Source organism: Streptomyces sp. NPDC044044 (assembly GCF_056434405.1).
Genome location: NZ_JBWKFG010000014.1, coordinates 1 through 54,231, shown reverse-complemented (window position 1 = coordinate 54,231; position 54,231 = coordinate 1). Strand labels below are relative to the sequence as shown.

Annotated in this window: 56 protein-coding genes; 20 read left to right on the top strand and 36 right to left on the bottom strand. The window is 69.8% G+C overall.

Translation table 11 applies throughout. The annotated features are described in order from the left end of the window. Positions 1-176: 176 nt before the first annotated feature. A complete protein-coding gene (locus AC07AG_RS40050) occupies positions 177-686 on the bottom strand; it encodes a pyridoxamine 5'-phosphate oxidase family protein (protein WP_478761777.1) in 510 nt (169 codons plus the stop codon). 104 nt (positions 687-790) lie between these two features. Between AC07AG_RS40050 and AC07AG_RS40045 the strand changes: the two genes are divergently transcribed. Further along, positions 791-1,576: an ArsR/SmtB family transcription factor gene (locus AC07AG_RS40045; protein WP_478761774.1), complete on the top strand. Its 786-nt coding sequence runs from the start codon at positions 791-793 to the stop codon at positions 1,574-1,576. Positions 1,577-1,600: 24 nt separating this feature from the next. Here the strand turns inward: AC07AG_RS40045 and AC07AG_RS40040 are convergent, their stop codons facing one another. Both AC07AG_RS40040 and AC07AG_RS40035 read right to left on the bottom strand, forming a co-directional pair. Continuing rightward, a complete protein-coding gene (locus tag AC07AG_RS40040) occupies positions 1,601-2,266 on the bottom strand; it encodes a maleylpyruvate isomerase N-terminal domain-containing protein (RefSeq protein ID WP_478761773.1) in 666 nt (221 codons plus the stop codon). 94 nt (positions 2,267-2,360) lie between these two features. Then, positions 2,361-3,767 (bottom strand): MFS transporter, encoded by a 1,407-nt coding sequence (locus AC07AG_RS40035; protein WP_478761771.1) that lies wholly within the window; start codon positions 3,765-3,767, stop codon positions 2,361-2,363. Positions 3,768-4,159: 392 nt separating this feature from the next. On the opposite strand from AC07AG_RS40035, the gene AC07AG_RS40030 reads away from it, so the two are divergent. Further along, positions 4,160-5,020, top strand: coding sequence for a helix-turn-helix transcriptional regulator (locus AC07AG_RS40030; RefSeq protein WP_478761769.1), 861 nt, complete (start codon positions 4,160-4,162; stop codon positions 5,018-5,020). 28 nt (positions 5,021-5,048) lie between these two features. Here AC07AG_RS40030 and AC07AG_RS40025 read toward each other — a convergent pair whose 3' ends face one another. From AC07AG_RS40025 to AC07AG_RS40015, 3 genes are all read right to left on the bottom strand, one after another. Then, entirely contained in the window at positions 5,049-6,683 is a 1,635-nt protein-coding gene (locus tag AC07AG_RS40025; RefSeq protein ID WP_478761940.1) for an alpha/beta hydrolase, read from the bottom strand. 136 nt (positions 6,684-6,819) lie between these two features. After that, positions 6,820-8,718: an AMP-dependent synthetase/ligase gene (locus AC07AG_RS40020; protein ID WP_478761768.1), complete on the bottom strand. Its 1,899-nt coding sequence runs from the start codon at positions 8,716-8,718 to the stop codon at positions 6,820-6,822. A gap of 141 nt (positions 8,719-8,859) precedes the next feature. Next, positions 8,860-10,134 (bottom strand): acetyl-CoA C-acetyltransferase, encoded by a 1,275-nt coding sequence (locus tag AC07AG_RS40015; RefSeq protein ID WP_478761767.1) that lies wholly within the window; start codon positions 10,132-10,134, stop codon positions 8,860-8,862. 72 nt (positions 10,135-10,206) lie between these two features. Between AC07AG_RS40015 and AC07AG_RS40010 the strand changes: the two genes are divergently transcribed. Together AC07AG_RS40010 and AC07AG_RS40005 are read left to right on the top strand one after the other, a co-directional pair. Next, entirely contained in the window at positions 10,207-11,520 is a 1,314-nt protein-coding gene (locus AC07AG_RS40010) for a 3-oxoacyl-ACP reductase (RefSeq protein WP_478761766.1), read from the top strand. Positions 11,521-11,977: 457 nt separating this feature from the next. Beyond that, the gene (locus AC07AG_RS40005; protein ID WP_478761764.1) at positions 11,978-12,796 is read left to right on the top strand and encodes a MaoC/PaaZ C-terminal domain-containing protein; all 819 of its coding nucleotides are present in this window, start codon (positions 11,978-11,980) and stop codon (positions 12,794-12,796) included. Here AC07AG_RS40005 and AC07AG_RS40000 read toward each other — a convergent pair. The 6 genes from AC07AG_RS40000 to AC07AG_RS39975 form a co-directional block, all read right to left on the bottom strand. Then, the gene (locus tag AC07AG_RS40000) at positions 12,793-13,473 is read right to left on the bottom strand and encodes a TetR/AcrR family transcriptional regulator (RefSeq protein WP_478761938.1); all 681 of its coding nucleotides are present in this window, start codon (positions 13,471-13,473) and stop codon (positions 12,793-12,795) included. The genes AC07AG_RS40005 and AC07AG_RS40000 overlap by 4 nt on opposite strands. Before the next feature lie 229 nt (positions 13,474-13,702). After that, entirely contained in the window at positions 13,703-15,070 is a 1,368-nt protein-coding gene (locus tag AC07AG_RS39995) for a dicarboxylate/amino acid:cation symporter (RefSeq protein ID WP_478761763.1), read from the bottom strand. A 439-nt stretch (positions 15,071-15,509) separates the two neighbouring features. Continuing rightward, positions 15,510-15,800, bottom strand: coding sequence for a DUF4229 domain-containing protein (locus AC07AG_RS39990; protein WP_361055019.1), 291 nt, complete (start codon positions 15,798-15,800; stop codon positions 15,510-15,512). Between the two features lie 128 nt (positions 15,801-15,928). Beyond that, positions 15,929-16,453 carry an N-acetyltransferase family protein gene (locus AC07AG_RS39985; RefSeq protein ID WP_478761761.1) on the bottom strand — a complete coding sequence of 175 codons (525 nt, stop codon included), beginning with the start codon at positions 16,451-16,453 and terminating at the stop codon, positions 15,929-15,931. A 116-nt stretch (positions 16,454-16,569) separates the two neighbouring features. Further along, entirely contained in the window at positions 16,570-17,733 is a 1,164-nt protein-coding gene (mqnE, locus tag AC07AG_RS39980) for an aminofutalosine synthase MqnE (RefSeq protein WP_478761760.1), read from the bottom strand. 68 nt (positions 17,734-17,801) lie between these two features. Next, a complete protein-coding gene (locus AC07AG_RS39975; RefSeq protein ID WP_249588502.1) occupies positions 17,802-18,257 on the bottom strand; it encodes an Lrp/AsnC family transcriptional regulator in 456 nt (151 codons plus the stop codon). A gap of 159 nt (positions 18,258-18,416) precedes the next feature. Between AC07AG_RS39975 and AC07AG_RS39970 the strand changes: the two genes are divergently transcribed. Further along, a complete protein-coding gene (locus AC07AG_RS39970) occupies positions 18,417-18,545 on the top strand; it encodes a hypothetical protein (protein ID WP_478761758.1) in 129 nt (42 codons plus the stop codon). Here AC07AG_RS39970 and AC07AG_RS39965 read toward each other — a convergent pair. From AC07AG_RS39965 to AC07AG_RS39955, 3 genes are read right to left on the bottom strand one after another with little or no spacing between them, the layout of a single operon-like run. Next, on the bottom strand, positions 18,542-19,222 hold the full coding sequence (locus AC07AG_RS39965; protein WP_478761757.1) for a UbiX family flavin prenyltransferase: 681 nt from the start codon (positions 19,220-19,222) through the stop codon (positions 18,542-18,544). The two genes, AC07AG_RS39970 and AC07AG_RS39965, sit on opposite strands and share 4 nt — an antisense overlap. A gap of 9 nt (positions 19,223-19,231) precedes the next feature. Continuing rightward, positions 19,232-20,155: a menaquinone biosynthesis prenyltransferase MqnP gene (gene mqnP, locus AC07AG_RS39960; RefSeq protein WP_478761755.1), complete on the bottom strand. Its 924-nt coding sequence runs from the start codon at positions 20,153-20,155 to the stop codon at positions 19,232-19,234. 2 nt (positions 20,156-20,157) lie between these two features. After that, entirely contained in the window at positions 20,158-21,615 is a 1,458-nt protein-coding gene (locus AC07AG_RS39955) for a menaquinone biosynthesis decarboxylase (RefSeq protein ID WP_478761753.1), read from the bottom strand. A gap of 71 nt (positions 21,616-21,686) precedes the next feature. Here AC07AG_RS39955 and AC07AG_RS39950 point away from each other — a divergent pair, with 71 nt between their 5' ends. Both AC07AG_RS39950 and AC07AG_RS39945 read left to right on the top strand, forming a co-directional pair. Then, positions 21,687-22,028, top strand: a complete 342-nt coding sequence (locus tag AC07AG_RS39950) for a PLD nuclease N-terminal domain-containing protein (protein WP_478761752.1) — start codon at positions 21,687-21,689, stop codon at positions 22,026-22,028. A gap of 25 nt (positions 22,029-22,053) precedes the next feature. Next, entirely contained in the window at positions 22,054-22,992 is a 939-nt protein-coding gene (locus AC07AG_RS39945) for a LysR family transcriptional regulator (protein ID WP_478761937.1), read from the top strand. On the opposite strand, the gene AC07AG_RS39940 is transcribed toward AC07AG_RS39945, so the two are convergent. Further along, entirely contained in the window at positions 22,910-23,854 is a 945-nt protein-coding gene (locus tag AC07AG_RS39940; protein ID WP_478761750.1) for a DMT family transporter, read from the bottom strand. The genes AC07AG_RS39945 and AC07AG_RS39940 overlap by 83 nt on opposite strands. A 117-nt stretch (positions 23,855-23,971) precedes the next feature. Here AC07AG_RS39940 and AC07AG_RS39935 point away from each other — a divergent pair, with 117 nt between their 5' ends. After that, complete coding sequence (locus tag AC07AG_RS39935) at positions 23,972-24,430, top strand: nucleoside deaminase (RefSeq protein WP_478761749.1); 459 nt, start codon at positions 23,972-23,974, stop codon at positions 24,428-24,430. A 26-nt stretch (positions 24,431-24,456) separates the two neighbouring features. On the opposite strand, the gene AC07AG_RS39930 is transcribed toward AC07AG_RS39935, so the two are convergent. The 4 genes from AC07AG_RS39930 to AC07AG_RS39915 are packed head-to-tail and all read right to left on the bottom strand — an operon-like array spanning position 24,457 to position 27,966. After that, positions 24,457-25,104: a TetR/AcrR family transcriptional regulator gene (locus tag AC07AG_RS39930; protein ID WP_478761748.1), complete on the bottom strand. Its 648-nt coding sequence runs from the start codon at positions 25,102-25,104 to the stop codon at positions 24,457-24,459. Beyond that, complete coding sequence (locus tag AC07AG_RS39925) at positions 25,104-25,808, bottom strand: TetR/AcrR family transcriptional regulator (protein WP_478761746.1); 705 nt, start codon at positions 25,806-25,808, stop codon at positions 25,104-25,106. The genes AC07AG_RS39930 and AC07AG_RS39925 overlap by 1 nt, the downstream gene beginning before the upstream one ends. 17 nt (positions 25,809-25,825) lie before the next feature. Next, a complete protein-coding gene (locus AC07AG_RS39920; RefSeq protein WP_478761745.1) occupies positions 25,826-27,223 on the bottom strand; it encodes a phthiocerol/phthiodiolone dimycocerosyl transferase family protein in 1,398 nt (465 codons plus the stop codon). A gap of 59 nt (positions 27,224-27,282) precedes the next feature. Beyond that, positions 27,283-27,966, bottom strand: a complete 684-nt coding sequence (locus AC07AG_RS39915) for a DUF3159 domain-containing protein (protein ID WP_478761744.1) — start codon at positions 27,964-27,966, stop codon at positions 27,283-27,285. A gap of 343 nt (positions 27,967-28,309) precedes the next feature. On the opposite strand from AC07AG_RS39915, the gene AC07AG_RS39910 reads away from it, so the two are divergent. The 3 genes from AC07AG_RS39910 (at position 28,310) to AC07AG_RS39900 (ending at position 32,017) form a co-directional block, all read left to right on the top strand. Continuing rightward, the gene (locus AC07AG_RS39910) at positions 28,310-30,184 is read left to right on the top strand and encodes a S9 family peptidase (protein WP_478761743.1); all 1,875 of its coding nucleotides are present in this window, start codon (positions 28,310-28,312) and stop codon (positions 30,182-30,184) included. Positions 30,185-30,259: 75 nt separating this feature from the next. Further along, positions 30,260-30,925 (top strand): GOLPH3/VPS74 family protein, encoded by a 666-nt coding sequence (locus tag AC07AG_RS39905; RefSeq protein ID WP_478761741.1) that lies wholly within the window; start codon positions 30,260-30,262, stop codon positions 30,923-30,925. A gap of 96 nt (positions 30,926-31,021) precedes the next feature. Continuing rightward, positions 31,022-32,017: an isopenicillin N synthase family dioxygenase gene (locus AC07AG_RS39900; protein WP_478761739.1), complete on the top strand. Its 996-nt coding sequence runs from the start codon at positions 31,022-31,024 to the stop codon at positions 32,015-32,017. Here AC07AG_RS39900 and AC07AG_RS39895 read toward each other — a convergent pair whose 3' ends face one another. From AC07AG_RS39895 to hemL, 10 genes are all read right to left on the bottom strand, one after another. Continuing rightward, complete coding sequence (locus AC07AG_RS39895; protein WP_478761738.1) at positions 32,018-32,551, bottom strand: SRPBCC domain-containing protein; 534 nt, start codon at positions 32,549-32,551, stop codon at positions 32,018-32,020. Between the two features lie 73 nt (positions 32,552-32,624). Further along, the gene (locus AC07AG_RS39890; protein WP_478761737.1) at positions 32,625-33,608 is read right to left on the bottom strand and encodes a CU044_5270 family protein; all 984 of its coding nucleotides are present in this window, start codon (positions 33,606-33,608) and stop codon (positions 32,625-32,627) included. Beyond that, complete coding sequence (locus AC07AG_RS39885; RefSeq protein WP_478761736.1) at positions 33,605-34,195, bottom strand: RNA polymerase sigma factor; 591 nt, start codon at positions 34,193-34,195, stop codon at positions 33,605-33,607. Before AC07AG_RS39885 ends, AC07AG_RS39890 begins: the two co-directional genes overlap by 4 nt. 110 nt (positions 34,196-34,305) lie before the next feature. After that, on the bottom strand, positions 34,306-35,412 hold the full coding sequence (gene ccsB / locus AC07AG_RS39880; RefSeq protein ID WP_478761734.1) for a c-type cytochrome biogenesis protein CcsB: 1,107 nt from the start codon (positions 35,410-35,412) through the stop codon (positions 34,306-34,308). Further along, positions 35,409-37,220 carry a cytochrome c biogenesis protein ResB gene (resB, locus tag AC07AG_RS39875; protein ID WP_478761732.1) on the bottom strand — a complete coding sequence of 604 codons (1,812 nt, stop codon included), beginning with the start codon at positions 37,218-37,220 and terminating at the stop codon, positions 35,409-35,411. Before resB ends, ccsB begins: the two co-directional genes overlap by 4 nt. 3 nt (positions 37,221-37,223) lie before the next feature. Further along, on the bottom strand, positions 37,224-37,988 hold the full coding sequence (locus tag AC07AG_RS39870; protein WP_361055203.1) for a cytochrome c biogenesis CcdA family protein: 765 nt from the start codon (positions 37,986-37,988) through the stop codon (positions 37,224-37,226). Positions 37,989-37,998: 10 nt separating this feature from the next. Continuing rightward, the gene (locus AC07AG_RS39865; protein WP_478761730.1) at positions 37,999-38,628 is read right to left on the bottom strand and encodes a TlpA family protein disulfide reductase; all 630 of its coding nucleotides are present in this window, start codon (positions 38,626-38,628) and stop codon (positions 37,999-38,001) included. 66 nt (positions 38,629-38,694) lie between these two features. Beyond that, positions 38,695-39,924, bottom strand: coding sequence for a polysaccharide deacetylase family protein (locus AC07AG_RS39860; RefSeq protein WP_478761728.1), 1,230 nt, complete (start codon positions 39,922-39,924; stop codon positions 38,695-38,697). Positions 39,925-40,101: 177 nt separating this feature from the next. Further along, positions 40,102-40,785, bottom strand: coding sequence for a histidine phosphatase family protein (locus tag AC07AG_RS39855; protein WP_249588515.1), 684 nt, complete (start codon positions 40,783-40,785; stop codon positions 40,102-40,104). Beyond that, entirely contained in the window at positions 40,782-42,119 is a 1,338-nt protein-coding gene (gene hemL, locus AC07AG_RS39850; RefSeq protein ID WP_478761934.1) for a glutamate-1-semialdehyde 2,1-aminomutase, read from the bottom strand. The genes AC07AG_RS39855 and hemL overlap by 4 nt, the downstream gene beginning before the upstream one ends. A 162-nt stretch (positions 42,120-42,281) precedes the next feature. Between hemL and AC07AG_RS39845 the strand changes: the two genes are divergently transcribed. Beyond that, a complete protein-coding gene (locus tag AC07AG_RS39845) occupies positions 42,282-42,881 on the top strand; it encodes a hypothetical protein (protein WP_383332664.1) in 600 nt (199 codons plus the stop codon). 32 nt (positions 42,882-42,913) lie between these two features. Here AC07AG_RS39845 and AC07AG_RS39840 read toward each other — a convergent pair whose 3' ends face one another. The 3 genes from AC07AG_RS39840 to AC07AG_RS39830 form a co-directional block, all read right to left on the bottom strand. Then, positions 42,914-43,495 (bottom strand): FMN reductase, encoded by a 582-nt coding sequence (locus tag AC07AG_RS39840; RefSeq protein ID WP_478761933.1) that lies wholly within the window; start codon positions 43,493-43,495, stop codon positions 42,914-42,916. A 14-nt stretch (positions 43,496-43,509) separates the two neighbouring features. Continuing rightward, positions 43,510-44,601, bottom strand: a complete 1,092-nt coding sequence (locus tag AC07AG_RS39835; protein ID WP_478761932.1) for an LLM class flavin-dependent oxidoreductase — start codon at positions 44,599-44,601, stop codon at positions 43,510-43,512. Positions 44,602-44,784: 183 nt separating this feature from the next. Continuing rightward, positions 44,785-45,384, bottom strand: coding sequence for a TIGR03086 family metal-binding protein (locus AC07AG_RS39830; protein ID WP_478761726.1), 600 nt, complete (start codon positions 45,382-45,384; stop codon positions 44,785-44,787). A gap of 82 nt (positions 45,385-45,466) precedes the next feature. On the opposite strand from AC07AG_RS39830, the gene AC07AG_RS39825 reads away from it, so the two are divergent. Beyond that, positions 45,467-46,291, top strand: coding sequence for a DUF6597 domain-containing transcriptional factor (locus AC07AG_RS39825; protein WP_478761725.1), 825 nt, complete (start codon positions 45,467-45,469; stop codon positions 46,289-46,291). Here the strand turns inward: AC07AG_RS39825 and AC07AG_RS39820 are convergent. Further along, positions 46,245-46,781 carry a GNAT family N-acetyltransferase gene (locus AC07AG_RS39820; protein ID WP_478761723.1) on the bottom strand — a complete coding sequence of 179 codons (537 nt, stop codon included), beginning with the start codon at positions 46,779-46,781 and terminating at the stop codon, positions 46,245-46,247. The genes AC07AG_RS39825 and AC07AG_RS39820 overlap by 47 nt on opposite strands. 411 nt (positions 46,782-47,192) lie before the next feature. Here AC07AG_RS39820 and AC07AG_RS39815 point away from each other — a divergent pair, with 411 nt between their 5' ends. Further along, positions 47,193-48,638, top strand: a complete 1,446-nt coding sequence (locus tag AC07AG_RS39815) for an MFS transporter (RefSeq protein ID WP_478761721.1) — start codon at positions 47,193-47,195, stop codon at positions 48,636-48,638. A gap of 36 nt (positions 48,639-48,674) precedes the next feature. Here AC07AG_RS39815 and AC07AG_RS39810 read toward each other — a convergent pair whose 3' ends face one another. Then, positions 48,675-49,094: a MarR family winged helix-turn-helix transcriptional regulator gene (locus tag AC07AG_RS39810; protein ID WP_478761930.1), complete on the bottom strand. Its 420-nt coding sequence runs from the start codon at positions 49,092-49,094 to the stop codon at positions 48,675-48,677. Between the two features lie 151 nt (positions 49,095-49,245). On the opposite strand from AC07AG_RS39810, the gene AC07AG_RS39805 reads away from it, so the two are divergent. From AC07AG_RS39805 to AC07AG_RS39795, 3 genes are all read left to right on the top strand, one after another. Then, a complete protein-coding gene (locus AC07AG_RS39805; protein ID WP_478761719.1) occupies positions 49,246-49,581 on the top strand; it encodes a YnfA family protein in 336 nt (111 codons plus the stop codon). Between the two features lie 68 nt (positions 49,582-49,649). Next, positions 49,650-50,432: an SDR family NAD(P)-dependent oxidoreductase gene (locus AC07AG_RS39800; RefSeq protein WP_249588522.1), complete on the top strand. Its 783-nt coding sequence runs from the start codon at positions 49,650-49,652 to the stop codon at positions 50,430-50,432. Next, the gene (locus tag AC07AG_RS39795; protein ID WP_478761717.1) at positions 50,432-50,599 is read left to right on the top strand and encodes a hypothetical protein; all 168 of its coding nucleotides are present in this window, start codon (positions 50,432-50,434) and stop codon (positions 50,597-50,599) included. Before AC07AG_RS39800 ends, AC07AG_RS39795 begins: the two co-directional genes overlap by 1 nt. A 50-nt stretch (positions 50,600-50,649) precedes the next feature. On the opposite strand, the gene AC07AG_RS39790 is transcribed toward AC07AG_RS39795, so the two are convergent. Further along, complete coding sequence (locus AC07AG_RS39790) at positions 50,650-51,843, bottom strand: RtcB family protein (protein ID WP_478761715.1); 1,194 nt, start codon at positions 51,841-51,843, stop codon at positions 50,650-50,652. Between the two features lie 182 nt (positions 51,844-52,025). On the opposite strand from AC07AG_RS39790, the gene AC07AG_RS39785 reads away from it, so the two are divergent. From AC07AG_RS39785 to AC07AG_RS39775, 3 genes are all read left to right on the top strand, one after another. Continuing rightward, positions 52,026-52,901, top strand: coding sequence for a DUF3558 domain-containing protein (locus tag AC07AG_RS39785; protein WP_478761713.1), 876 nt, complete (start codon positions 52,026-52,028; stop codon positions 52,899-52,901). A 116-nt stretch (positions 52,902-53,017) separates the two neighbouring features. Then, positions 53,018-53,908: a DUF3558 domain-containing protein gene (locus AC07AG_RS39780; protein WP_478761711.1), complete on the top strand. Its 891-nt coding sequence runs from the start codon at positions 53,018-53,020 to the stop codon at positions 53,906-53,908. A 174-nt stretch (positions 53,909-54,082) separates the two neighbouring features. Continuing rightward, on the top strand, positions 54,083-54,231 hold a 149-nt coding region (locus AC07AG_RS39775; protein ID WP_478761929.1), incomplete at its 3' end, for a DUF2637 domain-containing protein.

Here is a 54,231-nt window from a genome sequence, read left to right as displayed (position 1 = left end):
ACCGGGTCCGGTGCTCGGGCCTCGGGGCTCGAAGCTCGGCCCAGACCGTCTTGCCGATCCGCCGCTCCGTGACGCCCCACGCCGCCGCCTCCACGAGCGGGCGTCCGACACCTCGATGCGCAGCGTGCGCGTCGACTCCGCGCAGGCGAGCGTCACGCCCACCACTTGGGCCGCCTCTATCGCCCACGCTCAGGGAACCGCCACCGCGTAGGCGCCCGCATGTCCGAGTCCCACCCGAAGACCAGCCGCGGCCGGACCCGGAAGACGGGTCCCGCGGCGCCGGAGCCGTCCTGGACGCCCTCCTCGGTCGCGGCGACGTCCCACTCGTACTTGGGGTTGTACGCGGTGACGAACCGCGACAGTGCCCGCACCCCCACGACCGGCTCCCCCGTTCCCTCGACGATCACCGGCCGGTCGCCGTCGTCCAGGTGCACGGTGATCTCCGGGTTGCCGGGCAGGTTGTGACGGGCGACGGAGCCCGTGCTGAACCACAGGCCGTCCTCCAGCCAGACGCCCCAGACGGGGCGCGTGTGGGGTCGGCCGTCGGGGCGTGTCGTGGCGATCCAGTACGTGCGGGCCGCGGCAAGACGCTCGGCCGCCCAGCTCCACGGCAGCAGCTCCCCCGGCGGCATCGGCATGCCGAACATGACCGGCGCCTCGGCCACGGGAACGGGCAGGGCCTCCATGTCTTCACCGTACGCCGGAGCCTTCGCACCGCCGCCTCCGAGGACTGGCCGACTTGACATGCAACCAAATGGTTGCCAATTTGAGAGGGAGGGGGTTGGATGACATGGACGAGGTGTTCAAGGCACTCGCGGACGCGAGCCGGCGGCAGCTGCTCGACCGGCTGAACGAGCGGGCCGGGCAGAGTCTGCGCGAGCTGTGCGCGGGGCTCGAGATGTCCAGGCAGGCGGTGTCCAAGCACCTGGCGGTGCTGGAGGGCGCGGGCCTGGTCACGGCGGTCCGGCACGGCCGGGAGAGGCTGCACTACCTCAACCCCGTACCCATCCACGACATTGCCGACCGCTGGATAGACCAGTACGAGCGGGGCCGGATGGCCGCGCTCGGCAATCTGAAGCACGCCCTGGAAGGAACGGCGATGAGCAAGCCCGAGTACGTCTACACGATCTACATCCACACCACGCCCGAGAAGCTCTGGGAGGGTCTGACCAGCCCGGAGTTCCTGAAGCAGTACCACGGCGGCTGGGCGCCCTCCTCCGACTGGAAGGTCGGCTCGAAGGTGCTGTGGCCGGTCGAGGACGGCGGCGAGCCGCAGGACCTGGGCCAGGTCGTCACCGAGTCGGAGCCCGGCAGGCGGCTCGCCTACACCTGGCACACGCTGCAGCCGATGCACCAGGAGATGTTCGGCATGGGCGACGAGGAGTTCGCCGAGGCGGCCAAGGAGCGCTCGAAGGTCACCTTCGACATCGAGCCCGCCGAGGAGCCGGAGCTTGGCGTCAAACTGACCATCACGCACGACGGCTTCACCTCGGCCGACTCCAAGATGCTGGAGGGCGTCAGTGGCGGCTGGACGATGATGCTGTCGGAGCTGAAGACGATCCTCGAGAAGGCCTGAGCCCGCACTCCCGGCAACTCGGGCTCAGCGTCGCGGCTCCCCGTACCAGCGCCACGACGTGAGCGGGTCCCGCCCCGCCAGCTCCCCGCGCCCGGTGGCCCACAGCAGCGTCGGCCACGGTTCCGCGCCCGAGCCCGAAGGGGCGTCCGGGAACAGGCGGTGGAGGACCCGGGCGCACACGTCGGCGGGCGGGGCCCACTTCAGCCCGAGTCCCGCCGCCAAGTCGTAAGTGTGAACCAGGGTTTCCACGATCCCCATCGCCGCGAAGCCCTCCGGGTCGGAGACCCCGAAGCCGTGGTACGCCCGGGTCGTCGGCGGGGCCGTGCGCACCATGGCGATCAGCAGCGCGCCGCTCGACTCCAGGACCTGGAGGAGACCTGCCGGGCCCGCCGAGCGGTCCGCGTGGATGGCGTTGGCCGGGCCGCCCGGCCTGCGCGGCTCCCAGATGAAGGGGACCTCGTCCGTCAACGGCGGCTGCCGGGGGCCGAGTTGGGCCGCGTACGCGAAGAGGTCGTCGGCGAGGTGCTCGACCGTCTCCCAGCAGTCCCACTCCAGCGTGCCCGCCTTGCCTTCCCAGGCGGCCGGGGGTGCTTCCCGGAGGGTGGCGAGGGCGAGCTGGACCGCCTGGTCGAGGTCATCGGCCGTGACGGGGCCGGGAGTGAGGGGCTCTGGTTCGGCTTGTCGGCGCATGCGGGGAACCGTAATCGGGCGAAGGGCTCCGCACCTAGCGGCTTTCCTCGCAGACGTGAGACGCGGGCTCGCCCCGCTCAGGCTCCGGCAGGACTCAGCGCCCGTCCCTCGGCAGCAGCCACGCCGCGAGCGCAGTCGTGAGGCACAGCAGCAGGCCCACCGCGAGGAGCGCCTCGCGCATCCCCGCGACCGAGAAGCCCGTCCCGCCCTCGGACGCCAGGAGCGCGCCGAACAGCGCCACCGCCATCGCGCCGCCCGTCTGACGCAGGGCGTTGAGCAGGCCGGACGCCGTGCCCGCGCGGTCGGCCGGTACGGCGTCCATCAGCAGGGCGGTCAGCGCGGGGACCGCGAACGCGCCGCCCATGCCGGTGGGGACGAGCAGGACGAGGACCAGCCAGAGCGGGGTGTCCGCGGTCAGCGGGAGGAGGACGAACATGGCGAGCGCGAGCACCGCCTGGCCCGCGACGATGACCCGGCGGCGCCCGATGCGCTCGGCCATGCGCGGCGAGACGAGGTTCGTCGACGTGATGATGACCGCGAGGGGCACGAACATCAGGCCTGCCGCGATCGCCGACATCCCGCGCAACTGCTGGAAGTAGAGGCCGAGCAGGAAGACGATCCCGTAGAAGCCCGCGTTGACGGCGAAGCCGATCGCCAGCGAGACGCTGACCTTCCGCTCCCGCAGCAGGCCCAGCGGGACCATGGGCGCGCGGTGCCGCTTCTCGGCGGCGTGGAAGCCGAAGCCCGCCGCGACGGCGAGGGCGGCGGCGCCGAGCACCGGCGCGCTCGTCCACCCCAGGTGCCCGCCCTCGATGACGGCGAACGCGAGCCCGGCGAGGGCGAGTACGGCGGTGGCCTGACCGGCGATGTCGATGGGCGCGGGGCGCCGCGCGGAGGGAGCGGTGCGGGCGAGGAGGGCCAGGATCACGGCCCCTATCGGCAAGTTGAGGAGGAAGACGGCACGCCAGCCCGCCGCCTCGGTGAGTACGCCGCCGAGTACGGGCCCGGCCGCCATGGCCACCGAACCGCCGACCGTCCACAGCGCGATGGCGCGGGCACGACGGCGCGGATCGTCGTACGCCTGCCGGATCAGCGCGAGCGAGGCGGGCATGACGACGGCCGCGGCCCCGCCCTGCGCCACGCGGGCGGCGATGAGCGCGCCGATGCCGGGGGCGAGGGCGCAGGCGAGCGAGGCGAGGGTGAAGAGGGCAACACCCCAGGCGTACGCGCGCCGAGCCCCCGCCCGGTCGGCGAGGGCCCCCGCGGAGAGCATGAGGGCGGCGAACATCAGCGTGTACGCGTCCACGACCCACTGCAGCCCTGCCATGCCGCCGTGCAGGGAGGTGCGGATGGCGGGCAGGGCGATGTTCACGGCGGACACGTCGACGGTGATGACGGTGAAACCGAGGAGGGAGGCGAGGAGGGGGGCGAGGGTCGGGGAGCGGTGGGGGGTGGTGGGCGCGAGGGGAGAGGCCGTGGGTGCGATGGCGGTCTGGGTCACAGGACGACTCCTGAGATTCGGGGGGGGCGGACGGGAAAGGCCTGTTCGACGAGAAGGCACTGCGGGGTGATCGGACGGGCGGGCGGGAAAGGCCTGTTCGGCAAGGAGGCACTACGGGGTGATCGGGCGGGTGGGCGGGAAAGGCCTGTTCGGCAAGGAGGCACTGCGGGGCAAACGGGCGGGTGGGCGGGAAAGGCCTGTTCGGCAAGGAGGCACTGCGGGGTGATCGGGCGGGTGGGTGGGAGAGGTCCTTGGGGCAACCAGAGCCACGGAGCACAGCGCAACCGGCGGCAACCCAAGACTCCGCCCAGCCCCGCCGCCCAGGCAGACCGCACCGTTCCTGGCCCTGACACGGCCCCCCACACCCCGCCCCCACCGGGGACAATGGACGGATGGCGAAAGCAGAGGGCACAGGCACGGAACTGGGCAGATACCTACGGGCAAGGCGCGCACAGGTGAGCCCCGCGGACGCCGGCCTCCCGCAAGGGACAGGCCTGCGCCGCACCCCCGGCCTCCGCCGCGAGGAACTCGCCACCCTCGCGGGAGTCAGCGTCGACTACTACACCCGCCTGGAGCGGGGCCGCGAGACGAACCCCTCCACCTCCGTCATAGACGCCCTGGCCCGCGCCCTGCGCCTCAGCGGCGACGCCCACGAGCGCCTGCACGACCTGGCCGAGCTGGCATCGGGCCGCCTCACGGAACCGCACCCCACCCCCGGGGACACCGTCCGCCCCAGCATCCAGCGCATGCTGGAGAACCTCAGCCCCTCACCCGCGTACGTGGTCAGCCGCCACAGCTACATGCTGGCCGCCAACCCGGCAGGACGCCGCCTCCTGCCGGGCCTGTGGGACTGGCCCGCCGAGAAGCGCAACGTCACGCGCTATCTGTTCCTCCACCCCGTGGGCCGCGTGCTCTACCAGCCCTGGGAGGAGACCGTGGCCAAGTCCGTCGCGCACCTGCGCGCGGTCGGCGGCGTCGACGTGGACTCGCCCCAGCTGGCCGCCCTGGTCGGCGAACTCCTCCTCAAATCAACGGACTTCGCCCGCCTCTGGGAGCGCTACGAAGTCAAGGAGCGCGGCGGCGGCACCAAGTCCTTCGACCACCCGAAGGTGGGCGCGATGACGCTCACGTACGAGGTGATGAAGCTGGCGAGGACGGACGGCCAGCGCCTGGTGGTCTACCAGGCCGAGCCGGGCAGCGCGGACGAGGAAGCGATGCTGCGCCTGGACCCGGCGTCCCGCACCACCCGCTGACGTCGACGTACGTACGGACAAGCCGCCGCTACTCCTCCTCGTCCACCCCGCACGAACTCCCGTTCGCGGGCATCTCCCCGTACAGCAGGAATCCGTCCACCTTGTCCCGCACGCACTTCGACCCGGCGTAACCGGTGTGCCCGTCACCCTTGTTGTCGAGCACGACGGCGGCGGACCCGAGCCGCTCGGCGGTCTCCTGGGTCCAGCGGTACGGCGTGGCGGGGTCGCCCCGGGTGCCGACGAGCAGGAAGTCGGGGCTCTTCACGTCGCGTACGTCATCGCGGATGTAGTCCGTACCGGCGGGCCGCCCGAAGCAGAAGAGCACCGGCATCAGCATCGAACGCCCGAAGATCGCCGACGTCGACTCGAACTCCTCCTGAAGCTTGGCGACTTCCTTCTCTATGCTGTCGGCGTCGGGCCGGTCCGGGTCGTCCGCGCAGTTCACGGCCATGAGCGCGGCAGCCATGTTGTCGGCGGGAATATCCTCGGGCGCCCGGCCCACCACGCCCGCCAGACCCGCCTGCGCGCCGCCGCCGCCTCCGCCGCCTCCGCCTCCGCCGCCGGAAGTCTGCTGGGCCAGCGACCCGCTCATCCGCAGCAGCGCCCTGGGATCCCCGTCCGCCAGCAGCGCGCCGAGCGCCTGCGAGAGCGCGGGCCACGACTGCCTGCTGTAGAGCGCCTGGCCGAGTACGGCCACGACGTCCTGGCCGGTGAACTCCGCGCCGTCGGAGGACTGGAGCGGGTAGGTGTCGAGCCCCTTGATCAGCTCACCCATGTTGTCGCGGGCGGCACGCGAGTCGGTTCCGAGAACACAACCCGCGTTGCCCGTGCACCACTTGATGAAGTTGTCGAGGGCGGTCTGCCGCCCCTCCGCGCTGACCAGGGCCTGTTCCTCGACGTCCTCGGTCAGCGTGTCCACACCGTCCAGGACCATCCGCCCGACCTTCTTCGGGAACTGGGCGGTGTACACGGCGCCGAGCCGCGTCCCGTAGGAGAAGCCCAGGTAGTTGAGCTTCTTGTCGCCGAGCACCTGCCGCATGACGTCCATGTCGCGCGAGACGTTGACGGTCCCGACGTACGGAAGGACGGGCCCCGACTCCTTCTCGCACTGCTCGTTGATCTTGCGCATCTCGTCGAGCACGTCAGCGGGGTCGTCGGATTCCCCCTCCATCTCCGGCTCCTGCGCACCGGCCTCCCCGCAGCTGACGGGCGAACTCTCGCCCACGCCACGGGGATCGAAGGAGACCACGTCGTACCCCTTGCCGAGATACTCGAACTCCTTCTGCGCATGGAGCAGCCCGGACACCCCGGCGCCGCCGGGCCCGCCGAAGTTCAGCAGGAGCGAACCGCGCGCCTTGCCGCTGGACTTGATGCGGATCATGGCCACCTCGACCTTGCCGCGCGACGGTTTCGCGTAGTCGAGAGGGACCGTGATCTTGCCGCACTGGACGTTCTTGTCCTTGGGGACGGCCGTGGCGTCGGAATCGGACATGAGACCCGCCCCGTCACCCTCACAGGCGCCCCACTTGATCTTCTGCGTGTAGAAGCGGGAGAGATCGGGGGACGAGGACGAGGGCGAAGGCGAGGGTGAAGAAGATGACGACGAAGGCGACGAGGGCGAAGCCGCCGCGCTCACGCCCGGCAACCAGGCCCCTGTCCCCATGACGGCCAGCGCGGTCACGCCGGCGACTGCGGCAGCTCTGCGCACGGCAACCTCCCGGGGTCTGGGGTCTGCCCCTCGATCACCCTAAGCGCGGGGCAGCGGCCCCGCCCGTCCAGGTGACAGCGAGTGACAACCGCTACCGTGCGTGTCCGTACAGACCCTCGATCTCCTCCGCGAAGTCCCGCTCGATGGCGTCCCGCTTCAGCTTCAGGGACGGGGTCAGATGGCCGCTCTCCTCCGTGAAGTCCACGGGCAGCACGGCGAACCGCCGGATGGACTCGGCCCGCGACACGAGCTTGTTCGCCTCGTCGACGGCGCGCTGCAGCGTCTCGCGCAGGTCGGCGTCGTCCACGAGACCGGGGCCCGTGTGCGCCTTCTTCTTCATCCGGCACCAGTGCGCGATGCCGTCCGCCTCCAGCGTGAGCAGGGCGGTGATGTAGGGCCGGTCGTCGCCGACCACCATGCACTGGCCGACCAGGGGGTGGGCGCGCAGCCAGTCCTCCAGCGGGGCCGGGGCCACGTTCTTGCCGCCGGTGGTGATGAGGATGTCCTTCTTGCGCCCGGTGATGGAGAGGTATCCGTCGGCGTCGAGGGCACCGATGTCCCCGGTCGCGAACCACTCCCCCTTCGCGGGCACCACACGGCCCGCCTGCCCGTCCCAGTACCCGCCGAAGACCTGCCCTCCGGCGAGCAGCACCTCACCGTCGTCCGCGATCCGCACGCGCGTACCGGGCAGCGGCCAGCCCACCGTGCCGAGCCGCGGCTTCAGGGGCGGTGTCACGGTCGCGGCGGCGGTCGTCTCGGTCAGTCCGTAGCCCTCGAAGATCTCGATGCCCGCGCCCGCGTAGAACGCGGCGAGGCGGCGCCCGAGCGGTGAACCGCCGCAGATCGCGTACCGGACCTTGCCGCCGAGGGCCGCGCGGATCCGCCGGTAGACCAGCGGGTCGTACAGCGCGCGGGCCAACCGGAGCCCGAACGCCGGACCGGGTCCTGTGCCGTGCTGCCGCGCCTCGACCGCCTCGCCGTAGCGGACGGCGATGCGGGCGGCGCGGTCGAAGGAGGAGGCGCGGCCCATCTTCTCGGCGGTGGCGCGCCCGGTGTTGAAGACCTTCTCAAGGACATAGGGGATGGCGAGCAGGAAGGTCGGCCGGAAGCCTGCCAGGTCCCCCAGCAGATCCTCGGTCCGGATGCTGGGCGCGTGTCCCAGCCGCACCCGCGCGCGCAGACAGCCGATGGCGACCATGCGCCCGAAGACGTGGGACAGCGGCAGGAAGAGCAGCGTGGACGCGGGCGCCTTGCTGACGGACTTGAAGACGGGATGAAGCAGTTCAATGGCGTTGTCGACTTCGGCGAAGAAGTTGCCGTGGGTCAGGACGCAGCCCTTGGGCCGCCCGGTGGTGCCGGAGGTGTAGATGAGCGTGGCAACGGAATCGGGCCCCAACTCGGCACGCCTCCCCGCGACTTCGGCATCGGAGACATCTCCGTTGCGCCCCGTCTCGGCGAGCCTCCGCACGTCGCCCTTCTCGAAGGACCACAGATGCTCCAGGTCGGGCATCCGGTCCCGCTCGGGCCCGAGCGAAGCGGCCAGCGCGACGGTCTCGACGGCGAGCGCGACGGCTCCCGAGTCCTGGAGGATCCACCGGGTCTGATAGGCGGAGGAGGTCGGATACACGGGCACGGTGACGAGCCCGGCCGCCCAGCCCGCGAAGTCGAGCAGCGTCCACTCGTACGTCGTACGCGCCATGATGGCGAGCCGGTCCCCCGGGGCGAGCCCTTCGGCGATCAACCCCTTGGCGACGGCGAGGACTTCCTCGGCGAACTCCGCGGCCGTCACGTCCCGCCACCGCCCGTCGTCGCCCTTGCGGGAGAGCACGGCTTCGGCGGGGGCCTCGCGGGCGTTGTCGAAGGGGATGTCGGCGAGGGACCCGCTGCCGACGGTGGCGGCGAAGGGCGGCACGGAGACTTCGCGGACGACGCCGTCGAGGTGGCGCAGATGGGGTTCGACGAGGGCTGGCTGAGGGGCGACGGGGGACATGGGGTGGCGGCTCCTTGTCGGGCGATGGTCGGGGGATCCGTCTGTCCGGCATCCGGTCCGCACTGAGTACCGCGGCACTGCGGTACCGCAGTACTGCAGTACCGCGGACGGCCGGACCAGGCTGAACAGGTGGCGGCGCGGCTACCGCTCCAGAATCGCGGTCACCCCCTGCCCGCCCGCCGCGCAGACGGAGATGAGCCCGCGGCCGGGGGTACCGCGTTCGGCCAGCAGCTTCGCCAGGGTGGCGACGATCCGCGCACCGGTGGCGGCGAAGGGATGCCCCGTGGCGAGCGAGGACCCGGCGACGTTGAGCCGGTCCCGGTCCACGACGCCGAGCCCGCGCTTCTCCCAGGCGGCGAGCGTGGCGAGCACCTGCGAGGCGAAGGCCTCATGGATCTCGACGAAGTCGAAGTCCGCGAGGCCGAGCCCCGCGCGCTCCAGCATCCGCGGCACGGCGTACGCGGGCGCCATGAGCAGCCCGTCCTCACCACCGGCCACATCACCCCCGACGAAATCGACGGCGGCGGTCTCGTACGCGGTCAGATGGGCCAGCGGTTCGAGCCCGCGCTCCCCGGCCCACTCCTCACTGGCGAGCAGGGCAACGGCGGCACCGTCCGTCAAGGGCGTCGAATTCCCGGCCGTCATGGTCGGGTTGCTGCCCGTCACCCCGAAGACGGGCTTCAGCTTCCCCAGCTTCTCGACGGTCGACCCGGGCCGCAGATTCTGATCCCGCTCAAGCCCACGGAACGGCACGACGAGCCCGTCCAGGAGCCCCCTGTCGTACGCGGCGGCGAGCCGCTGGTGGCTGGCCGCGGCGAGTTCGTCCTGCGCCTCGCGGGTGACACCCCAGGCCTGGGCGGTCACGGCGGCGTGCTCACCCATCGAGAGCCCGGTGCGGGGCTCCGCGTTGCGCGGGATGTCGGGCACGAGGTGCGAGGGCCGCACGCGGGCCAGGGCCTTGACCCGGCCGCCGGCCGACTTGGCGCGGCGGGCGGCCAGGAGGATCTTGCGCAGGGAGTCGTTGACGCCGAGGGGCGCGTCGCTCGCGGTGTCGGCGCCGCCCGCGACGGCGGACTCCGTCTGCCCCAGCATGATCTTGTTGGCGGCGGCGATGACGGCTTGCAGCCCGGTGCCGCAGGCCTGCTGGATGTCGTACGCGGGTGTGGTGGGCGCGAGGCGGGATCCGAGGACGGTCTCGCGGGCGAGATTGAAGTCGCGGCTGTGCTTGAGCACGGCACCGGCGACGAACTCCCCCACCTCGCCCGGCCCATCGAGCCGATACCGCTCGACGAGCCCGTCGACGGCGGCGGTCAGCATCTCCTGGTTGGACGCGGTGGCGTACGGGCCGTCGGAGCGCGCGAACGGGATGCGGCTGCCGCCGATGACCGCCACGCGGCGGGTGGTGGGCAGATTCATGTCTCGACCAGCTCCTGACCCTTGAGTAACCTTACTCTGAAGTAAATTTACGACCGAGCTGGGAGTTGGACAATGGCCGACCGCTATCTGAACTTCACGGGCACGGCGCCCGGCCGCTTCCTCACTCGAAGGCTCGGCCTGCCGCAGCCGTCGCTGCTGCGCCGCTGGACACCGGAATCCCCCTCCCTGGAGGGCGAGTTGCTGCACCTGACGGCAGGGGAATCTCCTCACGGGACGGACCTCCGCCAGATCCTCACCCGGACGAACCTCACACTCGCCACAGAGTCCTCACACCCGGCGGCGGTGGTACTCGACGCAACGGGCATAAGCGACACTCCCGGCCTCGCCCAGGTGCACGCGGCGCTGCATCCCGTGGTGCGCTCGGTGGCGGAGAACGGCCGTGTGGTGGTCCTCGGCGCCCCGGTCTCGCCGTCGGACCACCACCAGGCGGCGGCGCAACAGGCGTTGGAGGGCTTCGTGCGCTCCCTGGGCAAGGAGCTGGGCAGGGGCCGCACGGCGACGCTGGTCCGCATGCGCTCGGCGGAGGCGGCGGAGTCGACACTGCGGTTCCTTCTCTCACCGAGGTCGGCGTATGTCAGCGGCCAGGTGATCGAGGTGGGCGACGCGGAGGCGGCCCCCTGCGACTGGGACCGCCCGCTGTCCGGCCGTACGGCACTGGTCACGGGGGCGGCGCGGGGGATCGGCGAGGCGGTGGCCGAGGTGCTCGCGCGGGACGGTGCGCAGGTGGTCGTACTCGATGTGCCGTCGACGCAGGGGGATTTGGTACGGGTCGCGGACCGGCTCGGCGGTACGGCCCTGCCGCTGGACATCACGGCGGACGACGCCGGCGAGCGGATGGCTTCGGCGCTGGCTCCCGGCGGCCTGGACATCCTCGTCCACAACGCGGGGATCACGAGGGACCGCAAGCTGGCCAACATGGCCGCGGACCGCTGGAACCCGGTCCTGGACGTGAACCTGACGAGCGTGCTGCGCACGACGGACGCGCTGCTCAAGTCCGGGACGCTCAACCGGGGCGGGAGCGTGGTGGCCACGGCGTCGATCGCCGGGATCGCGGGGAACGTCGGCCAGACCAACTACGCCGCGAGCAAGGCGGGGATCATCGGCCTGGTGCGGGCGCTGGCGCCGGGGGCGTACGCGGAGCACGGGGTGACGGTGAACGCGGTGGCCCCCGGCTTCATCGAGACGAAGATGACGGCGGCGGTCCCGCTCCTCATCCGCGAGGCGGGCCGCAGGATGAACTCCCTCGCGCAGGGGGGCCTTCCGGTGGACGTGGCGGAGACCACGGCGTGGCTCGCATCGTCAGCCTCCGGCGGGGTGAACGGGCAGGTGATACGGGTCTGCGGCCAGAGCTTGCTCGGGTCGTAGCCCTCGTCGGAGCGGGCCTGCGGCTGCCCCTGACCGAACAGGCCTTTCCCGCCCACCCGCCCGTAACTCCGCATCCGACCCTTGCCGAACAAGCCTTTCCCGCCCACCCGCCCGATTGCCCCGCAGCAACTGGGGGTGGGTGGGGGGCTCGTACGCAACCGGGGGGCAGGAGACCCCATACAGCGACGGGAGGGGGCCGGAAGCACACAGAGGAGCCGGGTGGAACGGGGCATGCCAGACGGACGAACTCGGCCCAGCCATGGGAGATCAGCCCTCACACACCCGCAGTCGGCCGCGCACCCGAGGGGACGTGCCGGTATGTCCGCCCGGAGCACGGTTCCCGGCGCTCCAGCAGCGAAGCAGCCCCGCGGCCACCGGACGATAGCGAGGACGGACATACCGGCGCGGCCCCGCCCCCACACCCGGACCAGACCCGCACACCCCCGAAAGGCCCCCCATGCTCACCCCCCTTCTCCTCCGCGGCGCGATCCTCTCCCCCTTCAAGCGGCCCCGCCCCGACGCCCCGCTCCCCACGGCCCGCCCCACCCTCACCGGCGTTCGCCCCGACCCCGCCCACCTCGACGCCTACTCCCGCCTCTGCGGCTACCGCACCCCCACGCACACCCTCCCCCTCACCTACCCCCACGTCCTCGGCTTCCCCCTGGCCATGCGCCTCATGACCACCCGCGCCTTCCCGCTCCCTCTCCTCGGCCTCGTCCACACGTCCATCGCGATCACCCAGCACCGCGCGCCGACCACCGCCGACAGCCTCGAACTCTCCGTACACGCCGCCCACTTGACGCCCCACCGCCGCGGCACCGAAGCCACCCTCGTCACCGAAGCCCGCGCCGACGGCACCACCGTATGGACGTCAAGCAGCACCTACCTGGCCCGCCACCGCACCACCGAGACACCGAGCACGGCGCGCGGCAGCGGCAGCGGCAGCGACACCACCCCCCTCCCCGCCCACGCCGAGTGGCCACTCCCCCCAGACCTCGGCCGCCGCTACGGCGCCGTCTCAGGTGACCGCAACCCCATCCACCTGTACCCCCTCACCGCACGCCTCCTCGGCTTCCCCCGCGCCATCGCCCACGGCATGTGGACCGCGGCCCGCTGCCTCGCCGAGTACGGCACGCCGGAATCCGCCGACGTACAGATCGACTTCAAGGCCCCCGTGCTACTCCCCAGCACCGTCACCTACGCCGCCGACGGACCGGCCTTCGAACTCCGGAGCAGCGACGGCGACACCACCCACCTCAGCGGAACCATCCGCTAAGGAACCCACCGCCGCCCCTCCATCAACTCCCCGAGCCCCGCCCACGCGAAGTTCATCAGCGTCGCCGCGGCCTCCTTCGCGGACACCGACGCGTCCCCGTTCGCCCAGCCCGCCAGAGACTCCGCGGCCCCCACCAACGCCTGCGCGAGGCCCGCCACTTCGCGCTCCGCGAGCTCCGGCTTCCGGTGCGCCTCCCGTGCCGCCTCCGCGATCAGCGACGTGACGAACGCCACGATCTCCTCGCGCATCACGGCGACCTCGGCAGCGAACGGCTCCCCCTGCGTCCGCGCCTGGTTGTGCAGCACCACCCACGCGTCCGGCCGCTCCGCGGTATGCGTGAAGAAGGCCTGCAGCCCGGCCCACAACTGCCGGTCGGCGGGCAGCCCTTCACGCACGGACCCCCCGCTCACACCACCCCGCACCGAACCCCCGCTCACACCACCCCGCACCGCACCCGCGCTCACGCCACCCCGAACCGCCGCGATCAACGCAGCGGCCTCCCGCCGAATGCACGCGGTGAACAGCTCTTCCTTGGAGTTCAAGTACAGATAGACCAGCGGCTTCGAGACCCCCGCGACATCCGCGATCTCATCCATCGAAGCCGCCCGGTACCCCCGCTGCCCGAAGATCCGCACGGCGGCGTCCAGCATCTGCTGCTCCCGCACGGCCCGCGGCATCCGCTTCTGCCGCTTCCCCACCGCACCAGCAGCCACCGCTCCGACCTTCACGTCGCCCACCCCGGCCGCCCGCCTTCCACACAACCTGCGCACAGAAAGAGCCAGCCTACGATGCCGCACCTACGCCGGAGACCCGCGGCAGAGGCAACGGCAACGGCAGAACAGCAAACGTGCCCCGCACCCGGAAAGAATCCAGGTACGGGGCACGCTCACCACGAGCCGGGGGACGTCAGGCGGCGGCAGGCACCGGCTGCGGCTCGTCGGCAACCCCGTCGAACCCGTCGAGCGGCGAAGCCGACGCGTTCTCGTAGGCCTCACGGTCGAGAATCTTCTCGCGGGCGGCGACGATCACCGGCACGGCCGCCTGGCCTGCCACGTTCGTGGCCGTACGCATCATGTCCAGGACCGGGTCGATGGCGAGCAGCAGACCCACACCCTCCATCGGCAGGCCCAGCGTCGACAGGGTCAGCGTCAGCATGACCGTCGCGCCGGTCAGACCGGCCGTCGCGGCCGAACCCACCACCGAGACGAAGGCGATGAGCAGGTACTCCTTGACGCCGAGCTGCACGTCGAAGATCTGCGCGACGAAGATCGCGGCGATCGCCGGGTAGATCGCGGCGCAGCCGTCCATCTTCGTGGTCGAGCCGAACGGCACCGCGAAGGAGGTGTACTCCTTCGGCACGCCGAGGCGCTCGGTGACCTTCTGGGTGACCGGCATCGTGCCGACCGAGGAGCGCGAGACGAAGGCCAGCTGGATCGCGGGCCAGGCGCCCTTGAAGAACTGCAGCGGGTTGACCTTGGCGACCGTGGAGAGCAGCAGCGGGTAGACGCCGAACATCACGATGGCGCAACCGACGTAGATGTCGACGGTGAACGTCGCGTACTTGCTGATCAGGTCCCAGCCGTAGTCGGCGATGGCGAAGCCGATGAGGCCGATGGTGCCGATCGGCGAGAGCTTGATGACCCACCACAGGGCCTTCTGGAGCAGGGCGAGAACGGACTCGCTCAGATCCAGGATCGGCTGCGCCTTCTCACCGATCTTCAGTACGGCGATACCGGCGACGGCGGCCATGAAGACGATCTGCAGGACGTTGAGCTCGGTGAACGGCGTGACGACGTCCGTCGGGATGATCCCGGTCAGGAAGTCGAGCCACGAGCCCGAGTGGTCCGGCTTGGCGCCGTCCTTCGGGGTGAGGCCGGTGCCCGCGCCCGGGTTCGTGATGAGCCCGATCGCGAGGCCGATGACGACCGCGATCAGCGACGTGATCATGAACCAGATCAGCGTCTGCGTGGCGAGGCGCGCCGCGTTGTTGACCTTGCGCAGGTTGGTGATCGACACCAGGATCGCGAAGAAGACGAGCGGGGCGACCGCGAGCTTCAGGAGCCCGATGAAGGTGCTTCCCACCTTGTCCAGGGTGGTGACGAGCCAGGAAATGTCCTGGCTGCGGGCCAGCCAGCCGAGCAGGACGCCGAGGACCAGACCGCCGAGAATCTGCGCCCAGAAGGGCAGCTTCAGGAAATTGGGTATCCGGGAGCCGGTCTTCGGCTCGTCGGCCTGAGGGGCCGGGGATACGGAGGACTTCGCGGACACGGACACACTCCGGGTAATGGCAGGGGGACGTGAGGGAGCGGCGACCGCGAGGGGTCAGACGGAACGGCCGTTACGGCGCCGCTGCAGTGCAGATGTCACTTGGTGCTTGTCGCTTGCGCTGTTCAGTGAGGCTCAGCGAGAACTCAGAGACGGCGACGACAGGCCGCGGACATGCAGCGGCAGAGATCGACATGCAGGCGCGCCACGAGCGGAACGCTCATGAGGATGCGGGGCGCGGCTGCTGTCTTCATGTCGAACACGTTAACACTTGAACTTTGAGAACATCAAAGGTCTTGTTTGAGGTAGACGAGGCCGATCGGAGGCGGGAGCACTCCCGGGACGCAGGAAACCCCGGCCCGGAGCGGCTGCTCCAGTACCGGGGTTGAGGCTTCTGTGACGAAGCTTACGGCTTCACGCGGGCCTTACGACTTCGCGCGGACCCGCCTTACGACTTCGCGCGGGCCGCGTCGTCGGCGAGGTCCTCCTGGGTGCGGTTCGCCTCCAGGTTGGCCTTGGTCCGCTCCACGCGCTCGACGACCTGGATCGACGCCCGGTCCCGCTCCTTGCGCAGCAGCACGAAGCTGAGGGGCGCGGAGATGACGAGCGCGAGCAGCAGGACCCACAGGAGGTTGGAGTCTCCGAGGCCCTTCGGCAGGATCCCGGCATAGACAAGGCCCCAGACCGCGAAAAAGCAGCCCACGAAGAGCCCGAGGCGCATCAGCGTGTAGCGGAGCATGTCAATCCACTCTTCCGTTCCGAAATGGGCCCGAGTAGGACGAGCCCCACCAGTGAAGCACGGCAGGGGTCGCGTCCGGCAAGGGGGTGAGCCCTCCCGCGAACCCCGCCCGCGCCCTCCCCGAACGGTCAGCCGAGCGGCAGCAGCATGGTGATGTCGTCGCGGTCGTCACCGGGGGCGACGCGGATGGCGTCGGGCACCCGCCCGACCTCCTTGTATCCGCAGGACTCGTAGAACCGGTCGACCCCCGTGCCGCCCCGGCAGGTCAGCCGGATCACCTCGATGCCGTCGAGCCCCCGGGCGGCGTCCGCGGCGGCGGCCATCAGGTCGCGCCCGTATCCCTTGCCCTGGTGCTTGGGGTGCACCATCACCACGTACAGCCAGATCCAGTGCTTCATCAGGCGGTGCGTGTTGTAGGCGAGGAAGGCGGTCGCGGCGACGGCGCCGTCCTCGTCGTACCCGACGAGCAGCCGGGTGTCCCCCTGGCCGAGCTGGGTCAGGCGCTTCAGCCACTCGGGCCGGATGTCCTCGACCGTCACGGGCGGTACGAAGCCGACGGCCCCGCCGGCGTTGGACACGTCGGCCCAGAGGGCGAGGACGCCGTCGCGGAGGGCGGGATCGATCTCCGGGTCCAGCCGGAAGGTAAGTGCCATAGAGGCAGATTAACCATTACCCACCTCGCGCCTCAACCATGTTTCGCATGCCGGACAACGCGACGAGCCCCGGCCGAAGCGGCCGGGGCTCGTCGCGTTGTCCATACGCGGGGGCGTCAGACCCGCATCGCCTGCGGCGTCTCCCGCAGCGCCAGGTCAGGACCGTCGTACTCACGGATCGACTCGTAGCGGGTGTTCCGCTCGATGGGGCGGAAGCCCGCCTCGCGGATGAGGTCGAGCAGGTCGTCCCGCGTCAGCTTGTTCGGCGTGCCGAAGTTGTCCGCGTCGTGCGTGATCTTGTACTCGACGACCGAGCCGTCCATGTCGTCCGCGCCGTGCTGCAGCGCGAGCTGCGTGGTCTGCAGGCCGTGCATGACCCAGAAGACCTTGACGTGCGGGACGTTGTCGAAGAGCAGCCGCGAGACCGCGAAGGTCTTCAGGGCCTCGGCGCCCGACGCCATGGTCGTCCGCGCCTGGAGGCGGTTGCGGACCTTGCCGTCCTTCATGTCCACGAAGTCGTGCTGGTAGCGCAGCGGGATGAAGACCTGGAAACCGCCGGTCTCGTCCTGGAGTTCACGCAGCCGCAGCACGTGGTCGACCCGGTGACGGGGCTCCTCGATGTGGCCGTACAGCATCGTGCACGGGGTCTTGAGACCCTTCTCGTGCGCGAGGCGGTGGATGCGCGACCAGTCCTCCCAGTGGGTGCGGTGGTCGACGATGTGCTGGCGGACCTCCCAGTCGAAGATCTCCGCGCCGCCGCCGGTCAGCGACTCCAGGCCCGCCTCGATCAGCTCGTCCAGGATGTCGGACGCCGACATCCCCGAGATCGTCTCGAAGTGGTGGATCTCCGTGGCCGTGAACGCCTTCAGGGACACGTTCGGGAGCGCCTTCTTGAGCTCGCTCAGCGAACGCGGGTAGTAGCGCCACGGCAGGTTCGGGTGCAGGCCATTGACGATGTGCAGCTCGGTGAGGTTCTCGCCCTCCATCGCCTTGGCGAGGCGGACGGCCTCCTCGATGCGCATCGTGTACGCGTCCTTCTCGCCCGGCTTGCGCTGGAACGAGCAGTACGCGCACGACGCGGTGCACACGTTCGTCATGTTGAGGTGGCGGTTGACGTTGAAGTGCACGACGTCGCCGTTCTTGCGCGTGCGCACCTCGTGGGCGAGACCGCCGAGCCAGGCGAGATCGTCCGAGTCGTAGAGGGCGATGCCGTCCTCGCGGGACAGCCGCTCACCGGCCCGGACCTTCTCCTCCAGCTCGCGCTTGAGCCCAGCGTCCATACCCCGGCCGCCTCTCCGTGTCCATATGTCTTCGTACATCAGGCCTCGCCAACCGTACGCCTAGGCGCCTAGCCCTCTTCGGGCAGCTCCCCGACGCGGTTCTCCCACTTCGTGGAGAGCACGATCGTCGTACGCGTCCTGGAGACGCCCTTCGTGCCGCTCAGCCTGCGGATCGTCTTCTCCAGGCCGTCCACGTCACTGGCCCGCACCTTGAGCATGTACGAGTCGTCGCCCGCGATGAACCAGCAGTCCTCGATCTCGTGCAGGTCCTTCAGGCGTCGCGCCACGTCCTCGTGGTCGGCGGCGTCCGAGAGGGAGATGCCGATGAGGGCGATGACGCCCAGACCGAGCGATGCGGAGTCCACGGTCGCGCGGTATCCGGTGATGACACCCGCCGCTTCGAGACGGTTGATCCGGTCCGTGACGCTCGGTCCGGAGAGGCCGACGAGGCGGCCAAGTTCGGCGTACGAGGCTCTGCCGTTCTCACGCAGAGCCTGGATGAGCTGCCTGTCCACGGCGTCCATAGGTGCGATGCCTTTCATTATTCAGCGATACCGCGAGTCTATGTGTAGAATCTAAGGTGCAACAGGGTTGAACCCCTGTGAATCTTTCGGAATCTCCGCCGATCGGCGTTGATTCTTCAAACGACACTTCACAAACAACACTCAGGAGTGAGAGACACCGTGTACTCGATCGAGATGGCCTACGCCCGGATGCGCGAGCTGCAGGACCTGGCCAACCGCTCGCGTGGACACCAGACCGCCGCGCCCAAGGCCGAGCGCAGCACGAAGCGCGCCGCCAAGAAGCGCTAACCCCCCGAAGGGGCCGAGCCTCCACCGAGCTCCCCCTTCCACCGGCGGTACAGCCGATGCGGCACTCCTGCCGCATCCAGCGTCCGCCCGGCGACGAAGTCCACCAGGTCCTGGATGTGCGTCGCCCCCGCGTAGAACGCCGGAGAGGCGGGCAGCACGACGGCGCCCGCCTCGTCCAGGCTCACCAAGTGCTTCAGCGTCTGCCCGTTCAGCGGCGTCTCGCGTACGCAGACCACCAGCCGGCGGCCCTCCTTGAGCGTCACGCTCGCCGACCGCTGCAGCAGATCCTTCGAGAGCCCGAGCGCCACCCCGGCCACGCACGCCGTGGACGCGGGCACGATCAGCATCCCCTTGGTCGCGTACGACCCCGACGAAGGACCGGCGGCCAGATCCCCCGCCGCCCAGTACCGCACGTCGTCCACCGGCACGTCGAAGGTGCCCGGCTTCCCGTCGGCACCCCGCCCGAGCCACTCCCGCAGGTCGTCCTGCCAGTGCGCGTCACGGAAGGCGATGCCCGTCTCGTCGAGGATCGTCAGCCGCGAGGCCCGCGAGACCACCAGGTCCACGCTCTCCCCCGCCGCGAGCAGCGCCCGCAGCACGGCGGCGGCGTACGGGGTCCCCGAGGCCCCCGACACCCCCACGATCCAAGGCTTACGCTGCGTATCTCCTGGCTTCACGCTGTGAGCCTAGACGGTCAGGCCGCGCACCAGCAGATCGAGCAGCGCACAGACGAAGAGCGCGATACCGATGAAGCCGTTGACCTGGAAGAAGGCGCGGTTGAGCCGCGAGAGGTCATGCGGCTTCACGATGGAGTGCTCGTAGACGAACGCGCCGGCGACCACCGCGATGCCGAGCCACAGGAACGCGCCCGCGTCGGTGGCGGCGGCGTACCAGACGAACAGCGCCGTGGTCACCAGGTGGCAGCCGCGCGCACCCCAGATGGCGCCCGGGATGCCGAACCGCGCGGGCACCGACTTCACGCCGACCTCGCGGTCCGTCTCCACGTCCTGGCAGGCGTAGATCAGGTCGAAGCCGCCGATCCAGACGCCGACCGCGAACCCGAGGATGACGGCCTGCCACGACCACTCGCCGGTGATCGCGATCCAGGCGCCGACCGGACCCATGGCCTGGGCGATGCCCAGGATCGCCTGCGGGAAGTTCGTGAACCGCTTGCCGTAGGGATAGACCACCATCGGGATCACCGCGATGGGCGCGAGGGCCAGGCAGAGCGGGTTGAGCAGGGCGGCCGACGCGAGGAACACGACGAGCGCGATCAGCGCGCCGGTCCAGGCGGACTTCACCGAGACGGCGCCCGTGACGAGCTCGCGGTGGGCGGTCCTCGGGTTACGGGCGTCGATCTCGCGGTCGATGATCCGGTTCGCGGCCATGGCGAAGGTCCGCAGGCCGACCATGCAGACGGTGACCAGGAGCAGCCGCCCCCAGTGGATGTTCTCGTCCAGCTGGAACATCGCGGTCAGGGCCGCGATGTAAGCGAAGGGCAGGGCGAAGACCGAGTGCTCGATCATGACCAGGCGCAGGAACGCCTTGACCTTGCCGGGCGGGGCGGGCTCGGGCCCGAAGAGTTCCGGAGTCGCTGAATCAGCACTCATCTTTAGAGCCCGTACTCCTTCCAGCGGCGGTCGACCTTCGACGCCGTCTCCGGGTCGGACTCGACCATGTTCGGCCAGCCCCCGTCCCGTGTGTATCCCTCTTCGGGCAGCTTCTTCGTCGCGTCGATACCCGCCTTGCCGCCCCAGAACTGCTGGTAGGAGGCGTGGTCGAGATGGTCGACGGGACCTTCGGCCACCGTCAGGTCGCGGGCGTAGTCGGTGTTGCCGAGCGCGCGCCAGGACACTTCGTGCAGGTCATGGACGTCGCAATCCTTGTCCACGACCACGATCAGTTTGGTCAGCGACATCATGTGCGCACCCCAGATGGCGTGCATGACCTTCTGCGCGTGCTTCGGGTACTTCTTGTCGATCGAGACGATCGCGCAGTTGTGGAAGCCGCCGGACTCCGGCAGGTGGTAGTCCACGATGTCCGGGACGATCACCTTGAGCAGGGGCAGGAAGAAGCGCTCGGTGGCGCGGCCGAGCGGCCCGTCCTCCGTCGGCGGCCTGCCCACCACGATCGACTGGAGCAGCGGACGCTTGCGCATCGTCACGCAGTCGATCTTCAGCGCCGGGAAGTCCTCCTGCGGCGTGTAGAAACCGGTGTGGTCGCCGAAGGGGCCCTCGGGGAGCATCTCGCCCGGCTCCAGCCAGCCCTCGATGACGACCTCGGCGTGCGCGGGCACCTGGAGCGGGACCGTCTTGCAGTCGACCATCTCCACGCGCTTGCCCTGCACGAACCCGGCCAGCATGTACTCGTCCATGTCACCCGGCAGCGGTGCCGTGGACGCGTACGTCACGGCGGGCGGACAGCCGAAGGCGATCGCGACCGGCAGCTTCTCGCCCCTGCGGGCGGCCACCTGGTAGTGGTTGCGGCTGTCCTTGTGGATCTGCCAGTGCATGCCGATGGTGCGCTTGTCGTGGCGCTGGAGGCGGTACAGGCCGAGGTTGCGGACGCCGGTGTCCGGGTCCTTGGTGTGGGTCAGACCCAGGTTGAAGAAGGAGCCGCCGTCCTCGGGCCAGGTGAAGAGCGCGGGCAGCTTCTCCAGGTCGACGTCGTCGCCGGTGAGGACGACCTCCTGCACGGGCGCGTTGTCGGACTTCACCTTCTTCGGCGGCACGTGCGTCATGGCGCCGAGCTTCCCGAAGGCCTCGCGCACGCCGACGAAGCCGTGCGGCAGCTCCGGCTTGAGCAGGCCGCCGATCTTCTCGCTGATCTCGCCGTACGACTTCAGGCCGAGCGCCTTCAGGAGGCGGCGGTCCGTCCCGTACACGTTCATCGCAAGGGGCATCGCCGAGCCCTTGACGTTCTCGAAGAGGAGCGCGGGGCCGCCGGACTTCTGCACCCGGTCGGTGATCTCGCCGACCTCCAGATACGGATCGACCTCGGCCTTGATGCGCTTGAGATCGCCCTCGCGCTCCAGTGCACGGAGCAGGGAGCGAAGATCGTCATAAGCCATGCGGTCAAGTATCGGTCACCGGCTACCCTGGCCCCGACAGCGGGGCCCGCACGCCGCCCTACCTTCGTCGCTTGGGGAATCGCGCAACCATGCTCAGGTATCTGCCGTTCCTGCTGGTCCTGGCCGTGTGGATCTATGCCTTCATCGATGTCCTGAACACTCCGGAGAAGGAGATCAGGCATCTGCCGAAGGTGGTCTGGGTCATCATCGTGCTGCTCTTCGGCGAGGTTCTCCTCGGCCCGATCGCCTGGTTCGTCACGGGCAAGGTGCGCAAGGCACCTGCCGCCGGGGGTGGCACGCGTCCCGGGCGCGGCGGACAGTGGGTGGCGCCGGACGACAACCCCGAGTTCCTGAAGTCCCTCAGGGACGAGGATCCGGACGACAAGAAGCGGGACAGGGGCACGGAGAGCTAGGGCCAGGGGAACGGAAGGCTGAATGATGGAACTGCGGCTGCTCGTCACCTTCGAAAAAGTCGCGTCCGTACTCAGCTTCACGCAGGCCGCGGCCGAGCTGAAGTACGCCCAGTCCAGCGTCACCAGCCAGATCCGCTCCCTGGAGTCCTCGCTCGGCACCGAGCTCTTCGACCGGCTCGGCAGCCGCATCCGGCTGACGGAGGCCGGTGAGCGTCTGCTCCCCTACGCCCGGCAGATCATCGAGCTGACGGAAGAGGCGCGGTCCGCGGTCGTCGACGCCGGGGAGCCGAGCGGCGCGATCGCGGTCGGCACGATGGAGTCGCTGACCTCCTACCGCCTGCCCCCGCTGCTCGAACTCTTCCACCACCGCTACCCGAAGGTGCAGCTCTCGCTGCGCCCCACTCTGGGCGACGAGACCCGCCACGCGCTGCGGCAGGGGACGTACGACGTGGGGTTCCTGATGGAGCGGGAGACCACGCACGCGGGCCTGGAGACCGAGGTCCTCGCCGAGGAGCCGCTGGTCCTGGTCTGCGCGCCGACGCATCCGCTGGCCGGGCACGGGGGCGACTCGCTCGCCACGGGCGACCTGGCGGCGGTGCAGCTGGTCGGCACGGAGCCGGGCTGCCCCTACCGCGACCTGTTCGAGGACGAGCTGCGGGTGCGCAACGGCGCCCCGCCGCCCTTCATGGAGTTCGGCACGATCGAGGCCACCAAGCGGGGTGTCGCCGGTGGCCTCGGGGTGGCGCTCCTGCCGCGGGTGGCGGTGCGCGATGAGCTGGCTTCGGGGGTGCTGGTCGCGCTGCCGTGGGAGCCGCCGTTCGTGCTGTACACGCAGCTGGCGTGGCGGTCGGGCAAGCGGCTTGCCTCACATGTGCGGCTGTTCATCGACCAGTCGGTACGGCTTGTGCGGGAGCAGGCAGCGGAGACCCAGGGATCTCAGGGGACTCAGGAGCCGGTGAACTAGCCACCGTCCTGGGCGACTTGGCGCGGTTGACCTTCAGGCTGGCGAGGACGATCAGCGGCACGCCGAGCGCCTGGACGAGCCCGATGTGGTGACCGTAGACGGCCCAGTCGGCGACCATCGCGACCGCCGGGTAGGTGAAGGCGAGTACGGCGATCTTGGCGGTGGGCAGCTTCGCGTACGCCGCGTACATCAGGACGTACATCAGACCGGTGTGGATGACGCCGAGGCCGACCAGCCAGGCCCACCCCGAGCCCGTTCCGCTCATCGCGCCGAAGTCGGCGAAGGGCAGCAACAGCGGGATGCCGACGAGGACTTGGACGAGGGCGATGAGGTGCGGGCGTACGCCGGTGATGCGCTTGGTGACGAGCGTGGAGAGGCCGTAGAGCAGGGCGGCCAGGAGCGCGAAGCCGATGCCGGTGAGGGAGCCGAGGTCGCCCGGACGCACCCCGGAGACCAGGATGAGCCCGGCGAACGCGGTGGCCAGCCACATGAGTTGATGCCTGGTCAGGCGCTCGCGGAAGATGACCGCGCTGAGCAGCACGAGCAGGAACGGCTGCGTGTGGTAGACGACGGTGGCCAGGGAGATCGAGGTCTCCTCGTACGCCTTGAAGAGGAACACCCAGTTGAAGACGATGAACGCGCCGCCGAGCGCGGCCAGTCCGAGCTTCTTCGGGGTGAGCCCGTGGCCGCGGAAGTAGCCGCGGGCGAAGGCGTAGGCGCCCAGGGCGAGCGCACCGAAGAGCACGCGGAAGAACACGACGTTGAAGGCCGACGCGCCCGACTCGACGACGAAGATCCCGAGGGTGCCGGAGAGCACCATCGCGGTGGTGAGCTGGGCCGTGCCCTTGTTCTCTGAGGTCATGCCCATGAAGCTACGAGCGGACGTATGCGCTGGTCCACGCGCCAGTGGGGCGTCGTGCCGATGGGGTCATCGGCGGGGACGATGGGCCCTGGCAGGGACCTCACGAAAGGTGCACCCATGGATCAGGCACAGGCCCGCGCATGGCTCGCGACCGCTGTCGACGAGGCGCGGCAGGGGCTCGCGGAGGGCGGCATCCCGATCGGCGCCGCGCTCTACGGCGCGGACGGGGTCCTGCTGGGGCGCGGGCACAATCGCCGCGTCCAGGACGGCGATCCGTCCCTGCACGCGGAGACGTCGGCGTTCCGGAACGCGGGGCGGCAGCGGACCTACCGCGGGACGACGATGGTCACGACGCTCTCCCCCTGCTGGTACTGCAGCGGCCTGGTGCGGCAGTTCGGGATCTCGCGGGTGGTCGTGGGCGAGGCGCGGACGTTCCACGGCGGGCACGACTGGCTGGCGGAGCACGGCGTGGAGATCGTGGTCCTCGACGATCCCGCGTGCGCGGCGATGATGGAGGACTTCGTCGCGGCGCGGCCTGAGCTGTGGCACGAGGACATCGGCGTCGACGAGGACTAGGGGCTAAGGGCAAGGGGGGACTGGGGCTAGGCGACCGCGTCGCCGACCGCGCCGCCTGTGGCGTCCCGCACCGCTCCCGCCACGCGTCGGATCACGTCGCCCTCCAGATCCTCCGGAACGACACCGCGCAGCGCGGCGGCGCCGAGCTCCTCGTTCACGACGCGGAAGGCGCCGGAGGCCGCCGCCCCGTACAGCCGCATCGCGAGGTCGTCGGCCGGGCGGCCGAGACGCTTCGCGATGATCGCGGTCATCTCCCGCTCCACGTCGTCACAGGCCATGAGCCAGGCCGTCCGGATCGCCGGTTCGTGGTCCGCGAGCCGGATCATCCTGACCGCGAGCAAGGTGTCGGCGTGGTCCGTGGGGCCGGCGGCGTCCTCGTACCTGACGACCTCCGCGGCGAGATGCTCCTCCAGGGAGAGGTGGCGCGGCCAGCTCCGCAGCGCGCTCATCTCCCACTCCACGCCCTGCGTCACGATGGGTTCCGCGCAGCTCTCCTTGCTGCGGAAATGACGCCAGATCGTACGCGTGGACAGACCCACCGCCTCGGCGATCTGGTCACCACTGGTGGCATCCACACCCTGCTCCCAGAACAGCCGCGAGGCCTCACGCGAAATCTCCAGACGCAGCCGGTGGCGCCGCAGGTCACTCATTCCGCGGGCGGCGGGGCTCGTCATCACGCGCCCGCGGCCGGGTCCCCGACGACCGGGTCCCCCACGGCCCCTCCCGTGGCGACGCGGACGGCGCGTGCGATGCGCTCCGAGGCGTCGGCGTACTGGGCGGGGTCGACGCCGTCGAGGAGCGCCGCGCCGATCTCCTCGTTGAGGACCCGGATGGCGGCGGAGGCGGCCGCGGCGTGCAGCCGCACCTCAAGGTCGTCGGCCGTGCGCCCGAGACGCTTCGCGACGATCTCGGCCATCTCGCGCTCCACCTGGTCGCAGGCCATCAACCAAGCCGTACGCAGGGCCGGTTCCGTGTCGGCGAGGCGGATCATCCGCATCGCGAGACCGGTGTCGGCCAGCTCGACGGCGCCGGCCTCACCGCGGAACCGGATCGCCTCCGCGTTGAAGCGCTCTTCGAGCGACTGGTTCGCGGGCCAGCCGCGCAGCGTACGCATCTCCCACTCCACGCCCTGCGTCACGATGGGTTCCGCGCAGCTCTCCTTGCTGCGGAAATGACGCCAGATCGTACGCGTGGACAGACCCACCGCCTCGGCGATCTGGTCACCGCTGGTGGCATCCACGCCCTGCTCCCAGAACAGCCGCGAGGCCTCACGGGAAATCTCCAGACGCAGCCGGTGGCGCCGCTCGTCGCTCATTCCGTTTCCGCCACGCTTGGCCGCCGCCATGCCGGTCACCTCCGCTCGCACCTCTACGTACATCGAGTGTCATAATGACATTAAGTGACGTTCCGTGCCAGCACGGCAGGGGGCTCGGCACCGGGCGCGGCACCAGGCACGGCACCGGGCACGGCACACGCTTCGGCCAGCACGGCGGCGATCTCCCCGACCAGACCGGCGACGGGGTCATGGGTCAGCTCCGTCATCCGCAGCCGCCCGCCGACGGTGACCACCCCGAGCACATGCTCCCCGCGCAGCTGCGTGATCTGCGCCGGGCCCCACAGGGCGGTGAGCGTGGCCGAGCCCCGCGTGTCCGCCACGCCGAGGTTGGTGATCTGGATGTCGGCCGCGGTGGCGGCCGACATCATCACCTCCGCCTCGTCCCCGCTCGCGGGTGCGTACTCCGCGAGCTGCGCACCGGCGGCCTTGAGGGCGTGCGGAGCGCGCTGGCGCATGAGCGACTCACGGGTGCCGCGAGCCAGCTTCCAGAAGTCGTCGGCCTCGTGCGCCTCGCTCGAAGTCCGGGCCCCGGCAAAGCGGTTGACCACTTCGTCGGGCAGGCCTGCGGCGCGCCGCAGGTCCATCGGGGTCAGCACCCGTACGAACTCCCGCCCACGCCGGTGGAACACCACCGCGGCGGCGGCGCAGAGCGCGGCATGCACCGACGTACCTTCCAGGCGACAGCGCTCGACGAGCCGGGTGGTCAGCTCCTCGTCGAGCGCCAGAGCCTGGAGGTGCGGCAAGGCCCCGGAGAACGGGGCCAGTTCGCCGGAGGCACTCATGCGGGGGTCGTCCGGCGGCGGGATGGCGGCCGCAGCCTCGGGGGGCGCGACGAGGCGGGCGAGGAGGTCTTCCTGCGCCTCGGGGATCTTTGCCTCGGGGATCCGTGTCTCGGGGATCTGCGCCTCGGGGACGCCGCCGGGTGCCTGGGGAGACCGCTCGTCGCCGTCCAGGATCGCCACGAGGTCGAGCAGCGCCCGCAACCCGCCCACCCCGTCGGCGATCTGGTGGCCGAACGTGAGCACGATGTCGCACCGCGGGCCGCGCGGCACGAGGAGGGCGCGCACCGGCGGGCCCGGGGTCAACGGGATCGGACGGGTCTGCTCGGCGGCCACGACCGCTTGCCAGGGCGTGCCGTCGGGCAGCGTCGTCACCGGGATCGCACGGTCGGCCCGCCGGTACACGGCCTGGGGCGCGGTGCGGTCCACCCTCACGGCGAGCAGCGGGTGCCTGCGGCGCAGTTCGGCCAGCGCGGCGGCCAACTCGGGCTCCGGGATGCGCCGGTCCATCTCGGCGACCAGGGAGAACTGGAGGGGGTTCCGGCGCATGTAGAAGTCGATGGTCCGCTCGAACGCGCCCAGCGGTCGCACGACGTCTCCTGGGCTCGTGATCGCTTCGTCCCGGCTCGCGGTCACTTCGTCCCGGCTGGTGGTCACTTCGTCTCGGCTCGTGGTCACTGTTTCCCGCCTCCTCGTGGTCACTGTGTTCCCGCGTCGCCACGCGGCTTTCGCGGAGGTCAGGCGCGCTTGGCGGGCAGCAGACCGATCGCCGCAAGCCGCTTGTTCGAGCGCCGGGCGGCCCAGGCGACCACCAGGAGGGCCAGGGCGAGCAGCGGGAAGCCCATGGCGACCTTGGCGAAGCCCAGCGAACCGACCTGGTCGGTCACGTAGAAGTACTGCTGGACGGCGAACCGGGCGCCGAACACGGCCGCCAGCGTCAGCGTGGCGACGTCGTAGTAGAGCCGCGAGCGCTTGTCCGCGCGCCAGATGTTGCCCTTGCCGGTGGCCACGTTCCAGATCACACCCGCCAGCGGCCACCGCACCGCGACGGAGAGCACGAACAGGACGGCGCCGGCCAGGCTCGCCCAGATGCCGATGAGGAAGTAGTCCTTGGCGGATCCGGTGAGCCAGACGATGCCCGCGGCGACCGCGACGCCGAACACGCCGCCGATCGCGGGCTGCACCGACTCCTTGCGCACCAGCCGTTCCACGCCGATGCCGATCGCGACCGCGAGGGCGGCGACGACCGCCACCCGCAGTCCGCCGGCGCTGTTGGCGACGACGAATGCCACCACGGGCAGCGCCGAGTAGACGATCCCCCTGGTGCCTCCGGCCTGGTCGAGGACCGAGGGCTGCTGCCGGGGCGCCGTCTGCTCCGCCTGCTTGTCGGACTCTGTCTCCAGGAAGCTCTTGGTCTTCATGGTGGTCAGTTCTCCCGAGTTCGTCTGGGGGCGAGGTTCGATTTTGCGATGTCACTAAGCGCCATAGTGTCATCAAGTGACAGACATGGCCACCCCTCCCCCTGTGTGACGTGGGTCACCAAGTGGCAGTCAATGACGGCCGCCCGGTCGGCCACCCCTTGGGGCGGGACCTCGCAACCCCTTCTGCTCCGGACCCACTTGAACCATGTGTCATTTAGTGACACTGTCATTAAGTGACACGCGGCGGCGGGCCGACAGTCGGCCTCGCCCTCTCATCCTTGGCACCCCTCTCACCCCTCTCACCCCTCTCACGCCACCTGGCGCCGACCACGGAAGGATCGACATGGCACTGCGGGAGACCATCTCCGTCGAGGAGTTCTTCGGGCCCCCGACTCGCGCGAGGACGACCCTCTCGCCCGACGGCAAGAAATTGGCGTACCTGGCGCTCTGGAAGAACCGCATGAACGTCTGGATCGAGAGCGTCGACGCACCGGGGGACGCGCGGTGCGTGACCACCGAGGACCGCGGAGTGGTGAGCTACCACTGGACGCGTGACCCCCGGTGGCTGCTCTACACCCGGGACCAGGGCGGCGACGAGAACCTGCACATCTACCGCGTCGACCTGGAGGACCCGGACGCCGCCGCGGTGGACCTCACCCCCTACCCCGGGGTACGGACCGCGGGCCTGGACCTGCCCGCGGGGCGTCCCGGCAAGGTGATCACCCAGCTGAACCTGCGCGACCGGGCCCAGTTCGACCTCGTGGAACTGGACATCGCCACCGGCGACCTCACGACCCTCGCCCAGAGCTCCACCGGCAGGGTCGAAGGGTGGCTGCACAGCGAGCGCGAACTGTTGGCGGTGGCGACGACGGCCGATGGCGACGTCGAGCTGTCCCGCTGGGATGCGGCGACGGGTGAGTCGACCCCCGTGGCGCGGTTCGACGGCGGTGACGCTCCCCTGGGCATCTACCCCGTGGAGATCACCCCGGACGGCTCCGGGGTGTGGCTCGGCTCGCACCGCGGGAGCGACCGTCTCCGCCTGGCCCGGCTCGACCTGGCCACCGGCAAGGAGGAGGAGGTCGACTCCCACCCGCAGTACGACCTGGACACCCGCTCCCGGGTCTTTCCCGCACTGCCCTCCCCCCTGATCCGCAGCCGGCTCACGGGTGAGCTGCTCGGCGTCCGCTATCTCGGGGAGCGGCAGGTGATCCACGCCCTCGACCCGCACTTCGCCGCCGTACTGGAGAACCTGGAGAAGCTCTCCGACGGTGATCTCGCCGGGCTCTCCTCCGACGAGAGCGGACAGCGGTGGGTGGCAGGCTTCACCCACGACCGTGACCCCGGGGTCACCTACCTCTACGACCACACCACCGGCGAGAGCCGCCTGCTCCACCGGGCGAAGCCGCACCTCGAACCCGAGTCGCTCGCACCGATGCGACCGGTGTCGATCACCTCCCGCGACGGCCTGACGCTGCCCTCGTACCTGACACTGCCGGTCGGCATCGAGCCGTCCCGGCTGCCGCTTGTGCTGTTCGTCCACGGCGGCCCCTGGAGCCGGGACAGCTGGGGGTATCACCCCGCCGCGCAGCTCTTCGCCAACCGCGGCTGCGCGGTCCTGCAGATCAACTTCCGGGGCTCCACCGGCTACGGCAAGGCCTTCACCAGGGCAGGCATCGGCGAGTTCGCGGGCAAGATGCACGACGACCTCATCGACGGCGTGCGGTGGGCGGTCGAGCAGGGGTACGCGGACCCGGAGCGCGTGGCCATCATGGGCGGCTCCTACGGCGGATACGCGTCACTGGTCGGTGTCACCTTCACCCCGGACGTCTTCGCCGCAGCCGTCGACGTCGTCGGCATCTCCGACCTGGCCAACTTCATGCGCAGCCAGCCCGACTTCGTCAAACCGATGCTCGCCTACAACTGGTTCACGTACGTCGGCGACCCGGCCGACCCGGAGCAGGAGGCCGACATGCTGGCCCGCTCCCCGATCAGCCGCGTCGACCGGATCCGCACCCCCCTGATGGTGGTGCACGGCGCCAACGACGCCCGCGTCGTCCTCGCCGAGTCCGACCAGCTCGTCGAAGCCCTCCGCGCCCGAGGCGTCCCCGTCGAATACACCGTCATGAAGGACGAGGGCCACGCCATCGAGAACCCGGAGAACGTGATCGCCCTCTACACGGCGGCGGAGCGCTTCCTGGCCGAACACCTGGGGTTCTAGGCCCACTTCGAGGCCCTCTTCGGGACCCGCGTCATCGGAAACCCCGCATCCATCCATTTCATGGGAGACGACTTCATGGGAGACGACATGCCCCTGACGCTGCCGCAAAGCCTCTACCTGCTCTGCTACACCGTGGACCAGGGCAAGTTCCAGCTCGACAACCTGCAGGGCCGCGGCCAGTTGCTGCGCGCCGGCGCCCTGACCGAGCTGGCCCGCGACGGCCTGCTCGACGCCACGGGCGGAAAGGTGATCCGCAAGCCCGGGAAGACGCCGGACGACACCTTCGTCGTCACGGTGTGGAGCGACCTGCCCGAGACCAAGCCCAAGGGCTGGCTCCAGTTCGTGCACAACAAGGCCCACACCGCCGAGACACCCGTCCGCGACCAGCTCGCCGCCGCCGGTGAAGTCACCCTCTCCCGCGGCAAGTTGATGGGACTCATCCCGGCCGACCGCGTCACCGTCGCCCACCCGGAGGAGGTGCGCGCCCTGCAGAAGCGGGTGCGCGACACCGTGCTCGGCGGAGCCGACCCGGCATCGATCCCGCTGGAGGACCTGGCCATGGCCGTGTTCGCGGCCGAGCTCGAAGTGACCTGTGTGTGGAGCCGCGGAGATCGTCGCACCCACAAGCAGGAGCTCAAGGCGCTCGCCGCGCGGTTCGACGAGATCGTCCCCGGCCTGCGCAAGGCGCTGCGCGACTCGTACCTGTCGAGCCGGGCGGTCGGGGGCGGCTGGAGCGCCTGAGCGCGCGGCCGTCGACCGAGCCGGGCCGGGCCTGGCCTGGCCGCGCCTGGCCTGGCTGCCCCCCGCAGCCCGTCCGGCGGGAGGAGAGTGGACACCATGACGACCTCCACACCGTCGGCCACCGCGACGGGCGAGCCCCGCATCCCCACCATCGACCTGGAGCCCTGGCTCTCGGGAGACCCGGCCGCCCGCGCCGCCGTCGCGCGGACCGTCGACCGCGCGCTGCAGACGGCCGGGTTCCTGCTGGTGACCGGCCACGGCGTGGACCCGTCCCTGCGCACACGCATCCGGGCATCGGCCCGCGCGTTCTTCGTGCTCCCCGCGTCGGTCAAGGAGCCGTACACCGCGAAGGTCGGCGGGCGCGGCTGGCTCGGCCCCGGCGCCGAGGCCAACGGCTACGCGGAGGGGACCGAGACCCCGCCCGACCTCAAGGAGTCCCTGACCTTCGCGACCGAGCGCCCCTTCGACGACCCGGCCGTCGACGCCGAGTGGTACGAACCCAATGTCTGGCCGACGGAGGCATCCGGACTGAGGGCTCTCTGCTCGGCCTACCTCGCCCGGATGGAGGAGCTCACCGACCAGCTCCTCACCCTCCTCGGCGAGGCACTGGGCGAACGGCCGGACTTCTTCACGCGGCACATGAGCCACCCGACGTACGGCTTCAACATCAACTGGTATCCGGGCACGGAGGTCGTCGGGGAGCCGCAGCCGGGGCAGTTCCGCATCGGCCCGCACACCGACTTCGGCACGGTCACCGTGCTCGACCGGCAGGAGGGCAAGGGCGGGCTCCAGGTCTTCACCGACGAGGGCGGCTGGGCGGACGCTCCGTACGACCCGGACGCCCTCACCGTCAACATCGGGGATCTGATGGCGCGTTGGACCGGCGACCGCTGGCGCTCGGGCCGCCACCGGGTCCTGCCGCCACCGGCCGACGCACCGGCCGAGGAGCTGATGTCCCTGGTCTACTTCGGCGAGTGCACGCCCGGCACGCTCGTGGAGTCGGTGCCCGCGCCGGTGGGGCGGGTGGCGTACGAGCCGGTGGACTCGCACACGTATCTGCGGGCGAAGCTGGATTCGATCACCCTGGGCTGATCACTCGCTCTTCGCGTACGACTCGCGCAGCTCGCGCCACCGGTCCAGGCTCCACGTCGACCAGTCCTTGGGCCCCCCGTCGAGCCCGTCGAGCGCCTCGACCAGGAACTCGAAGTGGTTGTGCCAGCCGGCCAGGCAGTCCAGGCGCAGCTCGTCGTCGCCGTCGAACTCATTGGTGAAGCGGAGGGTCGTACCGGCCTTGCCGTCGGCCGTCTCCAGGTGGAAGCGGCACCGTCCGTGCAGGTCGATCGTGTACTCGGCGACCCGCTCCGGGTCCCACGCGGTGATGTGCCCGGAGTGCGTGGCCGACTCGTCCCCGTTGAGCCAGCGCAGCGAGACCGCACCGCCGAGCCGCGGCTCGAACACGTCGGCGGCGGCAAGCCACCCCGGAAGTCCCTCCGGGGTGGCCACCGCGGCCCAGACTTTTTCCACAGGGTGGGGAAGGTGGAGCTCGTAATGGAGGTGCTGGGTCGGCCCCCCGGTACCGGTGGAGCTCTCCGTCCTGCTCGTGCCCTGCCCGATCGTCGCCGTCATGGCCCAAGCCTCGCCCGGTACACCCCGTTCCGCACCCCTTGCGCGTACTTACGGGCGCTTTACGGACGCCGACTCACGGGCGCTGGCCCGCCTTGTCGACGACCACACGCTCCAGGACCGCGCTGCGGCCGGTGACGGTGCCCTTCTTGAAGCCGGTGGGCAGGTCCTCGACCGCGACCTGCCGCTCGCCCAGGAACTCCTTGGTCTTCTTGTCGAAGATCAGCTCCTGGCGCTCCCCGTCGTCCTCACGTGCGATCGCGATGCCGTGCCGCCCCTCCGCGTCGACGGTGTCCTCGATCAGCTCGACACCAGGGATCTTCGACGCGGCGAGGTAGAGGGCGGCGGCCTGCTCGGGCGGCATCAGCGACTCGAACAGGAGGTCACCGACGAGGACGAAGGTGTTCTGGTCCTCGCTCTTGCCGCCGTCGCTCACCCTGTGGAGCCAGTCGAGCATGTTGACCGGGTCGGTCGGCAGCTTCTGCAGGCTGCGGTAGTTGGAGTCCCCCTCCACCAGCGGAAGGTCGGGCGGCATGCGCTCGTTCGTGACGCCGTCCAGGGGCTCGTGCAGCAGCTCCGTGTGCTTGCCGTCGACGGACTGCCAGTACTCCCTCTCGTGGATGGGCTGGATCTGCGCCTTGCCCTTCCCCGTGGCCATGTAGCCGACCTTGCTCTTGATGTAGACGAACTGGTCGTCCCTGACCCCCTTGGGCGCGGGCTGCTCCTTCGCCGCCGCGGCGATCTCCTCCAGCATCCGCACGGTCTCCTTCGACGGCGGCCCCGCCTGCGCCGCCTGATCACCGAACGGCGAGGCGACCAGCACGCCCGCCACGACGGACGCCGCCACCGCTCCCGCGATCAGCGCGGGGCGGAACCAGCGCTTGTGGGACCTCGGAGTGCGGGACCTCGGAGGCGTCGCCCTCTTCTCGGACTCCGGGCCGGTCGCCGGGGACTTCTTCTCGTTCTGCCGGATCTCGTTCTGCCGGATCTCGGTCAACAGGTGCTCCCTGAGCAGGTGATGACGGCCCGGCGGAAGGTCGCGCCCGGGAAATTCGCTCATCGGTTTCCCTCCCTGATGGGCCTGACCGCGGTGGTGCGGTCCTCTTTCATCTGTCCGCGCCCGGCGGGCGGTTCCATATGTTTCGCGAGTTTTGTACGGGCCCGCGAGAGCCGGGAACGTACGGTCCCGACCGGCACCCCGAGCGCCTCGGCCGCCGCCACGTAACTGAGCCCCGACCACACGCACAGCGCGAGAACCTCGCGCTCGGCACGCCGCAGCGTCGCCAACGCCGCTCGCACGAGGGCGAGTTGATCCTTGTCGTCGATGCGCTCGGCGACCTCGTCGGCGAAGTCGGCCACGGCCTCGTCACGCGGCAGCCGTGCGACCGCCGCCGCGTGCCGCCGGGCTGCGCGCCGCGCGTTGCGGGTCACGTTCGTGGCGACGCCGAGCAGCCACGGCCGCAGGGACCCGCCGTCCTCGTCGACCTTGCCCCGGAGCCGCCACGCCTCCAGGAAGGTGAGCGACACCATGTCCTCCGCCGCCGACCAGTCCCCCGTCAGGCGGTAGGCGTGGTTGTAGACGGAGCGCGGTGCGCCTGAAGTTCCCCCTGATTCGTCTCCACGCCCTCTTACCTGTCCGCATGACAAAGGCCGGTTCCCGTGACCTGGGTCACGGGAACCGGCCTTCGATCAGCCTTCGGTCGGCCTTCGGCCAGCCTTTAAGAGGCGCCTTCAAGAGGCAAGGTCGGTACGGGGGTTCAGACCCCGGCGTACGAGTGCTTGCCGGTGACGAAGATGTTCACGCCGTAGTAGTTGAACAGCCAGCAGCCGAAGGCGATCAGGGCTAGGTAGGCGGCCTTGCGGCCCTTCCAGCCCGCGGTCGCGCGCGCGTGCAGGTAGCAGGCGTAGGCGACCCAGGTGATGAAGGACCAGACCTCCTTGGGGTCCCAGCCCCAGTAGCGGCCCCACGCGTCGCCCGCCCAGATCGCGCCCGCGATGATCGTGAACGTCCACAGCGGGAAGACCGCGGCGTTCACGCGGTACGAGAACTTGTCGAGGGTGGCCGCGGCCGGGAGGCGCTCCAGGACGGAGGTCGCGAAGCGGCCGGGCTGTCCGCCGGAGGCCAGCTTGCTCTCGTAGGAGTCGCGGAAGAGGTACAGGATCGTCGAGACCGCGCCCACGTAGAAGACGGCACCGCAGAAGATCGCGGTGGAGACGTGGATCCACAGCCAGTACGAGTGAAGGGCGGGAACCAACTGGTCGCTGGCGGTGTACAAGACAGTGACGGCGAGACCGAGATCGAGGAGGACCGTGGTGATCAGCGGAAGGCCGAGCCAGCTGACGTTCTTCTTCAGCGCCAGGAGCACGAGGTACACCCCGACGGCCATCGTGGAGAACGTCAGGTTGAATTCGTACATATTGCCCCACGGCGCCCGCTGCACCGACAGCGCGCGGGTGAGCACACCACCGAACTCCACGAGGAACGCGAGCACGGTGAGGGACACGGCGATACGGCCGTAGAGGTCCCCCTTCTCGTCACCTGCCGAGGCGCCGGGACCGTCCGGCACGTCACGGGTGCCGGTGACGGAGCGGGTGACGACCTTAGGAGCCGCCTTCGGCCGGTCGAGGACGGCGGTGCTGCCCTTGGCCTTGACGGCGACAGCGGGCGCCTTGGCGGCGGCCTCGCTCTGGTGGGTCAGCGCGGCGGCGGTGCGGCCGACCTTGCTGCGGCTGCCGAAGATCCACTCCGCCATGTGCGCGAAGAAGGCAAGGAGATAGACGGCCATCGCGGAGTAGACCAGCACATTGCTGATGTTCGCGAGGTTCTCATTTGGTTCGGCGGCGAGGGTGGTGGCGAGATTCACTTCTCAGCCCCTTCGGCAGGAACAACATCGGGGGTGGAGTCGGCATGCGCGGCATCGGGGGTGTCACCGGCATGATCGGCATGGTCGGCATGGTCTGGGTCGGGCGCGCTCGGCGCCGTCTCGTGAAGGTGTGCGGCGAGGTCGCCCAGCTCTTCGGGCAACTTGGCGGACTCGCTGCGGCCGAGCCCGGCCATCTCGACGACGGTGACACCGTCAGCGCCCCGCACGGCCCGCACCCACACGCGGCGGCGCTGGATGAACAGCGATCCTGCGAGTCCCGCGATGGCGCAGATCGCTCCGACGAGCGCCCACATGCTGCCGGGCTGCTGGGAGATCTGGAAGGTCGCCCAGCGCTTGATGTCCTTCTCGAAGGTGATCGAGCCGGCGCCGTTCGGCAGCTTCATCGTCTCGCCGGGCACCATCCGCTTCTTGAGAAGATCGCCCTTGGAGTCCTCGAACTTCTTCATCTTGCTGGTGTCCAGCTGGTACACGTTCTGCGGCAGACCGGAGTCCACACCGAGGCTCCCGTGGTACGCGGACAGCGCGAGCACGGGATAGTCGAGCGCGGGGAACTGGGAGAACATGTTGCCCTGGCCGGAGCCCGCGAACGTCGGCACGAAGAAGGCGTTGAAGCCGAGCTGCTCCTTCTTGTCGTTCTTGTCGCGGTACCCGTCGAGGACCTTGATGGCGCCGGTGGCCGTGCCGTTGGAGTCGATCGGAAGGAGCGGCGTGGACTGCCTGCTGACGACCTTGCCCTTCCCGTCGCGCACGGTGACGGTCGGCGCGTAGCCCTGGCCGATGAGGTAGACCTTCGAGCCGTCGACCTCGAGCGGCTTGTTGACCTCGATGGCCTTCTTCTTCTCGGGGCCGTCGATGCCCTCGCTGTAGGTGACGTTCGCACGGTAGGTGCGGGCCGTCCCCTTCTCGGGGCCCTTCCTCTCGAACGACGACTCGAAGCTGTCCAGCTTGAAGCTGAACGGCGCCAGGTCGTCGGTGTTGAAGAGGTTGCCGGACTTGAAGTTGTCGTACTGGGTGAGGGTGTTGGAGAACCCGTCGCCCTGGACGATGAGCTTGCCGCCCTCGGACTTGAACAGCGCGCCGACGGCGAAGGCCACCAGGAGCACGATCAGGGAGATGTGGAAGAAGAGGTTGCCCGCCTCACGCAGATAGCCCTTCTCCGCGGCGACGGACGCCCCCGCGCCACCCTGGCGGCCCGTGGCGAGGTCCGCGCGGAAGCGGCGCCCCTTGAGCAGGGTGAGCGCGGCCTCGTGCACCTGCTCGGGCTCCGCCTCGGTGCGCCACGTGGCGTACGCGGGCAGCCGGTCGAGCCGTTTGGGGGCACCCGGCGGGCGCCCGCGCAGCTGGCCGACGAACTGCCAGGTGCGGGGCACGATGCAGCCGATGAGCGAGATGAACAGAAGGATGTAGATCGCCGAGAACCACACGGAGCTGTAGACGTCGAACAGCTGGAACTTCTCGTAGATCGGCCCGAGCGTGGTGTGGGCCTTCTTGAAGTCCGCGACCTTCAGCTCGTCGATGCTGGTCTGCGGGATCAGCGAGCCCGGGATCGCGCCGAGCGAGAGCAGGAGCAGCAGGAGCAGCGCGACCCGCATCGAGGTCAGCTGCCGCCACATCCAGCGCACCCAGCCGGTGATCTCACGGCCGGTCCAGACGAGCCATCCGGAAACGCCGGGGGCGCGCCTGCCGCCGAAGGAGCCGGGCATCGCCCGGTCGACCGGGGCGGTGGAGAGCTGGGCGCCCGCGGCGCCCAGGTCGCTCTGTTCTTCAGGGGCTTCGGTCTTGCTCATGGATCAGATCCCCACCGTGTAGCCATTGGACCAGACCTGCATCTGCTGCACGATGCTGTCCCAGACGCCGGTGACGAGGAGCAGCCCGGTCGCGATCATCATGATGCCGCCGATGCGCATCACCCAGACGTAGTGCTTCTTCACCCAGCTGAACGCGCCGAGCGCCTTGCGGAAGGCGATCGCCGCGAGGATGAACGGCAGCCCGAGGCCCACGCAGTACGCGACGCTCAGTATGGCCCCGCGCCCCGCGCTCCCCTGGTCGAGCGCCAGGGAGTTGACGGACGTGAGCGTCGGCCCCACGCAGGGCGCCCAGCCCACGGCGAACAGCGCGCCGAGCACCGGAGCGCCCGCGAGCCCGGCGGCCGGCTTCTTGTGGAAGCGGAATTCACGCTGGGACAGCCAGGGCATGAGCCCCATGAAGAAGATGCCGAGGGCGATCATCACCACGCCGAGCACCTTGGTGATGACGTCCTGGTATTCCTGCAGGTTCTGCCCGACGTATCCGAAGAGCGCGCCGGTGGAGACGAAGACGGCGGTGAAGCCGAGCACGAAAAGCCCGGCCCCGGCGGCCATCCGGCCCCGCTTGGCCTCCGCGAGGTCGGTGCCGCCGACCCCGGTGACGTACGACAGATAGCCCGGCACGAGCGGCAGGACGCACGGCGAGAAGAAGGAGACGAGCCCACCGAGCACGGCCACGGGCAGCGCCAGGAGGAGCGCCCCGTTCATGACGGTCTGGTTCGCTTCGCCGACGGCGGCGAGAGTGGACATCACGAGGAGATCACTTCTCCGCGATCAGCGGGTCGATCATCTTGCGCAGCTTCTCTTCGTTGAGCGCCTGCTGCGAGCGGGCCGCGATCTTGCCCTCGCGGTCCAGGACGATCGTGGAGGGGATGAACTTCGGGTTCATCGTGCCCTTGGGGAAGCGCAGCATCAGCTTGCCCATCGGGTCGTGCAGGCTCGGGTAGGAGATCTTCCACTCCTTCTCGAACGTGAGCGCCGGGCCCTTCTGCGGATCGCGGGTGTTGATCCCGACGAACTGCACGCCCTTGCCCTTGAGGTCCTTGGAGACCTTCGCGAAGTTCGGCGCCTCGGCCCGGCACGGCGAGCACCAGGAGCCCCATACGTTCAGGACGACGATCTTGCCCTTGTAGTCGGCGACGTCGAGGTGCTTGCCCTCAAGGGTCTCCCCTTCGAGCTTCGGCCCGTCCTGGCGCTCGCCCTTGTCGGCGGTGGCGATGCCGTCCGAGCCGGTGACGAAGTTCGTGTTCCCCGAGCCACCGGACGTGCCGCCGGAGCCGCACGCCGACAGGGTCAGCGCGGCGACCGCGGCCCCAGCGCCCAGAAGGGCGGCGCGGCTGCGGCTACGGCTGCGGTTCGTGCTGTGGGGGGCGCGGCAGGCGGCACTCATGTGAAAAGTTTCGCATGTCTGTTTCGGGGATCTTCCGCACCCCCCGGGGTTGCGGAAAGTCCCATTTCAGACGGCCTTCCCGAGTCCCTTCCAGCCACCGGTGGGCTCCTGGCCGACCTCAAGGCCCTGCAGGTCGGCGAGCACCTTCGGGTCCTGGACGTCGAGCCAGTCGACGAACTGCCGGAACGAGACGAGGCGTACGTCCTTCTTGCCCGCGATGTGCTTCAGGGCTTCCTCGACGGCGTCCATGTAGATGCCGCCGTTCCACTCCTCGAAGTGGTTGCCGATGAAGAACGGCGCGCGGTTGGTCTCGTAGGCGCGCTTGAATCCGGCGATGTAGGACTCGGTGGCCTGCTTGCGCCAGCCCGGGTAGTTGGCCGGCGGCGCCTTGGTGGAGTTCTGCGACTGGTTGGCCAGGATGTTGTAGTCCATGGAAAGGACCTCGAAGGAGTGCCCGGGGAACGGCATCGCCTGCAGCGGCAGATCCCAGATGCCCATCTTCTTCTCGGGCCAGCGCTGACGGCCGCCGGGCGAGGAGGCGTCATAGCGCCAGCCGAGCTTCTTCGCCGTCGGCAGCAGATTCTCCTGGCCGAGGAGACAGGGAGTACGGCCGCCGACGAGTTCCTTGTCGTAGTCGAAAGGAAGCGACGGCAGATCGGTCCAGCCGGTATTCGTGCGCCATTCCTTCACGAACGCGGTGGCCTGGTCGATTTCGCTCTGCCATTGCGCGGGCGTCCAGTTGGCGACCGTGCCGCTGCCCGCGCAGAAGTGCCCGTTGAAGTGCGTGCCGATCTCATGGCCTTCGAGCCATGCCTGACGGACGTACTTCAGCGTCTCCTTGATGTGACCGTCGGTGAGATAACCGATGTCGGATGCGCCGACGCCGTTGTTCGGCGGCTTGTAGAGCCGCTTCTTGGACTCGGGAAGGAGATAGAGACCCGAGAGGAAGAACGTCATCTTCGCGTCGTGGTCCTCGGCCAGCTTCAGGAAACGCGGGAAGAGACCGTTGCCGACCTCGCCCGCGCCGTCCCAGGAGAAGATCACGAACTGCGGGGGCGTCTCACCGGGCTGCAGGGGGACGGGCTTGCCGGGCTGATGCGGCTGCTTGCCCGTGTACGAGGTCGAGCCGTCACCGATCGGCTTCGCCGGGCGCTTGTCGCCGCCCTGGCCGCCCTCGCCCTTTCCCGCCGAACCGGCCGAATGACTGCCGCCGCCCGTGCCGCAGCCGGCAAGACCCAAAGCGGCGGCGGTCCCGACTCCGAGGCCGAGCATTCCCCTGCGACTGAAGTCGCGCATTCCATCCCCATTCGTCGCGCCCTGCGTCCATGCACGATGGACGCCCCGTTAGAGGGCGCGACGAACTGGGAGGTTCCTGCAACAAGCACATATTTAGCGCTTTTTACCGAGAATGGACATACAGTCGCCAGTCAATTACCCGCCGTCGACAACGAATCGAAGGCGGGCCACCCATGACTAAGCGCCGAACGCCTTGGCCTTCCCCTTCACCGGCTTGGCACCCGCGAGGAGATGAGCGGGGACGAGATCCCGCGCCGGCTCGCTGTACCCCACCGACACGATCTTGTCGCCGCGGTACGTGAACGTCGTCAGCGAGGCCAGGGTGCACTGCCGCTTGCGCGGGTCGTGCCACAGGCGGCGCTTCTCCACGAAGCTGCGCACGATCCAGATCGGCAACTGATGGCTGACGCACACCGCTTCATGCCCGCGGGCCGCGTCCTTCGCCGCGTCCAGGGCGCCCATCATCCGCACGACCTGCTCGACGTACGGCTCGCCCCAGGACGGCTTGAAGGGGTTGACCAGGTGCTTCCAGTTCTCCGGGTTCTTCAGCGCGCCGTCGCCGACCCCGAAGGTCTTGCCCTCGAAGACGTTGCCCGCCTCGATGAGCCGCCCGTCCGTCGCCAGGTCGAGGCCCTGCGCCTTGGCGATCGGCGTCGCCGTCTCCTGCGCCCGGTCCAGGGGCGAGGCCACGACGTGCGTGATGTCACGCGGGGCGAGGTGCTCGGCGACCCGGTCGGCCATCTGCCGCCCCAGCTCGGAGAGGTGGTAGTCGGGAAGGCGCCCGTAAAGGATCCCCTCCGGGTTCTCCACCTCCCCGTGGCGCATCACGTGGACGACTGTGAGCTCGCTGCCCGCGCTCATGCGGTGGCCTCCGTGGTGGGTTCAGTGGCTTCGGCTGCCGCGCGCGCCGCCGAAGGCAGGGCCGCGGCGATCTTCTCGATCGCCCGCTCGTCATGGGCGGTGGAGACGAACCAGGACTCGAAGGCCGACGGCGGCAGATACACGCCCTGCGACAGCATCGAGTGGAAGAACGCGGTGAAGCGGAACGACTCCTGCTTCTTCGCGTCGTCGTAGTTCCGCACCTCGCCGTCGGTGAAGAAGACGGAGAACATGTTCGACGCGTTCTGCAGCCGGTGCGCCACGCCCTCCTTGGAGAGCGCGTCGGTGACCAGGGCGCGCAGCTGCCCGGAGACGACGTCGACCTTCTCGTACGCCGCGTCGTCGAGCAGCCGCAGCTGCGCGAGGCCCGCGGCCGTCGCGATCGGGTTCCCCGACAGGGTGCCCGCCTGGTAGACGGGGCCGACCGGGGCGAGGTGCCCCATGACATCGGCGCGGCCACCGAAAGCGGCGGCCGGGAAGCCGCCGCCCATGACCTTGCCGAAGGTCATCAGATCGGGCCGCACGCCGTCGACGCCGAACCAGCCCGCCTTCGACGTACGGAAGCCGGTCATCACCTCGTCCGAGATGTACAGCGCGCCGTTCTCCCGGCAGAGGTCGGCCAGGCCCTGGTTGAAGCCCTCACGCGGCGGCACGACGCCCATGTTGCCCGGCGACGCCTCCGTGATGACGCAGGCGATCTCACCGGCGTTCGCGGTGAACGCGGCGCGCACGGCATCGAGGTCGTTGTAGGGAACGACGATCGTGTCGCCCGCCTGGGCGCCGGTGACGCCCGGGGTGTCCGGAAGGCCGAAGGTGGCGAGACCGGATCCCGCCGCGGCGAGCAGCGCGTCCACGTGACCGTGGTAACACCCGGCGAACTTGATGATCTTGGCGCGGCCGGTGAATCCGCGCGCCAGGCGGATCGCGGACATCGTCGCCTCGGTGCCGCTGGAGACGAGCCGCACCTGCTCGACGGGCGCGATGCGCGCGACGATCTCCTCGGCGAGCGCGACCTCGCCCTCGCCGGGCGTGCCGAAGGAGGTGCCGCGCGAGACGGCCTCCTGAACAGCGGCGATCACATCGGGGTGGGAGTGGCCGAGGATCATCGGCCCCCACGAGCAGACGAGGTCTACATACTCACGGCCGTCGGCATCCGTGAGGTACGGACCGGTACCGGACACCATGAAGCGGGGCGTACCGCCCACAGCGCGGAAAGCGCGCACGGGAGAGTTCACACCGCCGGGCGTCACGGCCGCCGCACGGTCGAAGAGAGTCTGCGAAACTGGGGCGCTATACGGGAAGCTCACATGAACCATGGTGTCAGAGGCTTCGGACATCCTGCGGACAGGTGTTTCACTCGACGTTTTAGCCGGTGACCGTGGGGGAGGTCACTGACACGATGATCGGGTTGCGCGGCGGGGGCCGCGAGGCCTAGAAAAGCAGGGGCGGGCGCCCTGGAAAAGCAGTCGGGTGGAGATATGCATCGCGGTGGCGGACTGGGCGAGGGGACCGACGGCCTGGGCCCGCGGCGTGCCCGGCGGATCGGCAAGCACCGGCGCGAGGCGGAAGCGGCCGAGGCAGAGGCCTTGGCACGGGGCGAGACGGAGCAGGACCGGGCGGGAACCAGGAGTGGCCGGGTGGGCGGGGTGACCTACAAGTACTTCGGAGCCCCGGACGGCGCGACCGCCGCCCGAGTGCCCATCTCGATGCGCCCCGAAGAGCTCGGCGGTGACGAGCTCGGCATGGGCGGCATGTTCACGAAGATCAAGCCGGAGACGGTGGCCGCGATGGTCCTGACCGGCATCGAGGGGATACCCCTGAACAAGGTCCCCCCGCTCGAACTGGTCGTCCTGCACCCCGACTACGCCGTGGTGAAGCTCCCCATGACGGTCGTCGACCCGCTGCGCGGCATCGGCGAGGAGTCGGTCGGCGCCGCGGCGTTCATCTGGTCCACGGTCCCCGACCGCGGCGGCCCGCGCGACGCGTTCAACGTCTATCAACTGCTGCACGAATGGCAGGACTTCAGCCACCGGCTGCATGACGCGGGGCATCAGGCGTACTGCCTGGTGTGGCCCTGACCCGACCCCCACGCCGTCCGCGTATGCCGGAGCTACTCCGGCCGCAGCGCCGCGAGCTGCCGCTCGAAGGGGACGAGGTCGTCCTCCTGGACCGGCGCCGGCCGCATGATTTCGGCCAATTCGGCCGCGGCCCGCTCGATGCGGCCCTCCAGGCCGTCGGCGCCCCAGTCCTCGGACGCCGCGTACACGGCGGTCGGCACGACCACCGCCCGCAGGTACGCGAACAGCGGACGCATCGCGTGCTCCAGGACCAGCGAATGGCGTGCGGTGCCGCCTGTCGCCGCGATCAGGACCGGCGTACCGGCGATCGCGTCCTTGTCGAGGACCGTGAGCACGTCGAAGAACGACTTGAAAAGGCCGCTGTACGAGGCGGAGAAGACCGGCGTGACGGCGATCAGGCCGTCCGCTGACTTCACCGCGTCCGCAGCCGCGCTCAGTTCGGGGCCGGGGAATCCGGTGGCGTAGTTGTGCGCGATCTCCACGGCCAGGTCGCGGAGTTCGACGACCTGGATCTCCACGTCGGCATGGCGTCCGGTGGCCGCCGCGAGGCGGTCGGCCAGGAGTCGGGTGGAGGAGGGGACGCCGAGCCCCGCCGATACGACGACGAGCTTCATGCGCTTCATCTGCTTCATGCGGTGACCTCCTTGCCCTGCGGGGCCGCCACGCGGGCGGCGTGCGTCGGTGCGTCCGGGACGTTCGCCGGGCGGTTCTTGGCGAACTCCTCGCGCAGGACCGGGACGACCTCCTCGCCGAGGATGTCCAGCTGCTCAAGGACCGTCTTGAGGGGCAGGCCCGCGTGGTCCATCAGGAACAGCTGGCGCTGGTAGTCGCCGACGGCGTCGCGGAAGGACAGCGTCCGGTCGATCACCTGCTGCGGGGAGCCGACGGTCAGCGGCGTCTGGGACGTGAACTCCTCCAGCGAGGGCCCGTGCCCGTAGACGGGAGCGTTGTCGAAGTACGGCCTGAACTCCCGCACCGCGTCCTGGGAGTTCTTCCGCATGAAGACCTGCCCGCCGAGCCCGACGATCGCCTGCTCCTCGGTGCCGTGCCCGTAGTGCGCGAACCGGCGCCGGTAGAGGTCGACCATCTTCTTGGTGTGCTCCTGCGGCCAGAAGATGTTGTTGTGGAAGAACCCGTCGCCGTAGTACGCGGCCTGCTCGGCGATCTCCGGGGAGCGGATGGAGCCGTGCCAGACGAAGGGTGCGGTGCCGTCCAGCGGGCGGGGCGTCGAGGTGAAGGACTGCAGGGGCGTACGGAACTTGCCCTCCCACGTCACGACGTCCTCGCGCCACAGCCGGTGCAGGAGCGCGTAGTTCTCGACGGCGAGGTTGATGCCCTGCCGGATGTCCTTGCCGAACCACGGGTACACCGGGCCGGTGTTGCCGCGGCCCATCATCACGTCGACCCGGCCTTCGGCGAGGTGCTGGAGCATCGCGAAGTCCTCGGCGATCTTCACCGGGTCGTTCGTGGTGATGAGGGTGGTGGAGGTGGAGAGGATCAGGTTCTCGGTGCGGGCGGCGATGTAGCCGAGCATCGTCGTGGGCGAGGACGGGACGAACGGCGGGTTGTGGTGCTCGCCGGTCGCGAACACGTCGAGCCCGACCTCCTCGGCCTTCAGCGCGATGGCGACCATGGCCTTGATGCGCTCGTGCTCGGTGGGGGTGCGGCCCGTGGTGGGGTCCGGCGTCACGTCGCCGACGCTGAAGATCCCGAACTGCATGCCGGATCCGGACTGCATGGCTGACTCACTCTCCGCAGGTTGTTGACTGTTCAACTATACCTACGGAACGGTGGCGGTCCAGGGGGTATTCCCGGGCGGGGCTTCGGGCGGGGCGAGGTCCGGCCCGGCAGGGCTTCCTCGGCCAGGCAGCCGACGGGGTCCGGCCCGGCAGGGCTTCCTCGGCTAGGCAGCCGGGGTCCGCGGGGTCCAGCGCGGGTCTCGGCCCGTCTCGGCAAGCAGTCGCTCCAGCTCTCCGGCCCCCTCGGGCACGGCCACCGGCTCCCCGAAGACGCCCATCTTCCGGGCGGTCGGCGCCAGCCCCGCGACGGCTTCCCGCAACGCGGCGACCACACCACTGCTCTCGGGGGCCGCCTCGAACTCCAGACCCGTGGCACGGGCCAGATCCCAGGCGTGCACCGTCAGGTCGAGCAGCGCCATGCTGCCGACGGTCGTCGCGGGCATGCCCATGGCTCCCGTCGTTCCCTCGTCGGCGCCAGGGGCGGACCAGGCGGCGACCAGCTTCCCCGCCTCGTCGGCGAAACGGTCGCGCCAGTCGGGGCTCCCGGCGACGAAGTCGGGGGTCTCGCCGAACTCGGAGTCCTGCTTGGCGGCCAGCGCCTGGAACTGGACGATCACCTGGTGGAGGTGGTTGACCAGGGCCTTCACGTCGTAATCGGCACAGGGCGTGGGGGCGGTGAGGCGGTCTTCCGGGATGGCGCGGACGACAGGGACGGCGTGGTCGGCCGCCACCTTCAGGAGATCACCGATGCTGTTCTCAGTCATGCCACGACGTTAGGACCGCGATCACCCTCGTGGCTTGAAGAAACGCGACACCGGCCGCAGACCTCCGGCATACGATCCAGCCATGGCCGACGCCTCCGAGCCCGCCCCGCGCAGCGACACCAAGGGCATCGTCGACGCCGCAGGACTCTTCGCCCGCGCACGGTTCCGCCGGCACCTGGCAGCACCCGCGCTGCGCCCGTACGTGGAGCAGTACTGGCTGATCGACTGGGACCTGTCCCAGCCGTACGCCTCACACATCGTCCCGCACCCCTCCGTGAACGTCGTCTTCCAGACCCTCCCCGGCCAGGAACCCTTCGCCGAGGTCGCGGGCATCGGGCTCGGCCTCTTCACCCAGAAGCTGGAGGGGCGGGGGCGGGTGTGCGGGGTGAAGTTCCGCCCCGGCGGCTTCCGCCCATTCGCCCCGGAGCACCCGGTGTCCGCCTGGACCGGCCGGCGGATGCTGCCCCTGGACCAGGTATTCGCCGAGGTCCCCGACGGCGCACTGGACGCGGTCCTGACCCCCGACGAGGAGCAGGCGCGGGTGGCGGCACTCGACGCCTTCCTCCTGGCCGTCGGCCCCACGCCCGACCCCCAGGCGGACCTGGCCATGGCCCTCGCCGAACGCATCGGCACGGACCGCGGGATCCGCCGGGTGAGCGAGTTCGCGCGGGCGGAGGGCATGACCGTACGGACGCTGCAACGACTGTTCTCGGCCTACGTGGGGGTCGGCCCGAAGTGGCTGATCCTGCGCCACCGGATCCACGAGGCGCTGGAGCGGGCGGAGACGGACGCGGAGGTGGACTGGGCGGACCTGGCGGCCACGCTGGGCTACGCCGACCAGGCCCACCTCGTCAGGGACTTCACGACGACGGTGGGTGTGCCTCCGACGGCGTACGCGCCGCACTGAGGGTCAGGTCGACGCTCCAGTCGTTGCACCGCATCCAGTGCCCCTTCGGGTACTCGAAGTCGTGTTCGCCCCCCTGCGTGAACCCGGCCTTCCGGCACACCCCGTTGGAAGCCGCGTGGTCCGCCGAGGGAAAGGCGTGCAACCGCGGGTGCCGACCGGCGGCCCGAGCCTCCTCGACGACCATCCGCGCGGCGCTCGCCGCGATCCCCCGCCCCTGGAACCCGGACAGCACGCTCCACCCCGTCTCCCAGGTGGACTCTCCCTGCCAGGACGTCTCCCAGTACCCGATGGACCCGACGGCGACCTCGTCCAGCACGATCCGGAACATCTGCCCCCGCTCATCGAGCGCGAGATAGCGGCGGTGCCGGGACACCAACTGCTCATGCGTCTCGGGACCCCCCAAGTGCGCGGTCATCTCAGCGGAGTTGCAGGCGACCAACAACTCGAAGTCACCCTCGGACCAGCGAACCAGACGTACAGATCTCTCCATACCGGCCACGGTACGGCGAGGGTCCGACAACGCCCGAGGAACAGCGGGCGCGCCCCCATCCACCCGCAGTCGGCAGTGCACGCGAGGGGACGTGCCGGTATGTCCGCCCGGAGCACGGTTCGCAGGACTCCCCCGCCGAAGGAACTGCACGGCCACCGGACGACAGCGAGGACGGACATACCGGCGCGGCCCCGCACCCCAAGACGGCCCCGCACCCCAAGACGGCCCCGCACCGCCCAGCGGACGGCACCACCGCCCGAAGACGGACCGTCCCCACAAACCGCCTTGACAGCACAGACCCTCCCCCCGCACATTTATCTGCGTGACGCAGCTTCTGCATGGCGCCGCACATATCCTGCCGCCGCGACTGCGCACCCACACGCCTCCACCCCGCACACGAAGGAACCCACCGTGCCCACGGAAACGGAAACCCAGACGTCCACGCCCACCACCAGTCACGCCCTCACCCCACGAAAACGCTGGGCCGTCCTGGCCGTGATCCTCGCCGCGGACGTACTCGACCTGGTCGACGCCACCATCACCAACATCGCCGCCCCCACCATCGCCAAGGACCTGGACGGCGGCCCCGGACTCATCCAGTGGCTCGGCGCCTCCTACGCGCTCGCCCTCGGCGTACTCCTCGTCATCGGCGGACGGCTCGGCGACAAGTACGGAAGACGGCGGCTGTTCCTCATCGGCCTAGGCGGCTTCACGCTCGCCTCGGTCGCCTGCGGGCTCGCCTTCAGCCCCGAGTCGATCACCGTCGCCCGCCTCGCACAGGGCGCCTTCGGCGCACTCGTCATCCCGCAGGGCTTCGGCATCCTCGGCGCGGTCTGGCCCCGCGAGGAGATCGGCAAGGCGTTCAGTCTCTTCGCGCCCGCCATGGGGCTCTCCGCCGTCGGCGGCCCCATCCTCGCCGGGTTCCTGATCGACGCCGACCTCGGCGGCCTCGGCTGGCGGTCCATGTTCCTGATCAACCTCGTGCTGGGCGGCGCGGCCCTCGTCGCCGCCGCCCGCCTCCTCCCCAAGGACCCCGGCGACAGCACCACTTCGATCGACGGCACCGGCTCGGCCTTCCTCGGCGCCACCATGCTCGGACTGCTCTCCGGCCTGATCGAGGGCTCCACGAACGGCTGGACCACCGCACCCGTACTCCTGATCGCCGCGGGCCTCGCCGCGTTCGCGCTCTTCTGCCGCCGTCAGCGCACCGCACCGAACCCGCTGATCAAGCCGTCGCTGCTGCGCAACCGCGGCTTCACATCGGGGCTCGTCCTTTGCGTCGCCTTCTCCGCCGCCGTGTCAGGACTGCTCTACGTCATCTCGCTCTACCTGCAAGAAGGCCTCGGCCGCACGCCCTCCGGCACCGCGCTCGGCCTCATCCCGCTCTCCGCGGGCATCGTCATCGCGTCCGTCGCCTGCCACGGCCTCATCGGCAGGCTCGGCCGCACGCTCGTCCTCATCGGCCTGCTGATCATCCTGACGGGTACCGGATACCTGCTCGCGATCGTCACCAGCTCCGGTACGGACACGGGCAGTTGGGCCCTCGTGCCACCCATGCTCGTCATCGGCCTCGGCATGGGCACCTGCTTCGGCACCGTCTACGACATCACCATCGGCGACATCGCACCCCAGGAAGCGGGCAGCGCGAGCGGATCGCTCAGCGCCGTGCAGCAGTTGGCCAACGCGATCGGCGCGGCCACCGTCGTCACCGTCTTCTTCAAGACCGCCGACGGCGCCGACGGCGGCCCCGACCACGCCATGGCCGTCACCCTCACCGTCGTCGCGGGCGTCACCCTGCTCTGCTGCGCCCTCGTACGACTCCTCCCGCGCAAGCCGCAGGAGGACCAGCACCACTAGCCCCCAGACCCTCAGCCCCCCTGGGCCCCGGCGGGATCAGCCGTCCAGCTCCCCGCCCCGCAACCGCGCCACCTGCGCCGCACTGAATTCCACGGTGCGGCGCATGTGGCCGATGAGCAGGTCCAGTTCATCGTCGTCGTACCGCTCGAAGAGCGCGAACCAGCCGCCCCCGAGCTTGTCCCACATCCGCCCGAACTCCACCACCGCGTCCGGCACCGTCGAGACCAGGACCCGCCGCCGGTCGGCGACGTCCCGCTCCCGCACGACATAGCCCGCCTTCTCCAGACGGTCCACGAGCCGCGTCGCCGAGCCCGTCGTCAGACCGGTCAGCTCGGCGATACGGCCCGTCGTGACGGGCGCGGCCTCCAGGCTGAGCAGGTTCAGGCACTGCAGATCGGTGGGGTGCAGCTTCAGATGGTCGGCGACGGCCTGATTGAAGAGGGCGTACGAGGCCATGTAGCGCCGCGACTCGACGGACAGCTCGTCCACGAGAGCAGCGCGCCGCGCGCCCTTCGTCTTCTCGGCCACGAAGACCCCCTTCTGAAGACATCTGCGTCAGACAGAAAGCGTACGACGCAGACACCCGCTCCCGTGCCACGATTCCCCCATGCTCGTCGCACGCTCCGTCGCCCTCTTCGCCCTCGCCGCACTCTTCGAGATCGGCGGCGCCTGGCTCGTCTGGCAGGGCGTACGCGAGCACAAGGGCTGGGCCTGGATCGGCGCGGGCGTCATCGCCCTCGGCATCTACGGCTTCGTGGCCACGCTCCAGCCCGACGCCGAGTTCGGCCGCATCCTCGCCGCGTACGGCGGCGTCTTCGTCGCCGGATCGATCGCCTGGGGCATGGTCGCCGACGGCTACCGGCCCGACCGCTGGGACGTGACCGGAGCGCTGATCTGCCTCGCGGGCATGGCGGTGATCATGTACGCGCCCCGGGGTCGCTAGGCGGGCGACCTATCCTGGCGGAACAGGACAGGAACGTACGTACGCATCAGGACGCACAAGGAGCAGACATGACCGCCGCCGCGAACGCCGCGCCCGCCGCCACCCGCATCGCGATCGTCACCGGCGCGAGCAGCGGCATCGGCGCCGCCACCGCGCGCGGACTCGCGGCCGCCGGCTACCGCGTCGTCCTCACCGCCCGCCGCAAGGACCGCATCGAGGCCCTCGCCGCAGAGATCACGGCCGCGGGCCACGACGCGATGGCGTACGCGCTGGACATCACCGACCGCACGGCCGTGGACGAGTTCGCCACCGCCTTCCGCAAGGTCGCGGTCCTGGTCAACAACGCGGGCGGCGCGCTCGGCGCCGACACCATCGCCACCGGCGACCCGGCCGACTGGCGCCAGATGTACGAGACGAACGTCATCGGCACCCTGAACGTCACCCAGGCCCTGCTCCCCGCACTCACCGCGAGCGGCGACGGCACGATCGTGGTCCTCTCCTCCACGGCCGGGCACGGCACGTACGAGGGCGGCGGCGGCTACGTGGCCGCGAAGCACGCCGAGCACGTCCTCGCCGAGACCCTGCGCCTGGAGATCGTCGGCACCCCGGTCCGCGTCATCGAGGTCGCCCCCGGCATGGTCAAGACGGAGGAGTTCGCCACGACCCGCTTCGGCGGCGACGAGGAGAAGGCCGCGAAGGTCTACGCGGGAGTGTCGGCACCCCTCACGGCGGACGACGTGGCGGACACGATCACCTGGGCGGTGACGCGCCCGCCGCACGTCAACATCGACCTCCTGGTGGTCCGCCCGCGTGCCCAGGCCTCGAACACGAAGGTCCACAGGGAACTGTGATGCCGGACCCGGACGAAGCGGCCCGGACCGCCGAAACGGCCGAGCAGCGCCACCTCACCCAGGAGACGAAGAACGAACGCCTGGTGTGGTGGTACCTGGCGTACTTCCTCTTCGGCATCCACATCATCGCGTTCGTGATGATCTTCGCCATCAAGAACGCGAAGTAGCCTCGCGCGGCGGTTCAGCCCTTCGCTCAGCCCTACGCCCAGCCGTTCGCTCAGCCCTTCACGCAGATGACCTGCTTGAGCTTGGCCACGACCTGGACGAGATCGCTCTGCTGCTCCATGACCTTCTCGATCGGCTTGTACGCACCCGGGATCTCGTCCACGACGCCCGAGTCCTTGCGGCACTCGACGCCCCGCGTCTGCTCTTCCAGGTCCTGCGTGGAGAAGCGCTTCTTCGCGGCGTTGCGGCTCATCCTCCGGCCGGCGCCGTGCGAGGCCGAGTTGAAGGAAGCCGCGTTTCCGAGGCCCTTCACGATGTACGAACCCGTGCCCATCGAACCGGGGATGATCCCGAAGTCGCCGCTGCCCGCACGGATCGCGCCCTTCCGCGTGACCAGCAGGTCCATCCCGTCGTACCGCTCTTCGCTGACGTAGTTGTGGTGGCAGGAGATCACCGGCTCGAAGGTCACCTTCGCCTTCTTGAACTCCTTGCGGACTACATCCTGGAAGAGCCCCATCATGATGGAGCGGTTGTACTTCGCGTACTCCTGCGCCCAGAAGAGGTCGTTGCGGTACGCCGCCATCTGCGGGGTGTCCGCGACGAAGACCGCCAGGTCGCGGTCGACGAGGCCCTGGTTGTGCGGCAGCTTCTGGGCCACCCCTATGTGGTGGTCGGCCAGTTCCTTGCCGATGTTCCGGGAGCCGGAGTGCAGCATCAGCCAGACCGCACCCGACTCGTCGAGACAGAATTCAACAAAATGGTTTCCGCTTCCGAGCGTTCCCATCTGCTTGGTCGCCCGCTCCTGACGGAATTTCACCGCATCGGCGATCCCGTCGAAGCGCGACCAGAAGTCGTCCCAGGCGGACGTGCCGAACCCGTGCAGCCGCCCCGGATCCACGGCATCGTCATGCATCCCCCGCCCCACCGGAATCGCCTGCTCGATCTTCGACCGCAGCCGCGACAGATCCCCCGGCAGGTCATTGGCCGTCAGCGAGGTCTTCACCGCCGACATCCCGCAGCCGATGTCGACCCCCACCGCCGCGGGACACACCGCCCCCTGCATGGCGATCACCGAACCGACCGTCGCGCCCTTGCCGTAGTGGACGTCCGGCATGACGGCCAGGCCCTTGATCCAGGGCAGCGTCGCCACGTTCTGGAGCTGCTGGAGTGCGACATCCTCGACCGAGGCCGGGTCCGTCCACATGCGGATCGGTACCTTTGCCCCGGGAACCTCCACGTACGACATAACGTCCTCATTCCCCCGTAGTTGAACAGAAGTGCTGAAAGTCTCGTAGCGCAAATACCGGAGCCAAGGTCAACGAAAGGTACGACGGACCGGCGTCCACGGCATTGCGTGCGATACACATTGTGTCCACCGGTCGCCCACCAGCGGCAACCCAATATCCCCGGCGAGAAGGAGCCCACACGGTGCAGCGGAAGGCCTACGTACCAGGCGTCGCAGCTCTCATCGCGGCGCTGCTCGCCGGCTGCACCGGCGGGGGTGCGCTCGGCGGCGAGCCGGACGACTCGAAGCCCGGCGACACCGGCAGCTCCACCGCGGCCGCCGAGCCCGGCAAGTACCGCACGCTCCCCGAGCCCTGCGGCCAGGTCGACCGCAGCACGCTCGACTCGATGCTGCCCGGCATCAAGGAGATGCAGGACGAGGAGCAGCGGGAGAAGGCGTACGAGGGTGCGCCCACCGTCACGTACGACACCGACCGGCGTGTGGGCTGCCGCTGGAAGGTGGAGTCCTCCGGCGCCACCCACCATCTGCTCGTCGACTTCGAGCGCGTCGTCTCGTACGACAACGGCGTCAGCGACGACACCCGCGCCACGGAGGTCTACGCGTCGAAGGTCCAGAAGGCGGATCTGCCCGAGCCCTCCGGCACCCCGACCGCCGACGAGGACGAGGACACGGGTGAGGACGAGGGGGCCGGTGCCGAGCCTTCCGACGGTGCCGACAACGGTACGGATGCGGACGAGTCCGGCAAGGGCGACGGCAAGGGTGACGCGGGCGACAGCGCCTCCGGCGACTCCTCGGGAGAGGCCGTCACGCCCCCCGGTCTTGAGCCCCGCATCCTCGACGACCTGGGCGACGAGGCCTTCCTCGACGACGCGCTCACCACGTCCGGTTCCGCGACCCGGCACCGCACGGTGACTGTGGTGTTCCGCACGTCGAACGTCATCGTGACCGTCGAGTACGACGAGCAGCCGGGGCGTCTCACCGACATCCCCGACAGCAAGGAAATGCAGGACATGGCGCAGGAACTGGCCGGAAGCCTGGCCGACGGCTTCGACGAATAGCGACGGTTCGGACAGGTGCCCGGCTCCTCGGAAGCGGAGCCGTCCGCGTCGGGCACGGCGTACCGTGGCCCATCGAACCGACGACAGCCGTCTTGAGTGACTTGAGTGAAGGAACCATGCACCGACCAGCACAGCGACTCACCCGCATACTCACCTGCGCAGCCGCCGTACCGGTGATCCTCATTGCCTCCGGCTGCTCCTCCGACTCCGGCTCGGATTCGGACGGGGCCAAGAAGGACTCGGGCTCGAAGGCTTCCGCCTCGGCCTCGGGCAAGGACAAGGCCGCGACCGTGGAGAAGGCGGCATTCAGCAAGCTGCCCGAGCCCTGCGAGGTCCTGTCGAAGAAGTCGCTCGACGACCTCGTCCCGAAGGCCAAGGACAAGTCGGGCAAGGCGGGCACGTCCGACGACACGTCGGCGCGCGGCACCTGCTCCTGGGACAGCCTCGACAACAACGGCGTCGACGGCTCGCAGTTCCGCTGGCTCCGCGTCTCGCTGATGCGCTTCGACTCGGACGCGTCGCTGGGCAGCGGTGCCAAGCGCGCGCAGAACAACTTCGCGAAGCAGGTCGCGGACGCGCAGGCGACGGAGGGCGCGAAGAGCGTCAAGACGGAGCCGGTGCCGGGCATGGGCGACCAGACGACGGTCGTGGCGTACGACCTGAAGAAGGACAAGGAAAACTTCAAGCAGCAGACGGTCGTGACGCGCGTGGAGAACGCCGTCGTCACGATCGACTACAACGGCGCGGGCCTGGCCGGCGACAAGGCGCCGAGCGCGAAGGACCTGTCCAAGGCCGCCGAGAAGGCGGCGAAGGAGGCCTCCGCCGCGGTCGTCTCCGCGAACAAGGCGGGCGGCACGGACAGCGGCAGCGGCAGCAGCGGCTCCAAGGAGTCGGACTCGAAGGACTCCGGCTCCAAGGACTCCGGCTCCAAGGACTCCGGCTCGAAGGATTCCAAGGACTCGGACTCCAAGGACAGCTCCAAGTCCAGCGCCAAGCCCAAGAGCTGACGTCGGGCGGCAAGAAGCCCGCGTACACCTCACGCGTACAACTGGCAGCGCAGTCAAGGCAGTTGTGGAGCCCGGCCCCCTGGTGGCCGGGCTCCTGCCGTACCGGCACACCGTCTTCCGCATGCGTGTGCCAGGCTGTCGCTCGCAACAAACCGAACAGGGAGGGGTTCGCGGGTGGCCGCGATGCAGCTGACACGCACGCACCGAATACTCATCGGCGTGGTCGTCGCCGGTGCGGTCGTCATCGCCGGCATCGGTTTCGCGGGGTCGTACGCGGCCGTGCGCGAACTCGCCGAGCAGAAGGGCTTCGGCAGCTTCTCGGC

Excerpts from the sequence above, each read along its gene's own strand:
- AC07AG_RS40050 (WP_478761777.1), bottom strand. The coding sequence starts at position 686 with ATGGAGGCCCTGCCCGTTCCCGTGGCCGAGGCGCCGGTCATGTTCGGC.
- AC07AG_RS40045 (WP_478761774.1), top strand. The coding sequence starts at position 791 with ATGGACGAGGTGTTCAAGGCACTCGCGGACGCGAGCCGGCGGCAGCTG.
- AC07AG_RS40040 (WP_478761773.1), bottom strand. The coding sequence starts at position 2,266 with ATGCGCCGACAAGCCGAACCAGAGCCCCTCACTCCCGGCCCCGTCACG.
- AC07AG_RS40030 (WP_478761769.1), top strand. The coding sequence starts at position 4,160 with ATGGCGAAAGCAGAGGGCACAGGCACGGAACTGGGCAGATACCTACGG.
- AC07AG_RS40025 (WP_478761940.1), bottom strand. The coding sequence starts at position 6,683 with ATGGGGACAGGGGCCTGGTTGCCGGGCGTGAGCGCGGCGGCTTCGCCC.
- AC07AG_RS40020 (WP_478761768.1), bottom strand. The coding sequence starts at position 8,718 with ATGTCCCCCGTCGCCCCTCAGCCAGCCCTCGTCGAACCCCATCTGCGC.
- AC07AG_RS40015 (WP_478761767.1), bottom strand. The coding sequence starts at position 10,134 with ATGAATCTGCCCACCACCCGCCGCGTGGCGGTCATCGGCGGCAGCCGC.
- AC07AG_RS40010 (WP_478761766.1), top strand. The coding sequence starts at position 10,207 with ATGGCCGACCGCTATCTGAACTTCACGGGCACGGCGCCCGGCCGCTTC.
- AC07AG_RS40005 (WP_478761764.1), top strand. The coding sequence starts at position 11,978 with ATGCTCACCCCCCTTCTCCTCCGCGGCGCGATCCTCTCCCCCTTCAAG.
- AC07AG_RS40000 (WP_478761938.1), bottom strand. The coding sequence starts at position 13,473 with ATGCCGCGGGCCGTGCGGGAGCAGCAGATGCTGGACGCCGCCGTGCGG.
- AC07AG_RS39990 (WP_361055019.1), bottom strand. The coding sequence starts at position 15,800 with ATGCTCCGCTACACGCTGATGCGCCTCGGGCTCTTCGTGGGCTGCTTT.
- AC07AG_RS39985 (WP_478761761.1), bottom strand. The coding sequence starts at position 16,453 with ATGGCACTTACCTTCCGGCTGGACCCGGAGATCGATCCCGCCCTCCGC.
- mqnE (WP_478761760.1), bottom strand. The coding sequence starts at position 17,733 with ATGGACGCTGGGCTCAAGCGCGAGCTGGAGGAGAAGGTCCGGGCCGGT.
- AC07AG_RS39975 (WP_249588502.1), bottom strand. The coding sequence starts at position 18,257 with ATGGACGCCGTGGACAGGCAGCTCATCCAGGCTCTGCGTGAGAACGGC.
- mqnP (WP_478761755.1), bottom strand. The coding sequence starts at position 20,155 with ATGAGTGCTGATTCAGCGACTCCGGAACTCTTCGGGCCCGAGCCCGCC.
- AC07AG_RS39955 (WP_478761753.1), bottom strand. The coding sequence starts at position 21,615 with ATGGCTTATGACGATCTTCGCTCCCTGCTCCGTGCACTGGAGCGCGAG.
- AC07AG_RS39945 (WP_478761937.1), top strand. The coding sequence starts at position 22,054 with ATGGAACTGCGGCTGCTCGTCACCTTCGAAAAAGTCGCGTCCGTACTC.
- AC07AG_RS39940 (WP_478761750.1), bottom strand. The coding sequence starts at position 23,854 with ATGACCTCAGAGAACAAGGGCACGGCCCAGCTCACCACCGCGATGGTG.
- AC07AG_RS39935 (WP_478761749.1), top strand. The coding sequence starts at position 23,972 with ATGGATCAGGCACAGGCCCGCGCATGGCTCGCGACCGCTGTCGACGAG.
- AC07AG_RS39930 (WP_478761748.1), bottom strand. The coding sequence starts at position 25,104 with ATGACGAGCCCCGCCGCCCGCGGAATGAGTGACCTGCGGCGCCACCGG.
- AC07AG_RS39925 (WP_478761746.1), bottom strand. The coding sequence starts at position 25,808 with ATGTACGTAGAGGTGCGAGCGGAGGTGACCGGCATGGCGGCGGCCAAG.
- AC07AG_RS39915 (WP_478761744.1), bottom strand. The coding sequence starts at position 27,966 with ATGAAGACCAAGAGCTTCCTGGAGACAGAGTCCGACAAGCAGGCGGAG.
- AC07AG_RS39910 (WP_478761743.1), top strand. The coding sequence starts at position 28,310 with ATGGCACTGCGGGAGACCATCTCCGTCGAGGAGTTCTTCGGGCCCCCG.
- AC07AG_RS39905 (WP_478761741.1), top strand. The coding sequence starts at position 30,260 with ATGGGAGACGACATGCCCCTGACGCTGCCGCAAAGCCTCTACCTGCTC.
- AC07AG_RS39900 (WP_478761739.1), top strand. The coding sequence starts at position 31,022 with ATGACGACCTCCACACCGTCGGCCACCGCGACGGGCGAGCCCCGCATC.
- AC07AG_RS39895 (WP_478761738.1), bottom strand. The coding sequence starts at position 32,551 with ATGACGGCGACGATCGGGCAGGGCACGAGCAGGACGGAGAGCTCCACC.
- AC07AG_RS39890 (WP_478761737.1), bottom strand. The coding sequence starts at position 33,608 with ATGAGCGAATTTCCCGGGCGCGACCTTCCGCCGGGCCGTCATCACCTG.
- resB (WP_478761732.1), bottom strand. The coding sequence starts at position 37,220 with ATGAGCAAGACCGAAGCCCCTGAAGAACAGAGCGACCTGGGCGCCGCG.
- AC07AG_RS39870 (WP_361055203.1), bottom strand. The coding sequence starts at position 37,988 with ATGTCCACTCTCGCCGCCGTCGGCGAAGCGAACCAGACCGTCATGAAC.
- AC07AG_RS39865 (WP_478761730.1), bottom strand. The coding sequence starts at position 38,628 with ATGAGTGCCGCCTGCCGCGCCCCCCACAGCACGAACCGCAGCCGTAGC.
- AC07AG_RS39860 (WP_478761728.1), bottom strand. The coding sequence starts at position 39,924 with ATGCGCGACTTCAGTCGCAGGGGAATGCTCGGCCTCGGAGTCGGGACC.
- AC07AG_RS39855 (WP_249588515.1), bottom strand. The coding sequence starts at position 40,785 with ATGAGCGCGGGCAGCGAGCTCACAGTCGTCCACGTGATGCGCCACGGG.
- hemL (WP_478761934.1), bottom strand. The coding sequence starts at position 42,119 with ATGGTTCATGTGAGCTTCCCGTATAGCGCCCCAGTTTCGCAGACTCTC.
- AC07AG_RS39845 (WP_383332664.1), top strand. The coding sequence starts at position 42,282 with ATGCATCGCGGTGGCGGACTGGGCGAGGGGACCGACGGCCTGGGCCCG.
- AC07AG_RS39840 (WP_478761933.1), bottom strand. The coding sequence starts at position 43,495 with ATGAAGCTCGTCGTCGTATCGGCGGGGCTCGGCGTCCCCTCCTCCACC.
- AC07AG_RS39835 (WP_478761932.1), bottom strand. The coding sequence starts at position 44,601 with ATGCAGTTCGGGATCTTCAGCGTCGGCGACGTGACGCCGGACCCCACC.
- AC07AG_RS39830 (WP_478761726.1), bottom strand. The coding sequence starts at position 45,384 with ATGACTGAGAACAGCATCGGTGATCTCCTGAAGGTGGCGGCCGACCAC.
- AC07AG_RS39825 (WP_478761725.1), top strand. The coding sequence starts at position 45,467 with ATGGCCGACGCCTCCGAGCCCGCCCCGCGCAGCGACACCAAGGGCATC.
- AC07AG_RS39820 (WP_478761723.1), bottom strand. The coding sequence starts at position 46,781 with ATGGAGAGATCTGTACGTCTGGTTCGCTGGTCCGAGGGTGACTTCGAG.
- AC07AG_RS39810 (WP_478761930.1), bottom strand. The coding sequence starts at position 49,094 with ATGGCCTCGTACGCCCTCTTCAATCAGGCCGTCGCCGACCATCTGAAG.
- AC07AG_RS39805 (WP_478761719.1), top strand. The coding sequence starts at position 49,246 with ATGCTCGTCGCACGCTCCGTCGCCCTCTTCGCCCTCGCCGCACTCTTC.
- AC07AG_RS39800 (WP_249588522.1), top strand. The coding sequence starts at position 49,650 with ATGACCGCCGCCGCGAACGCCGCGCCCGCCGCCACCCGCATCGCGATC.
- AC07AG_RS39795 (WP_478761717.1), top strand. The coding sequence starts at position 50,432 with ATGCCGGACCCGGACGAAGCGGCCCGGACCGCCGAAACGGCCGAGCAG.
- AC07AG_RS39790 (WP_478761715.1), bottom strand. The coding sequence starts at position 51,843 with ATGTCGTACGTGGAGGTTCCCGGGGCAAAGGTACCGATCCGCATGTGG.
- AC07AG_RS39780 (WP_478761711.1), top strand. The coding sequence starts at position 53,018 with ATGCACCGACCAGCACAGCGACTCACCCGCATACTCACCTGCGCAGCC.